This window comes from uncultured Tateyamaria sp., assembly GCF_947503045.1.
Lineage (GTDB): Bacteria > Pseudomonadota > Alphaproteobacteria > Rhodobacterales > Rhodobacteraceae > Tateyamaria.
Window position 1 is genome coordinate 834,624 of record NZ_CANNCF010000001.1, and the last position, 56,364, is coordinate 890,987.

At 63.8% G+C, this 56,364-nt stretch carries 54 protein-coding genes and 2 riboswitches (2 of these 56 running past the window's edge); of the genes, 22 read left to right on the plus strand and 32 right to left on the minus strand.

What is annotated here, in order from left to right:
• Positions 1-872: the 5' portion of an ABC transporter transmembrane domain-containing protein gene (locus tag Q1A89_RS04275; RefSeq protein WP_299724253.1), read on the minus strand. The gene continues 2,146 nt to the left of window position 1, outside the view; the window shows 872 of its 3,018 coding nt (coding positions 1-872); the start codon lies at positions 870-872; its stop codon lies beyond the left edge, outside the window.
• Between the two features lie 153 nt (positions 873-1,025).
• Between Q1A89_RS04275 and Q1A89_RS04280 the strand changes: the two genes are divergently transcribed.
• The 5 genes from Q1A89_RS04280 to Q1A89_RS04300 all read left to right on the plus strand — a co-directional run bounded on the left by Q1A89_RS04280 (position 1,026) and on the right by Q1A89_RS04300 (position 6,740).
• A complete protein-coding gene (locus tag Q1A89_RS04280) occupies positions 1,026-1,406 on the plus strand; it encodes a DUF3307 domain-containing protein (RefSeq protein WP_299724255.1) in 381 nt (126 codons plus the stop codon).
• 172 nt (positions 1,407-1,578) lie between these two features.
• Positions 1,579-2,691, plus strand: a complete 1,113-nt coding sequence (locus Q1A89_RS04285; protein ID WP_299726079.1) for an S-(hydroxymethyl)glutathione dehydrogenase/class III alcohol dehydrogenase — start codon at positions 1,579-1,581, stop codon at positions 2,689-2,691.
• 160 nt (positions 2,692-2,851) lie between these two features.
• Positions 2,852-3,310 carry a (2Fe-2S)-binding protein gene (locus Q1A89_RS04290; protein ID WP_299724257.1) on the plus strand — a complete coding sequence of 153 codons (459 nt, stop codon included), beginning with the start codon at positions 2,852-2,854 and terminating at the stop codon, positions 3,308-3,310.
• Positions 3,311-3,314: 4 nt separating this feature from the next.
• Entirely contained in the window at positions 3,315-5,555 is a 2,241-nt protein-coding gene (locus Q1A89_RS04295) for a molybdopterin cofactor-binding domain-containing protein (RefSeq protein WP_299724259.1), read from the plus strand.
• 336 nt (positions 5,556-5,891) lie between these two features.
• Positions 5,892-6,740, plus strand: a complete 849-nt coding sequence (locus Q1A89_RS04300) for a hypothetical protein (RefSeq protein ID WP_299724261.1) — start codon at positions 5,892-5,894, stop codon at positions 6,738-6,740.
• Positions 6,741-6,829: 89 nt separating this feature from the next.
• Here the strand turns inward: Q1A89_RS04300 and ureG are convergent, their stop codons facing one another.
• The 17 genes from ureG to cbiE form a co-directional block, all read right to left on the minus strand.
• Entirely contained in the window at positions 6,830-7,456 is a 627-nt protein-coding gene (gene ureG / locus Q1A89_RS04305; protein WP_299724263.1) for an urease accessory protein UreG, read from the minus strand.
• A gap of 76 nt (positions 7,457-7,532) precedes the next feature.
• Positions 7,533-8,165, minus strand: coding sequence for an urease accessory UreF family protein (locus Q1A89_RS04310; RefSeq protein WP_299724265.1), 633 nt, complete (start codon positions 8,163-8,165; stop codon positions 7,533-7,535).
• Positions 8,162-8,617, minus strand: coding sequence for an urease accessory protein UreE (locus Q1A89_RS04315; protein ID WP_299724267.1), 456 nt, complete (start codon positions 8,615-8,617; stop codon positions 8,162-8,164). Before Q1A89_RS04315 ends, Q1A89_RS04310 begins: the two co-directional genes overlap by 4 nt.
• 143 nt (positions 8,618-8,760) lie before the next feature.
• Positions 8,761-10,521, minus strand: a complete 1,761-nt coding sequence (ureC, locus tag Q1A89_RS04320) for an urease subunit alpha (RefSeq protein WP_299724269.1) — start codon at positions 10,519-10,521, stop codon at positions 8,761-8,763.
• Positions 10,522-10,529: 8 nt separating this feature from the next.
• Positions 10,530-10,811, minus strand: a complete 282-nt coding sequence (locus Q1A89_RS04325) for a hypothetical protein (protein WP_299724271.1) — start codon at positions 10,809-10,811, stop codon at positions 10,530-10,532.
• Between the two features lie 32 nt (positions 10,812-10,843).
• Positions 10,844-11,239 carry a carboxymuconolactone decarboxylase family protein gene (locus Q1A89_RS04330; RefSeq protein WP_299724273.1) on the minus strand — a complete coding sequence of 132 codons (396 nt, stop codon included), beginning with the start codon at positions 11,237-11,239 and terminating at the stop codon, positions 10,844-10,846.
• A complete protein-coding gene (locus Q1A89_RS04335; RefSeq protein ID WP_299724275.1) occupies positions 11,240-12,064 on the minus strand; it encodes a cyclase family protein in 825 nt (274 codons plus the stop codon). It lies immediately after the preceding gene.
• A 30-nt stretch (positions 12,065-12,094) separates the two neighbouring features.
• Entirely contained in the window at positions 12,095-12,400 is a 306-nt protein-coding gene (locus Q1A89_RS04340; protein ID WP_299724277.1) for an urease subunit beta, read from the minus strand.
• Between the two features lie 42 nt (positions 12,401-12,442).
• The gene (locus tag Q1A89_RS04345; RefSeq protein ID WP_299724279.1) at positions 12,443-12,745 is read right to left on the minus strand and encodes an urease subunit gamma; all 303 of its coding nucleotides are present in this window, start codon (positions 12,743-12,745) and stop codon (positions 12,443-12,445) included.
• A 3-nt stretch (positions 12,746-12,748) separates the two neighbouring features.
• Complete coding sequence (locus Q1A89_RS04350; protein WP_299724281.1) at positions 12,749-13,567, minus strand: urease accessory protein UreD; 819 nt, start codon at positions 13,565-13,567, stop codon at positions 12,749-12,751.
• 117 nt (positions 13,568-13,684) lie between these two features.
• The gene (cobF, locus tag Q1A89_RS04355; protein WP_299726082.1) at positions 13,685-14,419 is read right to left on the minus strand and encodes a precorrin-6A synthase (deacetylating); all 735 of its coding nucleotides are present in this window, start codon (positions 14,417-14,419) and stop codon (positions 13,685-13,687) included.
• A gap of 62 nt (positions 14,420-14,481) precedes the next feature.
• A complete protein-coding gene (locus tag Q1A89_RS04360) occupies positions 14,482-15,159 on the minus strand; it encodes an energy-coupling factor ABC transporter permease (protein ID WP_299724283.1) in 678 nt (225 codons plus the stop codon).
• A 50-nt stretch (positions 15,160-15,209) separates the two neighbouring features.
• Positions 15,210-15,402, minus strand: a riboswitch (cobalamin riboswitch).
• Between the two features lie 131 nt (positions 15,403-15,533).
• Entirely contained in the window at positions 15,534-16,253 is a 720-nt protein-coding gene (gene cobA / locus Q1A89_RS04365; RefSeq protein WP_299724285.1) for a uroporphyrinogen-III C-methyltransferase, read from the minus strand.
• Positions 16,250-17,563 carry a cobyrinate a,c-diamide synthase gene (locus Q1A89_RS04370; protein WP_299726085.1) on the minus strand — a complete coding sequence of 438 codons (1,314 nt, stop codon included), beginning with the start codon at positions 17,561-17,563 and terminating at the stop codon, positions 16,250-16,252. Before Q1A89_RS04370 ends, cobA begins: the two co-directional genes overlap by 4 nt.
• The gene (gene cobM, locus Q1A89_RS04375) at positions 17,556-18,350 is read right to left on the minus strand and encodes a precorrin-4 C(11)-methyltransferase (protein ID WP_299724287.1); all 795 of its coding nucleotides are present in this window, start codon (positions 18,348-18,350) and stop codon (positions 17,556-17,558) included. Before cobM ends, Q1A89_RS04370 begins: the two co-directional genes overlap by 8 nt.
• Positions 18,347-18,715, minus strand: a complete 369-nt coding sequence (locus tag Q1A89_RS04380; protein ID WP_299724289.1) for a cobalamin biosynthesis protein — start codon at positions 18,713-18,715, stop codon at positions 18,347-18,349. The genes cobM and Q1A89_RS04380 overlap by 4 nt, the downstream gene beginning before the upstream one ends.
• Positions 18,712-19,899: a precorrin-6y C5,15-methyltransferase (decarboxylating) subunit CbiE gene (gene cbiE, locus Q1A89_RS04385; RefSeq protein ID WP_299724291.1), complete on the minus strand. Its 1,188-nt coding sequence runs from the start codon at positions 19,897-19,899 to the stop codon at positions 18,712-18,714. The genes Q1A89_RS04380 and cbiE overlap by 4 nt, the downstream gene beginning before the upstream one ends.
• On the opposite strand from cbiE, the gene Q1A89_RS04390 reads away from it, so the two are divergent.
• Positions 19,898-20,650 (plus strand): cobalt-precorrin-6A reductase, encoded by a 753-nt coding sequence (locus Q1A89_RS04390; protein WP_299724293.1) that lies wholly within the window; start codon positions 19,898-19,900, stop codon positions 20,648-20,650. The two genes, cbiE and Q1A89_RS04390, sit on opposite strands and share 2 nt — an antisense overlap.
• Here Q1A89_RS04390 and cobJ read toward each other — a convergent pair.
• The 7 genes from cobJ to Q1A89_RS04425 are packed head-to-tail and all read right to left on the minus strand — an operon-like array spanning position 20,626 to position 28,568.
• Entirely contained in the window at positions 20,626-21,375 is a 750-nt protein-coding gene (gene cobJ / locus Q1A89_RS04395) for a precorrin-3B C(17)-methyltransferase (RefSeq protein WP_299724295.1), read from the minus strand. The genes Q1A89_RS04390 and cobJ overlap by 25 nt on opposite strands.
• On the minus strand, positions 21,372-22,100 hold the full coding sequence (locus tag Q1A89_RS04400) for a precorrin-2 C(20)-methyltransferase (protein ID WP_299724297.1): 729 nt from the start codon (positions 22,098-22,100) through the stop codon (positions 21,372-21,374). The genes cobJ and Q1A89_RS04400 overlap by 4 nt, the downstream gene beginning before the upstream one ends.
• Entirely contained in the window at positions 22,097-22,726 is a 630-nt protein-coding gene (locus Q1A89_RS04405) for a precorrin-8X methylmutase (RefSeq protein ID WP_299724299.1), read from the minus strand. The genes Q1A89_RS04400 and Q1A89_RS04405 overlap by 4 nt, the downstream gene beginning before the upstream one ends.
• A gap of 4 nt (positions 22,727-22,730) precedes the next feature.
• Complete coding sequence (cobG, locus tag Q1A89_RS04410) at positions 22,731-23,849, minus strand: precorrin-3B synthase (RefSeq protein WP_299724301.1); 1,119 nt, start codon at positions 23,847-23,849, stop codon at positions 22,731-22,733.
• Positions 23,846-27,124 (minus strand): cobaltochelatase subunit CobN, encoded by a 3,279-nt coding sequence (cobN, locus tag Q1A89_RS04415; RefSeq protein ID WP_299724303.1) that lies wholly within the window; start codon positions 27,122-27,124, stop codon positions 23,846-23,848. Before cobN ends, cobG begins: the two co-directional genes overlap by 4 nt.
• A 12-nt stretch (positions 27,125-27,136) precedes the next feature.
• A complete protein-coding gene (gene cobW / locus Q1A89_RS04420; RefSeq protein WP_299724305.1) occupies positions 27,137-28,192 on the minus strand; it encodes a cobalamin biosynthesis protein CobW in 1,056 nt (351 codons plus the stop codon).
• A 1-nt stretch (position 28,193) separates the two neighbouring features.
• Positions 28,194-28,568, minus strand: coding sequence for a DUF1636 domain-containing protein (locus tag Q1A89_RS04425; RefSeq protein ID WP_299724307.1), 375 nt, complete (start codon positions 28,566-28,568; stop codon positions 28,194-28,196).
• Between the two features lie 84 nt (positions 28,569-28,652).
• Positions 28,653-28,865, minus strand: a riboswitch (cobalamin riboswitch).
• Between the two features lie 281 nt (positions 28,866-29,146).
• Here Q1A89_RS04425 and cobO point away from each other — a divergent pair.
• Both cobO and Q1A89_RS04435 read left to right on the plus strand, forming a co-directional pair.
• A complete protein-coding gene (gene cobO / locus Q1A89_RS04430) occupies positions 29,147-29,755 on the plus strand; it encodes a cob(I)yrinic acid a,c-diamide adenosyltransferase (protein WP_299724309.1) in 609 nt (202 codons plus the stop codon).
• Between the two features lie 10 nt (positions 29,756-29,765).
• Positions 29,766-30,236 (plus strand): metal-dependent hydrolase, encoded by a 471-nt coding sequence (locus Q1A89_RS04435; protein ID WP_299724311.1) that lies wholly within the window; start codon positions 29,766-29,768, stop codon positions 30,234-30,236.
• A gap of 34 nt (positions 30,237-30,270) precedes the next feature.
• Here the strand turns inward: Q1A89_RS04435 and Q1A89_RS04440 are convergent, their stop codons facing one another.
• Positions 30,271-30,420: a hypothetical protein gene (locus Q1A89_RS04440; RefSeq protein WP_299724313.1), complete on the minus strand. Its 150-nt coding sequence runs from the start codon at positions 30,418-30,420 to the stop codon at positions 30,271-30,273.
• 98 nt (positions 30,421-30,518) lie between these two features.
• Here Q1A89_RS04440 and Q1A89_RS04445 point away from each other — a divergent pair, with 98 nt between their 5' ends.
• Positions 30,519-31,967, plus strand: a complete 1,449-nt coding sequence (locus Q1A89_RS04445) for a cobyric acid synthase (protein WP_299724316.1) — start codon at positions 30,519-30,521, stop codon at positions 31,965-31,967.
• A 27-nt stretch (positions 31,968-31,994) separates the two neighbouring features.
• Here the strand turns inward: Q1A89_RS04445 and Q1A89_RS04450 are convergent, their stop codons facing one another.
• From Q1A89_RS04450 to Q1A89_RS04465, 4 genes are all read right to left on the minus strand, one after another.
• Complete coding sequence (locus tag Q1A89_RS04450; protein ID WP_299724318.1) at positions 31,995-32,732, minus strand: proteasome-type protease; 738 nt, start codon at positions 32,730-32,732, stop codon at positions 31,995-31,997.
• A 62-nt stretch (positions 32,733-32,794) separates the two neighbouring features.
• Positions 32,795-33,595 (minus strand): transglutaminase family protein, encoded by an 801-nt coding sequence (locus Q1A89_RS04455; protein ID WP_299724320.1) that lies wholly within the window; start codon positions 33,593-33,595, stop codon positions 32,795-32,797.
• A 4-nt stretch (positions 33,596-33,599) separates the two neighbouring features.
• The gene (locus Q1A89_RS04460) at positions 33,600-34,541 is read right to left on the minus strand and encodes an alpha-E domain-containing protein (protein WP_299724322.1); all 942 of its coding nucleotides are present in this window, start codon (positions 34,539-34,541) and stop codon (positions 33,600-33,602) included.
• Between the two features lie 4 nt (positions 34,542-34,545).
• Entirely contained in the window at positions 34,546-35,973 is a 1,428-nt protein-coding gene (locus tag Q1A89_RS04465) for a circularly permuted type 2 ATP-grasp protein (RefSeq protein WP_299724324.1), read from the minus strand.
• Between the two features lie 247 nt (positions 35,974-36,220).
• Here Q1A89_RS04465 and Q1A89_RS04470 point away from each other — a divergent pair, with 247 nt between their 5' ends.
• The 4 genes from Q1A89_RS04470 to Q1A89_RS04485 all read left to right on the plus strand — a co-directional run bounded on the left by Q1A89_RS04470 (position 36,221) and on the right by Q1A89_RS04485 (position 40,631).
• The gene (locus tag Q1A89_RS04470; RefSeq protein ID WP_299726088.1) at positions 36,221-37,051 is read left to right on the plus strand and encodes a 3-keto-5-aminohexanoate cleavage protein; all 831 of its coding nucleotides are present in this window, start codon (positions 36,221-36,223) and stop codon (positions 37,049-37,051) included.
• 62 nt (positions 37,052-37,113) lie between these two features.
• Entirely contained in the window at positions 37,114-38,349 is a 1,236-nt protein-coding gene (locus Q1A89_RS04475; RefSeq protein ID WP_299724326.1) for an acyl-CoA dehydrogenase family protein, read from the plus strand.
• A gap of 141 nt (positions 38,350-38,490) precedes the next feature.
• Complete coding sequence (locus Q1A89_RS04480) at positions 38,491-40,131, plus strand: hypothetical protein (protein ID WP_299724328.1); 1,641 nt, start codon at positions 38,491-38,493, stop codon at positions 40,129-40,131.
• A complete protein-coding gene (locus Q1A89_RS04485; protein WP_299724330.1) occupies positions 40,128-40,631 on the plus strand; it encodes a hypothetical protein in 504 nt (167 codons plus the stop codon). Before Q1A89_RS04480 ends, Q1A89_RS04485 begins: the two co-directional genes overlap by 4 nt.
• Here the strand turns inward: Q1A89_RS04485 and truA are convergent.
• Positions 40,628-41,398: a tRNA pseudouridine(38-40) synthase TruA gene (gene truA, locus Q1A89_RS04490; RefSeq protein ID WP_299724332.1), complete on the minus strand. Its 771-nt coding sequence runs from the start codon at positions 41,396-41,398 to the stop codon at positions 40,628-40,630. The genes Q1A89_RS04485 and truA overlap by 4 nt on opposite strands.
• A 196-nt stretch (positions 41,399-41,594) precedes the next feature.
• Between truA and Q1A89_RS04495 the strand changes: the two genes are divergently transcribed.
• The 7 genes from Q1A89_RS04495 (at position 41,595) to Q1A89_RS04525 (ending at position 52,473) form a co-directional block, all read left to right on the plus strand.
• Positions 41,595-43,007, plus strand: a complete 1,413-nt coding sequence (locus tag Q1A89_RS04495; protein ID WP_299724334.1) for a YcjX family protein — start codon at positions 41,595-41,597, stop codon at positions 43,005-43,007.
• Complete coding sequence (locus tag Q1A89_RS04500; RefSeq protein ID WP_299724336.1) at positions 43,004-43,453, plus strand: GNAT family N-acetyltransferase; 450 nt, start codon at positions 43,004-43,006, stop codon at positions 43,451-43,453. Before Q1A89_RS04495 ends, Q1A89_RS04500 begins: the two co-directional genes overlap by 4 nt.
• Positions 43,453-44,466, plus strand: a complete 1,014-nt coding sequence (locus tag Q1A89_RS04505) for a TIGR01620 family protein (RefSeq protein WP_299724338.1) — start codon at positions 43,453-43,455, stop codon at positions 44,464-44,466. The genes Q1A89_RS04500 and Q1A89_RS04505 overlap by 1 nt, the downstream gene beginning before the upstream one ends.
• A 5-nt stretch (positions 44,467-44,471) precedes the next feature.
• Positions 44,472-46,088, plus strand: a complete 1,617-nt coding sequence (locus tag Q1A89_RS04510) for a cyclic nucleotide-binding domain-containing thioredoxin-disulfide reductase (RefSeq protein WP_299724340.1) — start codon at positions 44,472-44,474, stop codon at positions 46,086-46,088.
• 152 nt (positions 46,089-46,240) lie between these two features.
• A complete protein-coding gene (locus Q1A89_RS04515) occupies positions 46,241-48,928 on the plus strand; it encodes a DUF2339 domain-containing protein (protein ID WP_299724342.1) in 2,688 nt (895 codons plus the stop codon).
• A gap of 283 nt (positions 48,929-49,211) precedes the next feature.
• Positions 49,212-52,175 carry an isoleucine--tRNA ligase gene (gene ileS / locus Q1A89_RS04520; protein ID WP_299724344.1) on the plus strand — a complete coding sequence of 988 codons (2,964 nt, stop codon included), beginning with the start codon at positions 49,212-49,214 and terminating at the stop codon, positions 52,173-52,175.
• 115 nt (positions 52,176-52,290) lie between these two features.
• Positions 52,291-52,473, plus strand: coding sequence for a DUF3253 domain-containing protein (locus Q1A89_RS04525; protein WP_299724345.1), 183 nt, complete (start codon positions 52,291-52,293; stop codon positions 52,471-52,473).
• A 98-nt stretch (positions 52,474-52,571) separates the two neighbouring features.
• On the opposite strand, the gene Q1A89_RS04530 is transcribed toward Q1A89_RS04525, so the two are convergent.
• Positions 52,572-54,764 carry a primosomal protein N' gene (locus Q1A89_RS04530; RefSeq protein ID WP_299724347.1) on the minus strand — a complete coding sequence of 731 codons (2,193 nt, stop codon included), beginning with the start codon at positions 54,762-54,764 and terminating at the stop codon, positions 52,572-52,574.
• A gap of 90 nt (positions 54,765-54,854) precedes the next feature.
• On the opposite strand from Q1A89_RS04530, the gene fsa reads away from it, so the two are divergent.
• Together fsa and Q1A89_RS04540 are read left to right on the plus strand one after the other, a co-directional pair.
• Positions 54,855-55,508 (plus strand): fructose-6-phosphate aldolase, encoded by a 654-nt coding sequence (gene fsa, locus Q1A89_RS04535; RefSeq protein ID WP_299724349.1) that lies wholly within the window; start codon positions 54,855-54,857, stop codon positions 55,506-55,508.
• A 281-nt stretch (positions 55,509-55,789) separates the two neighbouring features.
• Positions 55,790-56,364 carry the 5' portion of a DUF484 family protein gene (locus Q1A89_RS04540; protein ID WP_299724351.1) on the plus strand. The gene runs 133 nt beyond the window's last position, so the window shows 575 of its 708 coding nt (coding positions 1-575); the start codon lies at positions 55,790-55,792; its stop codon lies beyond the right edge, outside the window.

Below are 56,364 nucleotides of genomic sequence, written 5' to 3' on the forward strand. Positions count from 1 at the left end.
GCGCCGATGGTCACCTGCCCCTGAATGACCAGGTAGCCACCGATGGAAAAGAAAAAGAATGGCGTGAGTTGCGTGATGAAGTTGTTGAGAAACTTCATGAAGAATTTCTTCTGGTAGATCTGGAAGCGGATGTCGAAGAGCCGCCCCAGCCGGTCGCCGATCATCGCCATCCGGTAGCGCCAGCCGCCATTGACCCGCAGGGTCGAGGCCCCCACCGCGCCTTCGCCAATCTCGGCCGCCAGCGCGCGCACCTGAATGACGCGTTTCTTGTTCAGCAGGTTGATCTGGCGTTGCAGTTTCGGGATCAGCCAGGCCTGCAGCGGGATCAGCGCACAGGCGGCCAGACCAAAGGCGACCGACTGAAGGAACAGAAAGCCGAGGATCGTCAGCATCTGGCCCGCCTGCAGCACAGGCTGGGCCACCGCATCGCCCATCAGACCACCCATCGGCTCGCTCTCGGCGGTGACCATGCTGACCAGCTCGCCTTGGCTCGTGCGTTCGAAATAGGGCTGGGGAAAGCGCAGGATGCGAGCGATCAACGTATAGCGAAATCGGCGCAGCAGACGTTCGGCCAACACGCCCTTCATGGTGTTGATCCGCATCTTCATCAGGCCGTGGGCCATCACCGCCAGCAAGAATCCGCCACAAAGCAGCATCAAGTAGTTGATTTGCGAGAACTCCATCCCGAAGGCGGTGATCGATGACGACCCCGACCCAATGGCGTCGTTGATGATCTGCTTGGGCAGCTCCAGCGTCAGGTAAAGCAGGGGAAACAGGCTCAGCGTCACCACCAGCAGGATCAACTGATCGCGTTTGGAATACTTCCAGATAAAGGCAAAAATGGAGGATTCGATGGCTCTGGCCCTACTCAATTTGGACGCCGTGCGCCTCAATGCAGGTTAAACGTGCTGAGGTTGGTAAATCAATGCTTTGTGGGGCGATGTTGACTTGCTGCGTGAGGTGGATTGCTCCGAACGGATTGCCATCCTAGGATGCGGATCAGAGTAACACGTGAAGGACCGTCCTTGAGTGATCCAGTGCTTTTCGGGTTTGGGCTGCTGTTTTTGCTGCAGGCCAAACACCTGTTTGCGGATTTCTATCTGCAGACACCTCGCATGTTGCGGGACCGTGGGCGCTATGTGCATGTGGGGCGCGCACAACATGCGGGCGTGCATGGTGTCGGATCGCTGATCGCAATGATGGTGATGGGGGTGCCGTTTGGGCTGACCCTCGTGGTGGCACTGATCGAATGGGCGGTGCATTTCCACATCGATTGGGCCAAGGGGCGCTGGTCGGATCACACCGGACACGGGCCCGATCAGGCCGGATACTGGCGCGCCTTCGGGGTCGATCAGGCCCTGCACCAATGGACTTATCTCATAATGGTCTGGGCCGTCCTGCCCTGAGCGGCCACAGCGCTTTTCTGCACCTGGTGCGCGACGTGCATGTCCCGCTTCTCTGATTTATAAAACCCTCCCCGAAGGGTCGGCCCGCCTTTTTTCCCGAGGCCCGCAGGATTGACACAGGCCCTTTTCGCGGGCCTTGTGGGCCGCAAATATGCAAGGAGATAGGACCATGATGAGAACCCGCGCCGCCGTCGCCGTCGAGGCCGGCAAACCCCTTGAGATCATGGAGGTCAATCTGGATGGCCCTCGCAAGGGCGAAGTGCTGGTCGAAATCAAGGCCACGGGCCTGTGCCATACGGATGAGTTCACCCGCTCGGGCGCCGATCCCGAAGGTATCTTTCCGGCCATTCTGGGCCATGAGGGCGCAGGCGTCGTGATCGAAGTGGGTGAGGGAGTCACGACACTTGAGGTCGGCGATCATGTGATCCCGCTTTACACGCCGGAATGCCGGGAATGCGAATATTGCCTCAACCCCAAAACCAACCTCTGCCAGAAGGTGCGCGCGACACAAGGGCAGGGGCTGCTGCCTGATGGCTCGACTCGATTTTCGATGCTCGATGGCACGCCGATCCACCACTATATGGGCTGCTCGACCTTCGCCAACCACACGGTGGTGCCGGAAATTGCGCTGGCCAAGGTGCGAAAGGACGCGCCGTTCGACAAGATCTGCTATATCGGCTGCGGCGTCACCACCGGCATCGGCGCGGTGATCAACACTGCCAAGGTCGAGATCGGCAGCCGCTGCATTGTTTTCGGTCTGGGCGGCATTGGCCTCAACGTCATTCAGGGGCTGAAACTGGCGGGCGCAGACCAGATTGTCGGCGTCGATCTGAACGCGGACAAAGTGCCCATGGGCGAGCATTTCGGCATGACCGATTTCGTGAACCCCGACGAGGTCGAAGGCGATCTCGTGGCTCATCTGGTCGAGCTGACCAAGGGCGGGGCCGACTACACCTTTGATGCCACGGGCAATGTGGGCGTGATGCGCACAGCGCTTGAGGCCGCCCACAAGGGCTGGGGTGAAAGCATCATCATCGGGGTGGCACCCGCGGGCGCCGAGATCTCGACCCGCCCCTTCCAGTTGGTCACGGGTCGCGTCTGGCGCGGCACGGCCTTTGGCGGGGCCAAGGGGCGCACGGATGTGCCCAAGATCGTGGACTGGTACATGGACGGCAAGATCGAGATCGACCCCATGATCACCCACAAGCTGACGCTGGATCAGATCAACCACGGCTTTGATCTGATGCATGAAGGCAAGTCGATCCGGGCGGTCGTCGAGTTCTGAACCTGAGGCGGGCGGAGGACACCTCCGCCTTACAGCCAGCCCATCGCGCCGGATTTCACTCAATTTGGCGCGATGTTCCTGCGTGGTGGCGCGCATTGCAGGTTTTTTGCGTTCGGCGCCCAAGGTAAAATGATGCAGTCGCAATGCGTGCGGAGGCTGCATGAAACTGACCGTCAATGGCAGAGATCACGAGGTGGATGTCGAAGAGGACATGCCGCTCTTGTGGGTGCTGCGCGATGAGCTGAACATCAAGGGTGTCAAATATGGCTGCGGGGTCGCCCAGTGTGGGGCCTGCACGGTGCATATCGATGGCGAGGCGGTCCGCTCCTGCCAGACGGCGGCCGGCGATGTCTGGGGCGATGTCACCACAATCGAAGGGCTGGGCACGCCCGAAGCGCTGCACGCGGTGCAGGCCGCGTGGATCACGCATCAGGTGGCGCAGTGCGGCTATTGCCAGTCCGGGCAGATTATGCAGGCCGCCGCCTTGCTGTCCGAAATCCCGAACCCGACCGATGCCGAAATTGATGACGCGATGAACGGCAACCTGTGCCGCTGCGGCACCTACACCCGTATCCGCGCCGCCATCAAAACCGCATCACAGTCCATGCAGGCGGGCTAAGCGTATGAGCCGTCTGGGAAAAATCGCGCGCCGCAGCTTTCTGGTCGGATCGGCCGCTGTCGTGGGAGGCGTCGCCTTTGGCTATGTCATGTACAAACGCCCCGTTGCCAATCCATTGCTGGATAATCTCGGCGAAGGTGCCGCGGGGCTGACCCCCTATGTGCGCATCGATGCTTCGGGCATCACCTTGATCACGCCGCGTGCGGACAGCGGGCAGGGGGCTTATTCCGTGCAGGCCGCCCTGATCGCAGAGGAACTGGATGTGGAACTTGACCAGATCCGCGTCGATCCCGGCATGCCAAGCCCTGCCTATTACAACACCGCCCTCAGCGATGAGGCCGCACCGTTCCGTGCGACGGATGACACGTTGCTGGCGGAGTCCGCGCGTGGTGTCATGGATGCGATGATCAAGTTTCTGGGCCTGCAGGTGACGGGTGGATCGACCACGGTGCCTGATGGTTTTGGCAAGCTGCGCATGGCGGGCGCCGTGGCGCGCGAGACGTTGAAAGCCGCCGCTGCCGAGGCCAAGGGCGTGCCTGTGAGCAGCCTCAAAACCGCGCGGGGCCAAGTGGAACTGCCGGGTGGAGAGACGATCAGCTATGTCGATCTGGCACCGATTGCGGCGACTTTGACGCCCGTGAATGACGTTTCCTTGCGCGATCCGTCCACGTGGCAGCTGGTCGGAAAGGCGATGGAACGCGTTGATATCGTGGCGAAATCCACTGGCACGCAGGACTATGGCATCGACTTTGAAGCCGAGGGGCTGCTGCATGCCAGCGTGCGCACCAACCCGCGTCGCGGTGGGGCGCTGCTGCGCTATGATGCCTCGGTTGCGCGGGGCATGCGCGGTGTGAAACAGATCGTTGAGGTCACCGGTGGCGTCGCGGTCATTGCGGACAACACGTGGCGGGCCATTCAGGCGGTCAACGCGATTGAGGTTGAGTGGGGCCCGGCCGCATACCCCGCAGAGATGGTGGGCCATTGGCAGGCCTTGGCCGACAGCTTCGATGACGCTTTTGTCGACAGTCGCAAGCGCGATGACGGCGATGTTGAGGCGGCCTTGGCCAATGCAGATGTGATCGAGGCCGAGTACCGGGCGCCTTACCTTGCCCATGCGCCGCTTGAGCCGATCTCGGCCACCGTGTTGGTTGGCGAGGACCGTGTAGACGTCTGGACGGGCACGCAAATCCCGCGCTTTGTCCAGAACAACGTGGCCGGTATCACGGGCCATGACCGCGATGACGTGCATGTCCATGTGCAGATGATGGGGGGCAGTTTTGGCCATCGGCTGGAGGACCGCGTCGTGCGCGAGGCCGCCGAGATTGCGCTGGCCGTCAAGGGCACGCCGGTCAAGCTGACCTATTCCCGCGAGGAGGATATGAGCCACGATGACACCCGCCAGATCGCCATGGCGCGCGGGCGTGGCGCGGTGCGGGACGGGCAGGTGCAGGCCTATGATCTGGGCATCGCGATGCCGTCGATCATTGCCAGTCAGATGGGCCGTCAGGGCCTGTCCCTGCCGGGGCCGGACACGCAGATCGTGGCGGGCGCCTGGGAGCAACCCTTTGAAATTCCTGACTATCGTGTCACAGGCTATCGCACGCCTGAGCTGGCGCCGATCACCTCGTGGCGCTCGGTCGGGGCCTCGACCAACGGTTTTTTCCACGATGTTTTCCTGGATGAACTGATCCACGCCGCGGGCGCAGATCCGATGGAAGAACGCCTGCGCCTGTGCTGGCATGACCCCTCGCGCAAGGTGCTGGAGGCCGTCGCCGAGATGTCGGGTTGGGGCCGCCCGCAGGCCCCCAACACGGGGCGCGGTGTCGCGTTCTGCCTGTCCTTTGGCGTGCCGACCGCCGAGGTGATCGAAGTCACCCAAACCGAGGCGGGCATCCGTCTGGACAAGGTCTGGGTGGCGGCGGATGTGGGCACGGTGGTGGACCCTGTGAACTTTGAAAACAACGTGCAGGGCGGGGTCATCTGGGCGCTGGGCCATGCGATCAATGCCGAAGTGACCTATGCCGACGGGATGGTCGAGCAGATGAACTACTATGACTTTGAGGGACTGCGGCTGGCGCAGGCCCCGGAGATCGAAGTGCGCGGGCTGGAGAACGGCGCCCATGTGCGCGGCATCGGGGAACCGATGGTGCCCCCGGCGGCTGCGGCCCTGTCCAACGCCATCTTTGCCGCGACCGGTAAGCGCATCCGCGAGATGCCGATGCGGAAATTTATCGACTTTGCCTGAGACGGAATGCGCCGCGCGGCCCGTTGCCGGGCGCGCGTGTTGCGCGTGCGCCGTTAACCTATGCGCAATTTGTATCCTGCGGCGAATTTACCATTGATTTGGAATGGTTTACGCCAAATCCGGGGACGCACAACCCGTACACAACCTGTGCACAAGGTGTGCACCGAAGTGGTGCATTTGGCCATGTGTTAACGCAGCGTGCGTTGCGCGCCCATCCCCTCACGCCCGCCAGCGGGGCATAAAAATCTTTCGCGTTGGTGTGAATAATCCCGGCCGTCCTCGTGTTTCCCCCTCATAGCCCGGCGCAGATAGCGTCCCTTGATACGGAGAAATTTGATGGCTCAGAAGATTGGCGGAATTACCTACCCCAGCACCGTTGCGGAACTTTTGCGTGAACGCGAGTTGACCAAAGTGATGATGCAAACCTTTACGTCGCCCGAGGTGCGTCACCGGTTCAAGTTCCTGATCAACCCACCTGCGGCGGATGCAGTGTTTTCCGAGTACATTGCCGAACGCTCGCGCACCCCGATTTCCCTGCCGCGCCACATCACGCAGAACGCCACCGATCTGGTGACGGAGGACAACTATGACCCCCGCCTGTGGAAGGGTATTCTGGACCTTGTCGAGGCCAACTGCCGCACCTTTCTGGAAACCGAGATCTTTCCCGAGTTCTTTGACGAAAGCAAATCCTCGACCTTCAAGAAGGTCCACACCCAGAAGCTGTTTCAGGCCGGTGAAAAGAAATACGGCGACGTCAACAGCATTATGGTGCGCCTGAATCTGACGGATGCTCCTTCGGTGCGCGGGATTCTGGCCGAGATGATGCGCGGCAACAAAAGCGGGGCGCGCGAACTTGCCAAATATACGATCAACAAGGCCCGTCTGAAAGCCAGCGCCGAAGAGGTGATTGACGCCATCAAGACGGGCAAGGGCCTGACCAATGCGGGCGCCTTTGAGGTCGACACCAAGAAACTGTCGATGTGCGGTTTTGACAAGCCCAAGGATCCCAAGTTGAAAAACCGGGTCGAGGACATGGTGAACGCCTGGATGAGCGGGGACAAGACGACGGCCAAGCAGATCTTTGCCCTGATCCAGAAAAACGAACCCAAGGACAGTTTTGTTCAGAAGGACACGATCGAAAGCCTCTTCAAGGCGTTCAAGAAGTTCAAGGTCGTGATCGGCTGATCCTAAGACTTGCCGCGCACAGCCACCACGCGGGGCGGCAAGGGCGGGTCGGATTGCCTGTGGCAACGCAATCCGACCCGTTTTGCTGTTCAGGCCGTGGTCAGGCCCAGCCCCGAGAGCGCGCGGATGTGGGTCACGATATCCTCGACCCCTTGCCCGTGGCGCAGGGCGGCAAAGACAAAGGGGCGGCCAGCGCGCATTTTTGTGGCGTCCCGCTCCATCACCTCAAGCGAGGCCCCGACATGGGGCGCGAGGTCGGTCTTGTTGATGATCAAGAGGTCCGAGCGCGTGATCGCAGGCCCGCCCTTGCGCGGGATTTCCTCGCCCGCCGCGGTGTCGATAACATAGAGCGTGATGTCCGCCAGCTCCGGCGAAAAGGTGGCGCTGAGGTTGTCGCCGCCGGATTCGATCAGGATTGCTTCGACCTCCGGATGGCGTGTGCGCATCTCGGCGACTGCTGCGAGATTGATCGAGGCATCTTCGCGGATCGCCGTGTGCGGGCAGCCCCCGGTTTCGACCCCGATGATCCGGTCCTGCGGCAGGATTTGCCGCCGCATGAGTTCCTCGGCGTCTTCCTGCGTGTAGATGTCATTGGTGATCACCCCGATGGAGTGCTGATCCTTGAGCGCGGTGGCAAGGGCTGCGGTCAGCGTGGTCTTGCCTGCCCCTACGGGGCCGCCGATACCGATGCGCAGGGGGCCATTGAGTTGGGTCATAGGTTGGTGCTCCATTTGCGTGCGCTGGGCCGGGCGGAGGACAGCTCCGCCTTACGGGGATGGGCGCGATGTCTGGTCATGTGCGGAAAATCCTTGGGCTGAGGGCTTCGTGGCGCATGGCCGCGATGTCGGCGGCAAAGCTGGTGGCGGTGAGGTCGTCGAGGCTGCTTGTTGTCGCCTCTGTTGCCGTGGCGGTGATGGCTGGGGCGAGGTTGGCAAGCACCTGTTGCCCTGTAGTTTGCCCCAGTGCCATCAGCCGTTGCGCGGCCGCGATGAGGTTGGAGGCAAAGGCGTGCAGGTAGAGCGGTAGCGTTTGGTCGAGCGGCACTGCCATCGCGCGCGCCGCTGTGCCGACGGCCACGGGGTAGGTGAGGGTGCTGATGTCGATGTTCCAGACCGCCCGCGCGGTATCGCAGAAGGCCGTGCCTTGCAGGTCCGCCTCTTTCAACCGCTCGGCACTGGCGGCAAACGCGCGTGCGGTGGCGTCGATCTGGGCCGGGTCATCGGCGGTGTAGGCCGCCGCCAGCAGGATCGCATCGGCGCACGCCGAGCCTTGGGTGATCAGGGTTTCGATCCAGTCCTGCAGGGTTGCCGCGTCGCTGACCTGCCCGTCCGCGATGGCCTGTTCCAGCCCGTGGGAATAGGCAAACGCCCCGACCGGAAAGGCGGGCGAGAGCCATTGCATGAGGGTGAGGGCGGGGTCGGTCATGTGTGGCTGTGCGAGTGGTCGTGCCCATGGGTGCGCCCATGCCCGTAGGCACCGCCCTCGGGGGTGAAAGGTTCGGTAACCTCGCGCGTTGTGGCGCCGATTTTGGCAAGCATGTCGGCCATCACGTGGTCGCGCTGGATCAGGATGCGGGTGTCTTCGATCTGGGCTGGCGTGTGCCGGTTGCCGATATGCCAGGCGATGCGGTGGAGGGCGTCGCCTGTCACTTCGAGCAGCGGTTCGGGGGCGGCGTCGATGCGGATTTCGCTTTGCTCGGTCGTGATGAGCGCGCCGCCGTGGTTAAGCGAGGTTGTCTGGGGCAGGTCCACCAGCAGCTGGGTGCCCGACGCTAGGGTGAGCACCTTGCGCCGCAGAAAGCGGTCCTCGTAGGTGAGTTGGATGTGATCGGCGGGGGTGCCGTGGGTGTGATTGTGGTAGGTTTGGGCGGTTTGCATGGTCTTACAGTACTGAGGGCGGCCCCCGGCCGCCGGGTGGGGGAGAAGCCCCCGCATCGCACCTTCGGTGCGTCCCCTTGGGGTCTCCGCCTTTGGCGGAAGGGGGCGGTCGGGGGCTGCCCGGCCTGGAGCCGGGCGTGACGTCAAAACAGAAAATACCGCTGCGCCATGGGCAGCACTTCGGCGGGGGCGCAGGTCAGGAGTTCACCGTCCGCGCGGACTTCGTAGGTTTCGGGGTGCACTTCGACATGGGGCGTGGCGTCGTTCAGTTTGAGGTCTTTCTTGCCGATCTTGCGGGTGTTTTGTACGGCCACCGTGTCCTTGTGCAGGCCCAGCGATGCGCCGATCCCTTCGGCTTGGGCGGCGGCGGATACGAAGGTGACGGCAGAGCGTTCGACGGAGCGTCCGTAGGCCCCGAACATGGGGCGGGAATAGACCGGCTGCGGTGTGGGGATCGAGGCGTTGGGGTCACCCATTTGGGCGCAAGCAATAGTGCCCCCGAGCAGGACCATTTCGGGTTTGACCCCAAAAAAGGCGGGGTTCCACAGCACCAGATCGGCGCGTTTGCCGACCTCGATCGAGCCGATTTCATGGGCGATCCCGTGTGCTATGGCCGGGTTGATCGTGTATTTTGCGATATAGCGGCGCACGCGGAAATTGTCGTTGTCGCCGGTTTCCTCCGGAAGCGCGCCGCGCTGTTTTTTCATCTTGTCGGCGGTTTGCCAGGTGCGGATCAGCACCTCGCCCACGCGGCCCATGGCCTGACTGTCGGATGCGATGATCGAGAACGCGCCCATGTCGTGCAGGATATCCTCGGCGGCGATGGTTTCGCGCCGGATGCGGCTTTCGGCGAATGCCACGTCTTCGGGGATGGATTTGTCGAGGTGGTGGCAGACCATGAGCATGTCGAGGTGTTCCTCGAGCGTGTTCACCGTGAAGGGCCGTGTGGGGTTGGTGGAGGAGGGCAGCACATGTTCCTCTCCGCAAATCTTGATGATATCGGGGGCGTGGCCGCCGCCTGCGCCTTCGGTATGAAAGGCGTGGATGGTGCGCCCCTTCATCGCCGCCACGGTGTTTTCGACAAAGCCCGACTCATTCAGCGTATCGGTGTGAATCATCACCTGCACGTCCATGGCGTCGGCCACGGACAGGCAGCAGTCGATGGCCGCCGGGGTCGTGCCCCAGTCCTCGTGCAGTTTGAGCGCGCAGGCGCCGCCTTTGATCTGTTCCTCAAGCGCGGCAGGGAGCGAAGCGTTGCCCTTGCCCGCAAAGGCGAGGTTCATCGGGAAGGCGTCTGCGGCCTGCAGCATCCGCGCGATATGCCATGGCCCCGGCGTGACCGTGGTGGCGAGCGTGCCATGCGCAGGGCCGGTGCCGCCACCGAGCATCGTGGTGAGGCCGGAATGCAGCGCGTCCTCGATCTGTTGGGGGCAGATGAAGTGGATGTGGCTGTCAAACCCGCCTGCGGTCAGGATGCGGCCCTCGCCCGCGATGGCCTCGGTGCCGGGGCCGATGATGATGTTGACGCCGGGTTGCGTGTCCGGGTTGCCCGCCTTGCCGATTGCTGCGATGCGTCCGTCCTTGAGGCCCACATCGGCCTTGATGATGCCGGTATGATCCACGATCAGCGCGTTGGTGATGACGGTGTCGACGGCGCCTGCCGCGCGGGTTGTCTGGGACTGCCCCATGCCGTCGCGGATGACCTTGCCGCCGCCGAACTTGACCTCTTCGCCATAGAGCATGGCGTTGTCACCGCTGCCCCCGGTTGCGGCGGCGCCTGCCGCTTCGGCGGTCAGGTCACGCTCGACCTCGATGAAGAGGTCGGTGTCGGCGAGGCGGACCTTGTCGCCCAGCGTGGGTCCGAACATGGCGGCGTAGTCGCGGCGGGAGATGGATGTGGGCATTGGGTCTCCTACTGTTGGCGCCACGCGCCAGATTTGTACTTCTCGGGTAGCTCTTCGGATGCAAGCAGCGGTTCGTCAAAGCCAAGCGCTTCGAGCTCATCAAACCAATCATCTCGCTTGCTTGGCGGGAGCTTGGTTCCGCAGAATGGGCAAAAGCTGATCAATACAACGGAAATTCCATCTGGATACATGAGTGCGAACTCATCAAAAACTGCGTTGTAGTCGAAAAAGAAATCGGGGCATTCTGGCCTAGAATGCTCGGTGCACGTCCCGGTTAAGTCGCTCTGCATGCGCGTGCAGCAAAAACTGTTGGGTAGATCAGTCAAACCTCAAACACCTCATCCACCGGCACCTGCATCGCGCTCACCAGCCCGTTGGTCTGCATCGCCATGCCGATCACGCTCAGCAACTCGCCATGCTGTTCGGAGCTCATCCCCTTGGCCTTCGCCGCCGCTGTATGAGAGTGGATGCAGTACTCGCACCCGTTCGCCACCGACACGGCGATATAGATCATTTCCTTGACCAGCGGGTCGAGGTCGCCCGGGCCCATGACGACCTTTAGCCGCCCCCAGGTGGCGGCCAGCAGGTCCGGATCATTCGCCAGCGCCCGCCAGAAATTGTTGATGAAATCGGTGCCGCGCACCGCGCGAATGTCGTTAAAAACGGCCAGCACCTCTGCGCTGGCCGCTTCGTCACTTATGAGCGGAACGGTCGCCACTCAGACCATCGCAAAGATACGGGCGGGGCCACCTGTGCCGCCCACATGGTTGGGCGCGCCCACGACCAGCGTGGCTCCGGCGGCAGGCACCTGATCCAGCCCGGCAAGGTTTTCGATCCCGTAGCGCCCGGCGGGCAGCCACGCGTAATGCGTCGCGAAATCGGGCGACGGGCCGTGATCGAGCGACAGCGTGTCGACGGCCATGGCCGCGGCAGTGGTTTCCTCAAGCAGCATCTGCGTGGCCTCGATATGAAAACCGGGGAAGTGTTTCACGTCGTTGGCATCATTGCCCACATAGGCCGCCGCATCGCCTGACTTGGCCGCCCAGCCCGAATGCATCGCGATGCAGGCTTTGTCGGGGATGTCGCCATGGGCCGCGATCCACGCCTTGAGGTCATCCGGTGTCACCTGCGCGTCAGGATCATTGGCGGCCTTTTCGTGGATGTGGATCACGCAAAGCGGGATCACCAGATCGGACACCGGGATTTCATCCACCGACGTGCCATCTGCGGAAAAGTGCAGTGGGGCGTCGATATGGGTGGCGGTGTGTTCGTTGATGGTGAGGTTCATCAGATTGAACCCGTGTTCGGCAAAGTTGAAGGATTGCTCCATCGAGATGCCGGGCACGCCAAAGAAGGTGGGGAAATCGGGGCTGAGCTTGTGGCTCATGTCCACGACCGCGCCGTGCCCGTCGGCCATGGCAGCAGGCGCACTGATCACGCCACCCACGGCTGCCGCCGCACTGACCGCCGCAGTTTTCCGGAAAAAGTCACGGCGCGACAGCATCCTGTCTTTCACCGCGTTCATCACACATGCATCACACATTGTCGGGTCCTCCCTTTGGGGTTGTCTCAATCACAGATCACCCATGACCTGCTGATTGAAACCATACACGCGCCGCGCGCCACCGATAGGGATCAGTTGCACATCGCGCGCCTGTCCGGGTTCAAACCGCACCGCCGTGCCCGCCGCAATGTCCAGCCGCATGCCGCGCGCGGCGTCCCGGTCAAAGTCGAGCGCCGCGTTGGCCTCGCCAAAGTGATAGTGGCTGCCCACCTGCACGGGCCGGTCGCCGGTATTGGCCACATGCAGGGTGATGGCCTTGGCCTCTGCATTGAGGGTGATCGACCCGGATGCAGGGATGATTTCACCTGGGATCATGGGCGCGGCTCCTGTCTTCATTGTTCCAGAAAATATGCATATTCAACGGATCGGATTGTGCACGGTCACAAGTTTTGTGCCGTCCGGGAACGTCGCCTCGACCTGCACGTCATGGATCATCTCGGCGACCCCTTCCATGCATTGATCGCGGCGCAGGACCTCGGCGCCGGCCTCCATCATGTGGGCCACCGAATGGCCGTCCCGGGCGCCTTCGACCACGGCGTCGGTGATCAGCGCAATCGCCTCGGGGTGGTTCAGCTTGACCCCCCGCGCCAGCCGCTTGCGCGCCACCTCGGCGGCCATGGAAATCAGCAATTTGTCTTTTTCACGGGGGGTGAGTTGCATGTCTCAAAGTCTCCAGCAGAGTGGCATGTCGCTGTGCGTCAGGTGGTCAAGAATGGGCAGAAGATGGCGACGCAGGTGATAGCCCGAGGGCGCAAGCAGGCGCAGCACCAGCACATCGCGCGCCAGCAGGCTGGTCCCGCCGGTTTCGGGCAACAGCGCGCGGATCGGATCAAGCCGGGCCTCGGCGTCCGGGGCCACATAGGTGAGGGAGACCATCGCACCCGCTCCATCGCCCGAGGCGGCATGGGCCATTTGCGCGGTGATGTCACCGCTCAGCGTCCAGCCGTCCTGCACCAGCGGCGCGCCGTCGCGCCGGATGCTGATGCGGTCGCTGATGCGGCCCTGCACCTGTGCCTCGCCCATGGCCAGGCGGCCGAGGCAAATGGGCTCAACGATCAGCGCGCGCCCCGTGCCGGTGATGTCGCAACTCAGCCGTCGTTCCAGCGCGCAGCCGTCAAAGACCAGCGTTTCCTGCGGCAACCACCACAGGCTCGCACCATTCGCGACGCGCAAGGTGGTGCTGACCCGTCCAACCTCACCCGGCTGGGCGCGGTAGGCCCGTTCACAGGCTTGCGTGGTCAGCGTCAGATGCGTGCCCGCCCCGGCCTCGGCCTCGTATTGAAACCGGTCCCCTCCCGTCACACCTCCGGACGTGTTCAGCAGGACAGCCGTCAACCCGGTATTGGCGCGGGGAAAGACGGCCTTGGCCGCCCCTTGCTGATAGAGCCCGTCCAGCACCGACCGCCCGTTGAGCGCCTTGGTCGACAGCCGCACCGACCCTATGGCCCGCGGCTGTGCGGGCAAAGGGGGTGAAAGAGGCATGTGCGCAGTCATCTGGGGTCTCATCGGCAACGGTTCAGCCGATATGAACACCCTGTGCGGCCAGGGGCCAGTCTCAGGTCCGATATGCGATCAGCACAAAGGCAAAGCGCCTAAATTTTAGGCGCGACGGCGCAAAAGATAGGTGTCCATGATCCAGCCATGGGCGGCGCGCGCCGCGGCCCGGCGGGCGATGATGCGGGCGCTGACATCTGCAAGCCGTCCGGCCTCGAGGATCTGTTCGGGCATGCCCAGATAGGCGCCCCACCATATATCAAACCCCGCGCCGTCCAGTGTCTGAAAGGTGCATTCGCCATCCAGCATCACCACCATCGTCTCGCATTCGACAGGCCAGCCGTGATCGCGCAGCCGCCGCCCGGTCGAGATTGTGACCGGTGCGTTCAGCGTGTTGAGGGGGATGGAATGAGCTGCGGTCAGGGCCTGTACCGATGTGATGCCCGCCACCACATGCAGCCGGGGGGCGGGGTTCAGCCGCGCGGCGATGCGCAAGGTGCTGTCATAAAGCGACGGGTCGCCCCAGACCAGCAAGGCAACGCCGCGCGCACCGGGGTGCGTGGCGATGGTGGCGCCCCAGATGCGCGCAATCTCGTCATGCCAGGCATCGACGCGGGCCAGATAGGGCAGGCTGTCATTGCGCACCGGCATATCAAAAAACGCGATTTTGGCATCATCCCGAACGCCTTCGATGATCTGTGTGCGCAGGTCGGCCAGGTCGGATTTGCCGGGCTTGTGGGGCACCAGAAATAGATCCGCCTCGGCAATGGCGCGCCGCGCCTCTCCCGTCAGGTGGTCGGGATTGCCGGTGCCGATGCCAATCAGGTGCAGGTCGATCATGGTCTTACTCACGAAAAAGGGCCGCGCGGGATGGCGCAGCCCTTGGTGTCATGTGATCGCGCTCAGGCGGCGTTGAACAGACGGTGTGTGAACAGGTTGCCGGTCTTCCAGTTGCGCGCGCCCTTGGCGGCGGCGAGAATGGCAAGGTCAGCCAGTGGCTCGATCAGCACAACCAGCGCATAGGCGGCACCGAAGGTCAGCACGGACTGGATGTTTTCAGCGCCAACGCCCTGACCGTAGATCGCCCAGAACGCGACCCATGCGATGATGCCGCCCTGATAGACGGCGGACATCTTGAGCACCTGCGCATAGTCGAGATCCACATAGGCCCGTGCTTGCGGAACGATCCGCTTGGCCAGCGCATGCAGTGCAAAGAGCGGGAAGAGCAGCGTGGTCATGTTCACAAAGAACATCGGCAGATCGGTCGGGGCAAAGAAGGTGCCCTGCAGCAAAAGGCCAAGGACAAGTCCGGCCGCCGCCGCTCCCGCGCCGAGCAGAAGGAACAGCGTGGTGCCGAGGATGAAGTGCACTTCGGAGATGCCGGCCGAGAAATGCGGCAGCACTTCGAAAAAGACGAATGTGCCGATGGTGGCAAGCGCTGCGCGGACCACAAAGGCCGGGACATTGGCGAATTTCAGGTCATTTGCGGCCAATTTCAGCGAGTAGCCTGCCGCAGCTGCGGCCGACCCGTAGGCAAAGGCCATTTTTGCGCCATCCACGACGCCTGGTTCGATATGCATTTCGTCTCTCTCCTTGCCACCCGCCCGGCGGCATTTTGACCGGTCGCCCGGCCTGTTACATTTGCGATGGCAGGTCTCCTGACTTGCGGGTCGCTGCGGGGCCGAACCTTCCCAGCCCTCTTTCGGGGGCCAGTGGCATTTGCCGGGCCGCTCGCCGGTCACAGTTGCGGGGGCAGTCCGGGATTTTCACCCGGGTTCCCTTTTCAGACCTCTTGCGAGGCCACCATCACGGACAGGTTTACATTGATTCCGAGGTCGAACAAGTCCGGATGCGGCATTTGGCGACGCGGAATGGCCAGTGTAGCTGTGCATATTTGCAGAACAATGAAGGCAGAAGCAGCACCTTTGACTTCATTGTTCCAAAAATATGCAAATCAGCCCTCCGCCAGCGCGCCGTAGAGGATCAGCGCGGGCGCGTCGCTGACAGCTTTGGCCAGTCGGGCGGCCAGGGTGGCCACGGTCAGCCGGTGCAGGGCCTGCGCGGGTGTGCTGACCCCTTCGGCCAGCAGGGCGGGGGTGTCGCCGGGCAGGCCTGCCTCGATCAGCATTTGCGCGAAATCGGGGAAGGTGCGCTGGCCCATGAACACCACCGTCGTTGCCTGTGCATCGGCAAGCGCGGCCATGTTGAGGTCTTGGGGCAGGGCGCCGCGCACGTCGTGGCCGGTCACAAACTGCACCCGCCGTGCGGTCAATCGCCGGGTCAGCGGGATACCCGCCGCCGCTGCCGCCGCGCAGGCCGAGGGTACGCCGGGGACAATTTCATAAGCGATTCCAGCGGCTTTGAGCGCATCGAGCTCTTCCTCAAGCCGCCCGAAGGTGCCGCCATCGCCGGATTTCAGCCGCACGATCCGCTGCCCGGTCCGGGCATAGTCCACCAGCAACTGGCTGACATGGTTCTGTTTGGGCGAAGGGCGGCCCGCCCGCTTGCCCACGCCCACAAGGTCTGCGCCGCTGCGCGCATGGGTCAGGATGGGTCCCGCGCTCAGGTCGTCAAACAGCACCGCGTCCGCCCGCTTCAAACGGTCCACCGCCTTGAGCGTCAGCAGTTCCGGATCGCCGGGGCCGGAGCCGACAAAGCTGACAAAACCGCTCATGCGCCTTCTCCGGTGATGAGATGAAAGAAAGTGCCGGTGACATTGGCGCGCCACGACCCGCTTTGGGCAGCGGCGTTGCCGTCGGCGTCATAGACGGCGGCCAGCGGCGCGTCAGGTTGGTCGAGGATGGATGAGTAGTGGAATTCGTGCCCCCGCAAGGCCGCCCCTGCCGCAAAGCCGGGCATGGCATGTTCCAGCACGGCGCGGCGATAGCCGAGGTTAAATTTGCGCTTTTCGTAGGAGGTGACGAGGCCGAGCAGACCGGCCATCTCGTGGCGCGCGCCGTCCTTGTCGATCAGGGCCGCTCCCAGCGCCATGTAGCCGCCGCACTCGCCGTGCACCGGTTTTGTGTCGGCGTGTTTGCGCAGGCCCGCCTTGAAGGTGCTGGCCGCCGCCAGAGTGCCAGCATGCAATTCGGGATAGCCGCCGGGCAGCCAGACGAGGTCCGCACGTGCGTCCGGGGCCTCATCAGCGAGGGGGGAGAAGGGCAGGATCTCGGCCCCGGCTGCCCGCCAGCCGGTCAGAAGGTGCGGATATGTAAAGGAAAACGCCGCATCCCGCGCCAGCGCAATGCGCTGGGCCGGAGGCCTTGGCAGGGGGCCGGTGGGCAGCGCAGCCCCGGCCCGTGCGGCCTGTTTCAATGCGTCCAGATCGACGTTTTCGCGCAGGAAATCTGCATAGCCTGCGATGGCGGCCTCGAGATCGGGATGTTCGACCGCCTGAATGAGGCCAAGGTGGCGTTCGGGCAGTTTGAGGTCACCACGACGGGGCAGGGAGCCGAGGACGGTGACCCCGGCCTGCTCCATCCCGACGCGCGTCAACCGCTCGTGGCGCGGACTTGCGATCCGGTTCAGGATCACACCGGCAAAGGGCAGATCGGGGTTGTACATTTTGAACCCAAGTGCTGTGGCCGCCGCTGATTGCGCCTGCCCGCCCACATCGATCACCAGCACGACGGGCCAGCCCATGGCTGCGGCGGTTTCCGCGCTTGAGCCGAACCCGGATTGCCCGCGTGTTGCGACCCCGTCAAAGAGGCCCATCGACCCTTCGGCCACGCAAATGTCGGCGCCCTCGCGCTGTGCTGCGATCCCGCCCAAAAGTGCGCCATCCATCGCCCATGTGTCGAAGTTGAACGAGGGTCGCCCGGCTGCCGCCAGATGAAAGGCCGGATCGATATAGTCGGGCCCGGATTTGTAGGGTTGGACGGTCATGCCGTCATCGCGCAGTGCGCGCAACAGGCCCAGCATCACCGTGGTCTTGCCGGTGCCCGAGGCCGGGGCCGAAATCATCAGGCCGGGGGGGTTAGTCATCATTGTGGCTCCAGCTGGCCCATGGGCTTTCGGCGCTTTGCGGGCGGTAGCGGCGGTCGTAATCGGGGGCGTAAAGGCAGCTTTCGTCGAACTCTTCGGCCCCAATGGCGCGGCCCACGAGGATGAGGGCGGTGCGCGAGATATTGTCGGTCATCGCCTCGGCCAATGTGGAGAGCGTGGCGTGGATCACCTGCTGGTCGGGCCAGCTGGCGCGGTAGACAACCGCCACGGGGCAGTCAGCGCCGTAGGCCGGGGTGAGGTCGGTGATCACCTGGGTGAGGTTGCCGATGGACAGGTGGATCGCCAGTGTTGCGCCGGTGGCCGCAAAGTTGGTCAGCGTCTCGCCCGGCGGCATCGACGAGGCACGCCCCGGCGTGCGCGTCAGCACCAAGGACTGGGCGACACCGGGCAGGGTCAGCTCTGCCCCGAGCGCGGCGGCGGCGGCGCTGAACGAAGGCACGCCGGGGGTGACGGAGAACGGGATGCCCGCCGCCTTGAGCCGTCGCAACTGTTCACCCATGGCCGACCAGACCGACAGGTCACCCGAATGCAGGCGCGCGATGTCCTGTCCCCTGGCGTGGGCGGCGCTGATTTCTTCCATGATCTGGTCGAGGTCCATGGCGGCGGTGTTCACCACCCGCGCATCGGGCGGGCAATGGCCCAGGATCGCCTCCGGCACCAGCGATCCGGCATAAAGGCAGACCGGGCTGGCCGCGATCAGATCGCGCCCGCGCAAGGTCAGCAGGTCAGGCGCGCCGGGGCCAGCGCCGATGAAATGGACAGTCATGTGTCGGCTCCTTTGGCGATGGCGCAGGTGGCCATGCGGTCCTTTGAGATATGGCGTGTGCACAGCAGCGTAGCACCGGGGCCTGCGGCGGCCAGCGCGGCGGCCTCAGCCACGGACCCGGTGCGGCGCAACAGGCGGCTGAGAGGGGATTGGGTGGCGGTCTGGGCTGCCTCCAGCTTGCTGGACGTGATGGCCATGATCATCACCCGCATCTCCTTGGACAGATCGAGCAGGGCGGGTTGCATTGCCTTGTCCCACGGGGCGGCCATCAGCGTCACCTCGTCCTTGTATCCGGTCGCCGCAAGCGCGGCGGCGAGGCTGTCTGCCGTGGCGCGGCTGGTGAATCCAAAGCCTGCGACGATCATCGGGTGAGGCTCCATTGCACCACCGGGTAGGAGGTGGACCAGCCGCGTTTGGACCCCAGCGGTTTGGCATTTGCGATGTCGATGCGCATGAGGTCACCGCCGAGTTGCGCCTGCCATTGCGCCAGCAGCGCCTCGCCTTCGAGTGTGACGGCGTTGACCACAAGGCGGGCCGGGTGGGCGCTGACCGCTTCGATCAGGGCGTGATCGAGGCCGCCGCCAACAAAGATCGCATCCGGGGTTTCGAGGCCCGCGAGCGCCGTGGGTGCGGCGCCGGTCACGATGGTGATCCGGTGTTCGACCCCGAGCGCTTCGGCGTTTTGGGCGATCCGTGCGGCGCGGTCTGCGCGCTGCTCGATGCAAGTGGCGTGGGTGGTCGGGTGGGCGAGCAGCCATTCCAGTGCGATAGAACCTGATCCGCCGCCGATGTCCCAGAGGTGCTCGTGGGGTTTCGGTGCGAGGGTGGAGAGGGTGATGGCCCGCACGGGGCGCTTGGTCATCTGGCCGTCGCTGGCGAAGGTCGTGTCGGCCTGCCCGGTCGCTGTGCTGAGCGCCCTGCCGTCCCCGGCAAAAGCGATGGCGGCGCAGACCGGATGGTCAAAACGGCCCTCAAGTGCGCTTGCTTGGGCAGAGGTGATCCGTTCCTGCGGGCCGGCAAGATGTTCAAAGATTGTGAGCGTGCTGTCGTCAAAGCCCTGATCGCAAAGGTATTTTGTGAGGTCTGTGACGGAGGTCCCGTCGCGCAGGGTGACAATCGCCCGCGTGCCTGCCGCGAGGTGACGGCGCAGGCGGGCCATGGGGGCGGCATGCAGGCCGAGGCAGGTGACCCCCTCAAGCGCCCAGCCCAGATGGTTGGCCGCCAGCGCGAAACAGGAGGGGCCGGGCTGGGCGGTCCACTCGTTGCTGTCGAGTTCCCGCGCAATCGAAGCCCCGGCCCCGAACCAGAACGGATCGCCGGAGGCCAACACCACCACGCGCTGCCCGCGCAAGGATTTGAGCTGATCAAGCCCGTCGCGATAAGGCACGGGCCAGGGGATGGTGCGCGCTGGCGTTTCGCGCAGCAGGTCGAGATGGCGGGGCGGGGCCATGATGATGTCGGCGCGCGCCAGTGCCGCTTGACTTCGCGCAGATAGCCCTGCAACCCCGTCCTCACCCAGACCGATGATCGTCAACCAAGGGTCAGACATGACGCCAAACCTCCTGATCCTTGCAGGAACCACCGAAGCGACCGCCCTTGGCGCGGCTGTGGCCGAGGCCGGGCTGCGCGGCGTGGTGAGCTTTGCCGGTCGGGTGGAGCGGCCCAAACGCCAGCCCCTGCCGCAACGCATCGGTGGCTTTGGCGGCGTCGACGGTTTGCGTGAGTACTTGCGCCACAATGCCGTGACCCATGTGGTCGATGCCACGCACCCCTTTGCCGCGCAGATGAGCCGCAACGCGGCTTTGGCCTGTGCTGCTGAAAACGTGCCCCTGATCGCGCTGACCCGCGCGCCATGGGTTGCGCAGGTGGGCGATCAGTGGACCCATGTTCCGGATATTGCTGGCGCGGTTGCGGCCCTTGATCGGCCTGCGCTGCGCGTCATGCTGGCCGTCGGGCGCATGCATCTGGCCGAGTTTGCTCCCAATCCGCAGCATTTCTATTTGCTCCGTCTGGTTGATCCGCCCCAAACACCGCCGCCCTTTCCCGACCATCACGTGCTGGTCTCGCGCGGGCCGTTTACCTCCGCTGATGACCGCGCGCTGATGCAGGACCACGCAATCGATTTGGTCGTGTCCAAGAATGCAGGCGGCACCGGGGCCTATGCCAAGATCGAGGCCGCGCGTGATCTGGGCCTGCCGGTGATCATGATTGACCGCCCTGCGATTGCGGCGCGGGCGGAGGCCTTTAGCGTGGCCGAGGTGATGGCTTGGTTGTCTCATGACGCGGACCGGGGTGTGTAGACAATCGGGGCATTTCCGGTGTCGATGATGCGGGTCTGGCTGGACCCGACAATCACCATGGTGCGCATGTCGGCCATGTCCGCGTGGGTGTCCTGCAGGGGCACCACCCTGATCTGTTCGTCCGGGCGAGCGACGTTGCGGGCAAAGATCACCGGGCGGTTGTCGCCGCAGGCCTGTTTCAACACCTCCAATGTGCGCACGAACCCTTCGGGCCGGGATTTGGATCGTGGATTGTAGAACGCCATCGCGAAATCGGCCTGCACGGCGAGCCGCAGGCGTTGTTCGATCAGCGCCCAGGGTTTGAGGTTGTTGCTGAGGTTGATGGCGCAGAAATCGTGGCCCAGAGGTGCCCCGGCGCGGGCGGCGGCGGCCAGCATCGCGGTGATGCCGGGCAATACGCGGATGTCCAGGCTGCGCCACTCTTTTGGGCCAGCTTCTATCGCCTCGAACACGGCTGAGGCCATGGCAAAGACGCCCGGATCGCCGGAGGAGACGACCACCACGTGTTGGCCTGCACTGGCCATCTCGAGCGCATGACGCGAGCGGTCGAGTTCGACCCGGTTGTCAGACGGGTGCAGTGTCAGGCCGGGCCGTTCGGGGATGCGGGCGACGTAAGGGATATAGCCGACGATGTCCGTGGCGCGGGCGAGGGCGGCGGTGACTTCTGGCGTGACAAGCGCGTCATCCCCGGGGCCGAGGCCGGCAATCACCAGCGAGCCGGTCATGGCCTGCGCCCCTGTCCGTGGACCACGATGATCGAGAAATAGGGGGTCACTTTGTCCTCGGCTTGCGCCAGTTTTTGCACCGTCTGGTTCGGCATGGTGGCGTATTCGACCAGCCATGCGGCCTCGTATCGCCCGGCCGCGCGGAGGGCGCGGCGGACCTTGTCGATGTTGCGCCCGATTTTCATCACCACCAGCGCATCGGCGTCTTTCATGCGGGCGGTCAGCGTGTCCTCGTCCAGAGTGCCCATCAGCACGGTCAGGATGTCATCGCCCCAGGTGATCGGCGCGCCCGTGGCTGTCCATGCGCCGGACATGCCGGTGATCGCGGGCACGACCTCGACCGGCACATCGTCCTTGAGCCGGGTGTAGAGATGCATGAACGAGCCGTAAAAGAACGGATCACCCTCACAGAGCACCACCACGTCCTCGCCCGCATCCGAGAGCATACGCAGACGTTTGGTGCAGTCAGTGTAAAAGGCGCTGAGAGCGGCGTTGTAGGCCGGATCGCTCAGCGGGATTTCGGTGGTGACGGGGTATTCCATCGCATGTTCGGTGGCACCTTCGGGCAGCAGTTCATTGGCGAGGGTGCGCGCCTGTCCCGGACGGCCCGCCTTGCGGAAAAAGGCGATGTGGCGGGCACCCCGCACCAGTCTGTCGGCGCGCACGCTCAAAAGGTCGGGATCGCCGGGGCCGAGGCCGACGCCGTATACGGTGCCGGCGCTCACTCTTTCCGGCTCGCGATGGCGTTGACGGCGGCGACGGTGATGGCACTGCCCCCAAGGCGACCTTGCACGATGCAGCAGGGCACGGGCTGGTCGGCCCAAAGGGCGTCCTTGCTCTCGACCGCGCCGACAAAGCCGACGGGGCAGCCGATGATGGCCGCGGGGCGCGGGCAGTTGGGGTCTTCGAGCATGTTGAGCAGGTGAAACAGGGCGGTGGGGGCGTTGCCGATGGCCACCACTGCACCCTCAAGATGTGGCCGCCAGAGTTCGAGTGCGGCGGCAGAGCGCGTGTTGCCCATCTTGACCGCAAGCGGGCGCACTGCCTCGTCATGCAGGGTGCATATGACCGCATTGTCGCGGGGCAGGCGGGGCCGCGTGATCCCTTCGCTGACCATGCGCGCATCGCACAGGATGGGCGCGCCGTTTTCCAGTGCCGCACGGGCGGCGGGGACAAAACCGGGCGAGAAGTGGCAGTGCTGTTCCAGCCCCACCATGCCTGCAGCATGGATCATGCGCACGGCCACCTGTTCTTCGTCCGCGTCAAAGCGGGCAAGGTCAGCCTCGGCCCGGATGGTGGCAAAGCTTTGCAGGTAAATGGCCGCGCCATCGGTCTGGTATTCATAGGGCATGGGGTCAGGCCTTGATCGTCATGAGGTCGGTTGCGGACAGCCCGCGCTGGCGGGGCTGATCCCATGGATGGCCCTGTTCCACAAGGTCGAACGTGCCGTCGCACCCGACGACGGTTGTGGCCGCAGGGCGTGGGTGTGCGCAGCCTTTGGAGCAGCCCGAGATGTGGAGCGTGCCGGGGTAACGTGCCGCCAGAATGCGGGCGATCAACCGGGTTTCGACCGTCGCTGCGGCGCAGGCGGGCGCGCCGGGGCAGGCATGCACGCGCAAGAGCGGATCGGCCGCATCGGTGACAAAACCCTGCGCATCGCAGGTCTGGGCCCCTTCCAGCAGGAACATGCGCCAAGGGGTGACGCGCACGGCGGTGGCCTTACTGTCTTGGACAAGCGCGGTCATAGCCTTGGCATCGATGGAGCCGAACGGCGTGCCGTAGACAGTGCCGCCGATGGCAGGCCCCGGAAAGAGGCGATCCCCGGTTGGGGCGGCGGGACTGTCCTGCCACGCGGCGGGCGGGGGGGTGTTTTTGAGGTGCCGGGCCATGCGCCCGGCGGCGGGACCGTTCGTGGCGACGAACCACTTTGCAAGTTCGATGAGGGCGTACAGGGCGTCACTTTCCCCGATCTCCTTGCCTGCGCGCGCACCGTCGGCGCGCAATATCAATGCGCCCGTGTTGTTGCGTTCAAACCGGAAATCGGCAGAGGTGTCGGTCAGGACGGGGCGCGGCCCGGTGTCGATGGCGATGCCCATCTTGGACGGAAGGTCGGGCAGGTCGCTCAACCCATCACAGATCAGATCATGCAGCCGCGTTGTCAGATCGTCGTCAGCCCACAGCGGCGTGACGGTAATGTTGCGCTTGGCTTCGGCCTCGGGTGTGTCATCGAGCAGGTCGAGGGTCAGCAGGGCGTCGAGCACCTCTTGATGCCCATCCTCGTCAACCCCGCGCAGTTGCAGGTTGGCGCGGCTGGTCAGATCGATGATGCCGTTGCCGTGGGTTTGCGAGATGTCGCACAGGCCCAGCATCTGCGCGTGCGTCAGTCGTCCCAGCCGGGGTCGCACCCGCACGATCAGCCCGTCGCCGGACATCATGGGGCGATAGGCGCCCGGGCACCAGCCTTTGACGCTCATTGTGCGGCCTCGAGGGCGGCGCGGATCGAGTTGCGCCGGGTCTGCCAGAGGCCTGCCGCATCAAGGGCGGCGAACTGGTCGAGCATCGCCTGATAGGCCCCGGGATTGGCGTCTTGCAGGAAGGCGCTGACCGCCGGATCGCCCAACGTCGCCTCGTGATAGAGGTCGAACAGATGCGGCTGAACCACACCTGCCAGATGGGCAAAGGCCGCCATGTGATCGAGCGTGGCCGCGATCTCGGCCCCGCCACGAAAGCCGTGGCGCATCATGCCCGCCAGCCATCCCGGCTGGGTGGCGCGGGCCTGCACGACGCGGGCGATTTCCTCAGGCAGGGCGCGGGCGCGGGGGCGGTTGGGGTCGGTGCTGTCGAGGTGATAGAGGGCTGCAGTGCCGCCGGTGATGGCCTGGGCGGCGGCAAATCCGGCCTCGTGCGCGGCATAGTCCGAGGCCAGAAGGATGTCGGTTTCCGGCAGGTCCTGCAGGTGCACGAAACTGTCGGCCTGCGCCACACGGGTGCGTATGCCGTCCGCGTCCTTGACCGCGTTCACTCCGTCGAGCGCGTAGGCGCTGGCGGTGAGCCAGGCCTGGCCCGCGGTAGCGCGGCTTTCGTCGGTGAAGGTTTCCAGATCCGCGCCCATGCCAAGGCCAAAGCTGCCCGGTGCAGGGCCGTAGACGCGCGCGGCGGCCTCATGTCCGGCGTAGGGGTTCCAGTCGGAGGCCTCGTCGCGCAGCGACAGCGCGCGGATGGCTTGGGCAAACAGCGCCGATAGGGTGGGAAACACGTCGCGGAACAGGCCCGAGACACGCAAGGTCACATCAAGGCGCGGACGGTCGAGGTCGGTGATGGGCAACACTTCGATCCCCGACACCCGCTCGGACCCCTGATCCCAGACGGGTTTGACGCCCAGCAGGTGCAGCGCCATGGCAAATTCCTCGCCCGCCGTGCGCATCGTGGCCGAGCCCCAGAGATCGACGATCAAGCCGCGCGGCCAGTCGCCGTGGTCTTGCAGGTGGCGGCGCACGAGCTCTTCGGCGAGCTTCACCCCTTGGGCATAGGCCGCCCGGGTCGGCACAGAACGGGGATCGGTGGTGAAGAGGTTGCGCCCGGTCGGCAGCACGTCGGTGCGCCCGCGATAGGGTGAGCCGGAGGGGCCCGGTGCGATGCGTTTGCCGTTCAGGGCGGCGATCAACCCGCTGCGTTCGCCTGCAAGACTGGCGCATTCGTAAGGCGCACCTGCCGGTGCGCCCCGGCCCCAGATGTGCAGCCCGTTGCCATATTGGCTTTCCTTGATGTCACAGACAAAGCGGTCAATGCGGGTGATCGCTTCGGCGGTCGAGGTGGCGCGGGCCAGGCCCAGATCGTCCTCGACCCCCAGCGCCTGTGCTTCGGTGCGGATGTCGTCCTGCAGCCGGTCGCGGCGTTTGGGATCAAGCCCGTCGGCGTTGGAGAACTCATCCAGCAGGGTTTCGAGCCGCACCAAGCGGTCGGGCGTTGCGCTGTCCTTCATCGGTGGGGGCAGGTGGCCAAGGGTCATCGCCCCGATGCGCCGTTTGGCCTGTGCCGCCTCTCCGGGGTCATTGACGATAAAGGGGTAGATCACGGGCTTGGCGCCGGTCAGCGCCTCGGGCCAGCAGGCCTCGGACAGGGCGACGGATTTACCGGGCAGCCATTCCAGCGTGCCATGCGCACCGATATGGATCAGCGCTTGGGTCTGCGTGCGCAGCCAGAGATAGAAGGCGACATATGCGTGGCGGGGCGTGCGAGACAGGTCGTGGTATTCGTCGTCCCGCGCCTCGGGTGTACCCCGTTCGGGTTGCAGGGCGACGAGGGCATTGCCTCGCCGGACGGCCGGAAATTGGAAACATTCGTCCTGCGCTGCGTCACCTGGATCGCCCCAAACAGCGCTCAGGTCATCCTGAAGCGATTGGGGCAGGGTGGCGAGGGCGGCGCGGTATTGCTCAAGTGGCCAGTCTATCGTTTCGGTGGCGAGCACCTGTTCAAGCGGGCGCTGGGTGTCTGCGACTGCGTGCCCGGCGTTGGCCAGATCGCTCAGGATCGCCTCGGCTGAGGCCAGCGCATCCAGACCGACCGCATGGGCCATGTTCCAGTCCTTGCCGGGATAGGTGCTGAGCACCAGCGCGAGGTGACGCTCGGCAGCCGGAGTGGTGGCAAGGTCGCACCACGCCTTGACCTTGTCCGCGACCGCCTGCGTGCGCGCCACATCCGCCTTGTGCGCATAGCGCGAGAATTGCAGGTTTTCGTCGCGCGGCTGGGGTTCCTTGAAGGACGACACACCGGCAAACAGCCGTCCGTCGACTTCGGGCAGGACCACATGCATGGCGAGGTCAGCGGGAGACAGGCCCCGATCCGCCTCGGCCCACATATCGCGCGTTGCGGTGGAGAGGGCGACCTGAAAGACGGGCACATTGCCTGCGTCCAAAGGCGAGGTCCCGGCGCTGCCCTTGCCGGAAAAGGCGGTGGCGTTGACGATTGCAGCGGGTTTCAGATGCGCGATCTGGCGCGCCATCCATGCGCTGGCATCGGGGGCCTTGAGGGACGGGGCAAAGAGGCCGAGCACTGCAAATCCGCGTGCGCGCAGGGCGTCAAAAAGCGCCTCGATGGGGGAGAGGTCAGCGGCCGCCAGATAGGCACGGTAGAAGGTGACGAGGACCAGCGGCTTGTCCTCGGTCGCGGTCAGGACAGGGCAGGTCACCCCGTGTTCCGGTGTCCATGCGCCAACCATGGGCAGGGATTTGGCCCCCGCCACGGGCCCTGCATAAAGCCCCGAGGCCAGTGCCATCTGGGCTAGTGCGGCCTGCGCGGCAACCGCCCCGCCCGTGTCGCACAGATGGGCCAGGCGGCGTAAGGTCGAGACAGGCAGCGTCGACATCTCGTCCAGCCGCGTGTCCACCCGCCCGTCTGCAGGCAACACAGCCAGCGCAATGCCTTTGGCTTGTGCCAGCGTAAAGACCTGCTGCAATCCGTAGGACCAGTAGGGCACGCCGCCGATGAGGCGGATCAGGATGCCTTTGGCCCCTGCAAGCGTCGCCTCAACATAGGTATCAACCGACAGCGGGTGTTTCAGACCGACCAGATTGGCAAGCCGCAGAGTCGGCATCATGTCCGCCCCGCCGCCACGATGCCAGCCCGCGCCAAACGCGCCAAGGTCACTGTCCGAGAACGACAGCACCACCAGATCCGCAGGCGTCTGCCCCAGATCGGTTGGTGTCTCGGTCTCTTCAAGCCCGTGGCTTTCGCGAAAGACGACGTGCATGGGGCGTCCCTGTTATTCGGCGGCTTCGGAAACCTGAACCAAAGCGGCGCGGATGGCTTCGCTGTTCACGTCGTCATGTTCGGCAATCACGACCAAACGACCCTGACGCGCCTCATTCGGCCCCCACGGGCGATCGAATTGGTGACGTACGCGCGCGCCCACGGCCTGCACCAGCAAACGCATCGGTTTGCCTGTGACGGCAGCGTAGCCTTTGACCCGCAGGATGTTTTGCGATTTGGCCATCGCCTCGATCCGCGCGACCAGTTCGGCGGGGTCGGCGACTTCGGGGATGTCGATGATGACGCTTTCAAAGTCGTCATGCTCGTGATCGTCATGCCCGTCGTGATGGGAGGGACGCGCGTCCATGTCGTCCTCGGCGGCGGCCTCAAGCCCAAGGATCACGCGGGGGTCCACCACCCCTTCGGCCACTTCGACCACCGGCAGGGGACGGGGAGTTTCGGCGGCGATCACGGCCTTGGCGCGTGCGATGCCCTCGGGGCCTGCGAGGTCTGGTTTGGTCAGCAGGATGATGTCGGCGCAACTGATCTGATCCTCGAACACCTCGGAAAGCGGCGTTTCGTGATCAAGGCTGTCATCGGCTGCGCGCTGGGCATCGACGCGCGCCACATCCGGGGCAAAGCGGCCAGCGGCGACCGCTTCGGCATCGGCAAGCGCGACTACGCCGTCCACGGTGATGCGCGAGCGGATATCCGGCCAGTCGAACGCCTTGAGCAGTGGTTTGGGCAGGGCGAGGCCAGAGGTTTCGATCAGGATATGTTCGGGCTGCGGGTCGAGCGCCATCAGCGCCTCGATTGTCGGGATAAAGTCATCGGCCACCGTGCAGCAGATGCAGCCATTGGCCAGTTCCATGATGTTTTCAGCCGGGCAGTCGGGGATCGCGCAGCTTTTCAGGATCTCGCCGTCGACCCCCACATCGCCGAATTCGTTCACGATCACCGCCAGCCGCTTGCCTTGCGGGTTCTGCATCAGGTGACGCACAAGGGTTGTCTTGCCCGAGCCGAGAAAGCCGGTGATGACGGTGACGGGGATCTTGTTGAGGTTGGCCATATCAGAACTCCTGCGGGGGGATGCGCGCGATGCAGTTTTTGCGGAAATGTTCGGGGCGTTCGCGCCACGGCACAAGGCCATCGGCGGTTGCAGCATATTTTGCGATGCCGTCCACAACTGTGTCAGCGTCGCGGTCTTCCATCAGGTTGCCGTAGACATAGGTCCAGCGTTGGGCTCCGCCGCGCACGGCGACCGAGCATCCCGACGAGCAGTTCGACAGGCATTCGACCGCCTTCAGCGTCACACCCTCGGGCATGGTGCGTTGCGCAAGTTCGGCGTGCAGGGCCTCGCCGGGGCGGGTGCCGCCTTCGGGCACTTCGGTCTCGCGTCGGCATTTGACGCAGACCAGCAGTTCTACGGGGGGCAGTGCGCTCATGTCTCATCCCAGGGCTTGGGCAGGGGGGATGGCGGGCGGCGGCTGGGCCGTGTTGTCCCGACACCCGGAAACACCCCGTCCGGTTTCGTCAACTCATCTGCTGGCAGGTCTCCCGGCTTGCGGATGTCGAGGTTTCCCTCGGTGGCGGCCCAACCTTCCCGACCCGTGCAGGCCAGTGGCTTTGGGCGACCTCTCCGGTCACGGTCGCGGGGGCGGCTGCGTTTGGATGCGTTGCGGCACCGTCTGCATTCCCTTTTCACCCGACATGCGCCGGGCACCAGCGCATCCGTAGTGCGCGCGGCTGTGCGTCGAGTCAAGCGGGGTTGTGCACAGTGTCGGCACGGAATCAAGGCCGCAGGCCGCCGTGCCAGCGCCGACCCGCCCCCCGGGGCGGCGCTATGTCAATGTCAGCGCATCGCATGAGTGGCTTGCTGGCATGATAACCATAAATCGCTCCGCGCAACTGATGCTGTGCCACCCCGCGGCTCGGCGCTGGCCCGGCTTTGCTCTGTGCCCTCTGGTCCTTGCATGCGAGCCATGCCAAACACTGACGCAAACCAAACGCCTGGAGGCCTGCCATGGATGACATCACCGAACGCCACAATGCCAAGATGAAAAAGATCAAGGCCGCGCGCGACAAGATGATGGAGACCAAGACGGAGGAAAAGGGCCTGATCATGGTCCATACGGGCCCCGGCAAGGGCAAATCCTCCTCCGGGTTCGGCATGATCATGCGCTGCATCAGCCACGGTATCCCGTGTGCGGTGGTGCAGTTCATCAAGGGCAACTGGGACACGGGGGAAAAGACGTTCCTGCGGGATCGATTTCCGGATGAGTGCCGGTTTTTCGTGTCCGGCGAAGGCTTTACCTGGGAAACACAGGACCGGGATCGCGACATTATGGCCGCGAAAAAGGGCTGGGAAATCGCCAAGGAGCAGATCCTGGACGACGAGGTCGACTTTGTCCTGCTGGACGAGATCAACATCGCGCTTCGCTACGATTACCTGGACATCGACGAGGTGGTCGATTTCCTGCTGCACCAGAAACCGCGCATGACACACGTGGTTTTGACCGGGCGCAATGCGAAACCCGAGTTGATCGAGGCGGCCGACCTTGTGACCGAGATGGCGTTGATCAAACACCCGTTCAAGGACGGGGTGAAGGCGCAGAAGGGCGTGGAGTTCTGAGGCCCCACAGATGATCATCGGGCATCTTCCCGCAGGTTACCTGATGGCCACGGCGCTGGATCGCAGCTTTGATCGCGATCGTGTCGTGTTCTGGAGCATTCTGGTGGGCAGTGTGGCCCCCGACCTCGACATGCTGCGCTTCTTTCTGGTGGACCGGGGGGCGGTGCATCATCACAACTATCTCACCCATGACCCGACTTTGTGGTTCGGCGTTTTGTTCTTGGGCTTTGTGCTGACGTCACGGGCGTTGATTGGCCTCGGGATCGGTGCGGTGCTGCATATGGTGTTGGACACGGTGGTGGGGGCGGTGTCGTGGGGATATGGCAAGTTGTCCGTGTCTGGGCCTCTGGTCACTGTGCCTGCAACACAAGATCACTGGGTGCTGTCTTTTATCCTGCACTGGACGTTTCTGATCGAGCTGGTGATCTGCGGTGTCGCCGTTGCTGTCTTCATGAAACGACGAAAGGCAGCGCCCGACTAGGCGCGCTTGGGGTCGCATGCGTGCGGCGCGTGTTTTAGCTCAGAAACGCTGCCAAGCTATCAAGGTCGATGGCCCATGCCGCAGCGGGCACGGCGATGGCGAGGCCAATCAGGCACAAGGTCTTGCGCTGGCGCGCTTTGGCAGCCCGTTTGCGCCGCTCGGGCGTGTTCGTGAAATCCAACATGATCTTTCCGTTTCTATTGCTTGGTGTCATGTAAGTGCTCGTCCTTGCGAGGTTGGGCATCGAATCTGGCGAATCTAGGATGCCGGGATGGAGGTATCATGGCGAAAGCCCTCATGGTTCAAGGCACCGGCTCCAATGTCGGCAAGTCCATGCTGGTGGCGGGCCTGTGCCGGGCGGCGCTTCGCCGAGGGCTGTCTGTGGCGCCCTTCAAACCCCAGAACATGTCCAACAATGCGGCCGTGACCGAAAACGGGGGCGAGATCGGGCGCGCGCAGGCCTTGCAGGCAATGGCCTGTGGATTACAGCCGCATACCGACATGAACCCCGTCCTGCTCAAGCCCGAAACGGATGTGGGCAGTCAGGTGGTGGTGCAGGGCAAGCGCGTGGCCACGGTCAAGGCGCGCGACTATGCGGCGCTGAAGCCGCAATTGATGGGCGCGGTGTTGGACAGTTTCAATCGGTTGAAATCACGCCACGATCTGGTGCTGGTCGAAGGGGCGGGCAGTCCCGCCGAAGTGAACCTGCGCGCCGGTGACATCGCCAATATGGGCTTTGCCCGCGCCGCCGATTGCCCGGTGATCCTGGCCGGGGACATCGACCGGGGTGGCGTGATTGCCCAGGTCGTCGGCACCAAGGCGGTGATTGATCCAGATGATGCAGCGTTAATCGCGGGGTTCCTGATCAATCGCTTTCGCGGCGATCCAAGCCTGTTTGACGATGGCTATACCATGATCGAACAGCACACCGGCTGGCGCGGTTTTGGCGTTGTGCCCTGGTATGGCGATGCGTGGAAGCTGCCTGCCGAGGATGCGCTCGATATTGCGACGCCTGCGCGGGACAAGGGCCTGCACATCGTCTGCCTCAAGCTCTCACGTATCGCCAATTTCGACGATCTGGACCCGCTGGCGCAGGAACTGGGCGTGCGGGTGACGATGCTGCACGCGGGCCAGGCGCTGCCCGGCGATACGGATGTGGTGATCATTCCCGGGTCGAAATCGACTATGGGGGATTTGGCCTGTCTCAAGGCGCAAGGATGGGACGAGGATGTGCGCGCGCACCATCGCAGGGGTGGGCATGTGCTGGGCATTTGCGGCGGGTTTCAGATGCTGGGACACAGCGTTGATGATCCCGAAGGGATCGAGGGGCCGCCGGGCAGGGCGGGCGGGATCGGTCTGCTGGACGTGGAGACGGTGATGACCGGGGACAAGCGGCTGACGACCGTGGGCGCTGTGCATGTGCCGTCCGGGCAGCCCTTTGACGGGTATGAAATCCATATCGGGCGCAGTGAGGGGGGCGATCGTGCCCGCCCCTTTGCCCGCGTGGGCGGGCAGGACGAAGGCGCGATCAGCGCCGATGGGCGCGTGGCGGGCAGCTATCTGCACGGCATGTTTCGCGATGACGGGTTCCGCCGGGCGTGGCTTGCCGGGTTCGGGGTCGCTGCGAGCGGCACGGCCTATGCGCAGGGCGTCGAGGCGACCCTTGATGCGCTTGCCGACCATCTTGAGGCGCATCTGAATGTGGACGGGCTGCTGGCCTGTGCGCGCTAGGCATTGCGCAGGTGTCCTGCGCCCCGTTCAGGAATCGAAACGAAAAGGCGGCAGTTGCTGAAAAGCGAGCTTGAGCGCCTCGCCCCAACCGTTTGATACGGCCTGATAATAGGGATCGTCCATTTCGACCCGCGCGGCATGGCCGATCTGGTGGCTGTCCGCATCATAGGTCACGTAATCCAGCGGCAATCCCACCGACAGGTTCGATTTGATCGTGGAATCAAAACTGACCATCAGCAGTTTCACCGCATCCTCGAACGACATCTCGGGATCATGGGCGCGCACAAGGATCGGTTTGCCGTACTTGGCCTCGCCGATCTGGAAAAAAGGCGTGTCATCAGAGGCTTCGATAAAGTTGCCCTCGGGATAGATCAGGAACAGGCGCGGCGGGGCGCCCGCGATCTGGCCGCCCACGATCAGGGTCGCGCCAAAGGCGCCATCGGCCTCTTGACCACTGGTCGCATTGACCGAGATCACCTCGCGCAATGTGCGGCCCACTTCGCGCGCGATCTGGAACATGGACGGAGCTTGCAGGATCGAGGGGTTGCGGTCTTCGGGGGCTTTGGCGCGCTCATCCAGCAGGCTGATCACCGATTGAGTGGTGGCCAGATTGCCTGCTGTCATTATGACGATCGTGCGCTCGCCCGGCACCTCCCAGGTGTGCATCTTCTTGACGGTGGAAATATTGTCGACGCCCGCATTGGTGCGGGTGTCCGACATGAAGATCAGACCGGCATTCAGCCGCATCCCCACGCAATATGTCATTCTGGTTCCGTGCCTTTTTCATGCAAGCGAGTCGTCGCGCGCAATATCACACAGTTATTGCGCTATTGTTGCTGCACCTGCAAGGCAACCGCCATCGCTTCGCCCGCCTGACCAAAACGCATGCCCGAAATCGGGGCCGCGCCGCGATAATCAAGCCCGGTGGCGACACGGATATAGCGCGCATCCGGGCTGATGGAGTTTGAGACATCAAAGCCGACCCAGCCCAGTTCAGGCACATGCGCCTCGGCCCAGGCGTGGGTGGCGTCCTGTTCGATCCGGTCGTTCATCATCAGATACCCCGACACGTAACGTGCGGGATAACCCATCGCGCGCGCCGCGGTGATGAACAGATGCGCATGGTCCTGACAGACGCCGTGCCCGGCGCTCAGCACATCCTCGGCCGTCAGGTCTGCTGCGGCCTGATCGGTCGAGTAGGGCACCGCAGACAGGACATGGGCCGACAGTGCGTGCAGCACCTCAAGGTCCGTGCCATCGCGCGGAGCGCTGTCCACCAGCGCCTGCACCTGTGGCCCGACCGTTGTCAGCGAGGTGCTGCGCTGGAACAGCCACAGGGGCACGTAGCCGCCCTGCGGGCCAACAACGCCCGCCTGATCCTCGACATCGACCGTGCCGCGGCAGATGATCTCGATCTCTGTCTCGCCGGGGGTAAAGCTGACCAGATCGACCGAATTGGCATGCTCATCCTCGAACGCCACCTCGACGCGGCCGCCGCGCACTTCGATGTCCCAGTCCACGATGGTCTGGCCGGGGCGCGATTTCGGGCGCAGGCGCACCTGTTGCAGCGCATATGGCACCGGTGCGTTGTAGGTGTAGTGGGTCTTATGTTCGACTCTCAGGCGCATATGCTCACTCGCTGAACCTATAGTCGATCTCGATCTGGCGGCCCAATGCCGCGCTGTCGCGCAGGAAATCCGAGATGAACTCGTGCAGGCCATAATCGAAAATGGCCGTCATGTCATTGGTCCTGAACCGTCCGCACAACGTGTCGGCCAGCGCATGGCAGGGGTGGCGGGTGTTGTATTCCTCAGCCAGAAACCCGAGGTTTTCGCCAATCTTGCGATAGCAAAAGGCAAGGCTGCGGGGCAGGCGGCCATCCAGAATCAGGAAGCGCGCGATGGCCATCGGGTCCGTCTCGCCCTCGTGCAGGGTCTGGTAGGCGCGTGTGGTCGAGGTGGCGCGCAGGATCGTGTCCCATTGCACGTTGTCCGAGGCCGAGCCGACCAGCCGGACGGAGGGCAGCAGGATGTAGTACTTCTGATCGAGGATACGGGCCGTGTTGTCCGCCCGCTCAAAGAAGGTGCCGATGCGGCTGAAATTGTACATGTCGTTGCGCACCATCGTCCCGTGCAGGGCGCCACGCACAAAGGCACTGCGCTGGCGGATGATCTGCAGCACGCGGGGCAGATCACGATCCGCGACGGGCTGTGCCAACAGCCTTTTGAGCACCATGTAGCATTCGTTGACCGCCTCCCACACTTCGCGGGTCAGGGCGGTGCGCACCACGCGCGCGTTCACCCGCGCCGCTTCGATCTGGGCCATGATGCTGGCCGGATTGTTCGGATCGCGCAGCAGAAAATCGATGATGGCCGGTCCGTTGACTTCGCCGTGCAGCCCGGCATAGGCATCGCTCAACCCGGTTGAAGACAGGATCGCCGTCCATTCGCTTTCCGCCGCACTGGATCGGGTCAACGAGATGCGCAGGCCTGCGTCGATCATCCGGGCCGTGTTTTCGGCCCTTTCAAGATAGCGGAACATCCAGAACAGACCGCCTGCTGTTTTGCCTAACATGCGCCTAGTCCTCCAGCACCCAGGTGTCCTTGGTGCCTCCGCCCTGCGACGAGTTCACGATCAGCGACCCTTCGGTCAACGCAACCCGGGTCAGTCCGCCGGGAGTGATGTCGATCTTGTTCGGGGACATCAGCGCAAAGGGGCGCAGATCGACATGGCGCGGGGCCAGTCCCGCCTCGGTCAGGATCGGCACGGTGGACAGCGCCAATGTGGGCTGAGCGATGTAGTTGTCGGGCTTGGCCGTCAGCTTGGCACGGAACGCCTCGATCTCCTTTTTCGAGGCGGCAGGGCCGACAAGCATGCCGTAGCCGCCCGATCCGTGGACTTCCTTGACCACGAGCTCCGACAGGTTGTCGAGCACGAATTTCAGCGCGTCCGGGTCCGAGCAGCGATGGGTCGGCACGTTCTTGAGGATCGCCTTTTCGCCCGTGTAGAATTCAACGATATCAGGCATGTAGCTGTAGATCGCCTTGTCGTCCGCGATCCCTGTGCCCGGGGCATTGGCGATGGTGATCCCGCCTGCGCGGTAGACATCCATGATCCCCGGCACGCCCAGCATGCTGTCGGGGTTGAAGTTCATCGGGTCCAGATATTCGTCATCGACCCGGCGATACAGCACGTCGATCGCCTTGTAGCCTTGGGTCGTGCGCATCGTCACACGCCCGTCCACGACGCGCAGATCGTGGCCCTCGACCAGTTCAGCGCTCATTTGATCGGCAAGGAAGGCGTGTTCGTAATAGGCCGAGTTGTGAATGCCCGGCGTCAGCACCGCCAATGTGGGCCGCCCCGTGCAGGCGGCAGGCCCGCAGGCCGACAAGGAACGGCGCAGCGAACGCGGGTATTGACCGACCGAGCGGACTTTGACCTTGGAAAACAGCTCCGGAAACATATGCAGCATCGTTTCGCGGTTTTCGAGCATATAGCTAACGCCGGATGGTGTGCGTGCGTTGTCCTCAAGGACGAAAAACTCGTCATCGCCGGTGCGCACAAGGTCGGTGCCGACGATGTGGGTGTAGACATCGCCGGGGGGCGAGACGCCAATCATCTGGGGCAGGAAGGCTTCGTTGCGGGCGATCATCTCGGCGGGCATACGGCCTGCGCGCACGATTTCCTGGCGGTGATAGATGTCGTGCAGAAATGCGTTGAGCGCGCGGACCCGCTGTTCGATCCCGCGCGACAGGATGGACCATTCGCGTGCGGCAATGATGCGCGGCACCAGATCGAAAGGGATCAGCCGTTCGGTCGCGTCCGGGTCACCGTAGACGTTGAAGGTCACGCCGATCAGGCGAAACAGGGCCTCGGCCTCTTCGGATTTTTCGATCAGGCGGGTGTTGTTTTCGCCCGCGAACCATTTGCAATAATCCTCATAGGGCGGACGTGGTGCGCTGCCATCCCCGTGCATTTCGTCGAAATAGATTGGTGTCTTCCCCATGTCTCCAAGCCTGCACATTCTGTGGTGTCCTGCAACCGGGTTGCCCCGGACCTGACCTGAGGCCTGCGCTTTGTGCTTAGAAAGCAGGCAGTTGGCGTATATGACCGGTGGTCGAGAGCTGTGGCGCGGACCCGCGTGGGTCAAACAACCATGCTGGCACGCCTTGTGTTCCCGGCCCGTCCTTGCACTGGACCTGCGCTGTGGAATGCAGGAAGGTTCCATCAAGCAACAACAGCGCGAGGCGCCCATGTCCGATCCCTGCATCATCTGCGTTGCCATCACCGGCTCCGTCCCGCGCAAGGCTGACAACCCGGCTGTCCCGGTCACCATTTCCGAACAGATCGAAAGCACCCATGCGGCCTTTGAGGCCGGGGCGAGCATCTGCCACGCCCATGTGCGCAATGACGATGAAACGCCCAGTTCGGACCGCGACAAGTTTGCCGCCCTCAAGGACGGTGTGGAAAAGCATTGCCCGGGCATGATCATCCAGCTGTCGACTGGTGGCCGGTCCGGCGCGGGGCACGAACGTGGCGGTATGCTGCCACTGCGCCCCGATATGGCCTCGCTCGCCGTGGGGTCGAACAACTTTCCAACCCGCGTCTACGAGAACCCGCCGGACCTCGTGGACTGGCTTGCGTCTGAGATGGTGAAGTACGACGTCAAACCCGAGATCGAGGCCTTTGATCTCAGCCATATCCTTGTGGCCGCGCAGATGCACAAGGCAGGCAAGATCCCGGCCACGCCTTATGTACAATTCGTGATGGGGGTGAAAAATGCGATGCCCGTGGATCGCCATGTTTTTGATTTTTATGTGGAAACCGTAGGTCGCCTGTTTCCCGGTGCGCCGTGGTGTGCGGCCGGGATCGGTGCCAACCAGATCGTGCTGAACGAATGGGCCGTCGCCGCGGGTGGCCATGCGCGCACCGGGCTTGAAGACAACGTGCGCTGGGACAAGGCCTCGCTTGCGCCCTCCAACGCCGCCCTTGTGGAGCGTCTGGCAGGCATCTGCGCACAGCACGACCGCCCGGTGGCCACCCCGGCGCAGGCCCGCGCCATCCTTGGCCTGCGCGCCGCCTGACGCGCTGGACACTGCTCCGGCGTTCCGCCACCCTGCGCCAAACCACCAAAGGATCATCGCCCATGGACATGTCATTCACCCTGCGCCCTGAAAACCGCGATCTGCTGGGCCGCGTGTCCACCATGATCCGCGACGAGATCATGCCGCTGGAAGAAGAATACGCCGCCGAAGTCGGCAAGGGCGATCGCTGGCAATATACCGACCGCCAGACCGAAATCCTCGAAAGCCTCAAAGGCAAGGCAAAGGCGGCGGGGTTGTGGAACTTCTGGCTGACCGACAGCGACAAGGGCTATGGGCTCAGCACCGTCGAATACGCCTATTTCGCCGAAGAGATGGGCAAGACGCCGCTCGGGGCGGAAGTATTTAACTGCTCGGCCCCTGACACCGGAAACATGGAGGTGTTCGAGCGCTACGGCACCGAGTCGATGAAACGCGATTGGCTGGCACCGCTGCTTGAGGGGCAGATCCGCTCGGCGTACCTGATGACCGAGCCCGAAGTGGCGTCCTCTGATGCGACCAACATCTCCATGTCCTGTGTGCGGGACGGGGATGAATACGTGCTGAACGGCGAGAAATACTGGGCCAGCGGCGCGGGCGATCCGCGCTGCAAGGTCTACATCGTCATGGTGCGCACCGGCGGCGCGGACGCGCCAAAGCACAAGCGCCATTCCATGATCGTTGTGCCGGCGGGCAGTGCAGGCATAGAGGTGCTGCGCCCGATGCTGGTCTATGGCCACGATGATGCGCCGCACGGGCATATGCATATCCGGTTCACGGACGTGCGCGTGCCTGCCGAAAACCTGCTGCTGGGCGAGGGGCGCGGCTTTGAGATTTCCCAAGGTCGTCTTGGCCCCGGTCGTATCCACCACTGCATGCGTGCCATCGGGCAGGCCGAAGCGGCACTAGAGCTGATGTGCAAGAGGTCGCTGTCGAAAGAGGCCTTTGGCAAGCCGCTGGCCCAACTGGGCGCGAATTACGACATCATCGCCGAAGCGCGGATGGAGATCGAAATGGCGCGCCTGCTCTGCCTCAAGGCCGCGTGGATGATGGATCAGGGCGATGCGCGCGCCGCCGCCCCGTGGATCAGCCAGATCAAGGTGGTGGCCCCGCGTGTGTCGCTCAAAGTGATCGACGAGGCGGTGCAGATGCATGGCGGGCAGGGGATTTCGCAAGATACGCCGCTCGCCAACGCCTGGACTCATCAGCGCACGCTGCGTCTTGCCGATGGCCCGGATGCGGTGCACCGCCGTCAGGTGGCGCGCGCCGAGCTCAAGAAATACACCCAGCAACCCATGTGAACGCGCGCAAGCCGAGGCGGTTTGCGGTTCGTTTCCGTGGCAGAAACCTGTGGCTCTCGGCGAAAAGCGTGTCGCTTTCCAGCCGTTTTTCGTATCGAAAAACGCTTGCATCGGGGCAGGGACAGACCGCTAACTGTCCCCATGAAGGACAGTGCGCCCCAAACCGTGCCCCTGCGCCCGCCCGGCGAGGTGATGCGCCTTGCCCGGATGGGGGTGATGATGCCCACCCGCCTCAGCTTTTTGCGGGTTCTGGTGGCGCGTCTGTGCGCTGAACAGGCCGTGATCAAGCGCACCCATTGGGGCATGTCGCCCGACGGGCACGGGCGTGCGGTCTATGCGGTGGATGTGGGCGGGCACACCTATTCCCTTGTGGCCATCGCAAATGATCTGCCTGCCGATCAGCGCAGCGATCGCGTCATTGCCACCGCCTGGGACGCCGCCTTTGTCCTCTATGACGGGACACCGGACACAGCCGAGATCGACCGAATCGCCACCAACGCCCCGCTGCAGGAGGCCGGGCGTTTTGGTCCGCGCGATCTGGTGCTCAGCCGCGCCAACAAGTCGGTGCGCATGTGGGATGCGACCGTTGCGGCGTTGCAAAACCGGGACCAGCCAGACCGGGCCATGATCCGCGGCATCGGTTATCTGATGCGCACCACGGCGGTCTATGGCAACGGCAAGTTCGGCATCGCCGACCGGCACCTGATTGCGGATCGACTGGGTCTTGGCGGCCCTTTCGCGGTGGAAATGCTGGCCGTCTACATGATCCGCCACTTCACGCTCGATCTGGTGCAGCATGTGGGAGGTGCCAAACTGGACCCGCAACTGGCACGGCACTTTGGTGTGGGCAATGCGACCGGTCTGGGCATGGCGCCCTTTCTGGTCACTCATCCCGTTCTGCTCAACAACTGGATGCTGGCGCGCGAAACTGCCTTGGCCCGTGTACGCGCCCGCACCCAACTGAGCGAGGCAGAGCGTACGCGGATTGCGGAACTGGCACAGCGGGCCGGGCAGCATCTGGCCCAATGGCATGTGCCCGCCCCGGATCATGACGCCGCCTTGCGCCAACTGGAACAGGACTGGGCGCGTTTTGCGCAGACACTCACCGCACTGGACGGGGCACAACCGATGGAGGCCCTGTGGCTTGCCGCACGCGACGAAAGCGCGGCACTGCAGGAATTGCTGGTCGCCTTGCTGCTGGAAGTGTTCCCCGACGACGTCGATGGGCTGGCGGAGTGCATGGGCGACCCGTTTGGCGCGCTGACCGCCCCGTTTTCTGGCACGGATACGTTGCGCGCGGCCATTGATGCAGACTGGGACTGGGCGCTGGCCCAGAACTACACCGCCCCCGAATGCTGCCGCCGGTTTTGGTATGTGAGCGAGGCCAAACTGGAACCCCGGCTCGGCGATCGCTTTGCCGAACCGGGGGCAGAGCTGGAAACCCCGCTCGACATCGCGCGGCGAGTTGCAGCCCTGCACGCGGACCTGCCCGCGCAGGATCAATCGGTCTCGACCTTCCTTGCCGACCACCCTCAACATGCCCATGCCTGCGCGCGGGTTGCGACGCTCACGCGTTACCCATACGCAGAAATCCGCGACAACCTGATTGCTGCGACGTGTCGCCCCATTGATATGTTGCGCTGCAAGCTCAGCTTTTTCGGAGCGACGAAATTCGATCCCAAGTCGGACCTGTGGACCCGGATCACCCTGGCACAGGGCGCGCCTCTTGGGCACGAATTGTCGCCTGATGCGGACGATTGGTGGTTGCCGGTGCTGGAATGACAGACAAATCGTGGACAGAAATTCAGGCGCTTGCGGTCAAGGCCGCAACTGGGGCCGAGGTGCCGCCTGCGCAGGCTCTGGCCTTTGGCAGCATGCTGGCGCGCCATCTGGCCGATGGCGGGTCCGAAGCGCCCTTGTCACAGGCACTCGACACGCCCGCGACGATTCTCGCACTGGCACATCAGGTTGAGCGGATGATCGAAACCGCCTCGGTGTCGGGCCGGGTGGTCGGTATGCGCGAACAGGACCCCGGGCGGCGTGCAATGCTGATCAGTTGGTTGGCAAGCCTGCCCTGCCAAGCGGAAATCACCGCCAACGCAGATGAGGTGTGCGCCACCTTGTCCTTGTCCGCCCCCGGCCTGCGCGCGCGCCCGGCGCGGATTTCCATCGGCAGCGCCCTGTTTGAGCAGATGCAGACGCTCGCGGCCCGCACTTACGTGCCCGACAGCGATGCGTCCCGTGCCGGAGGGGCAGGGGCCGGTTTGATGGATCTGGACTAGCCTGCGAACGGATCGTCGGGATAGCCGACACCGGCAAGATAAAGGCCCAAGGACGGGCAAACCGGTCCGCATGCGTCACGGGCGCGCGCCTCAAGAGCGTCGCGCACCTGATCAGGCTGCCACGACCCCGCCCCGACCCGTTCCAGCGTACCGACAAAACTGCGCACCTGGTTGTGCAGGAACGACCGCGCGCGCACGTCAAGTTGCACCTCAGGCCCGTGTGTGCCCTCAACCCGGCGCACATCCAGCCGATCCAGCGTTTTGACCGGGCTGTCGGCCTGACAGATGGTCGAGCGAAACGTCGTAAAGTCGTGGTTGCCGATCAGATGGGTGGCACCAGCCTGCATCGCGTCGACATCCAACTCTTGCTTGATATGCCAGACCAGCCCCTTGAGGTGGGTGGCAGGCGCACGGCGCATGAGGATGCGATACAGATAGCGCCGCTCGTGGGCGGAAAAGCGGGCGTGCCAGTCATCTGCCACCTCGGCACAGTCCACGATGGCCACAGGCACCCGACGCAAATGATAGTTCAGGGCCTCTGACAGGCGAAAGGGGGTCCAGTCCCGCTCCATATCGCAATGGGCGACCTGCGCCAGTGCATGCACGCCCGCATCCGTGCGACCCGCAGCGGCGATCTTGTGCTCGCGCGGCTCAAGCTCGGCCAGCGCCGCTTCGATCGCGCCTTGTACCGAAGACTGCTCGGTCTGGCGCTGCCAGCCCACGAACGGCCCCCCGTGATATTCGATTTTCAGTGCATAGCGTGGCATGGCCGCTGCTCTAGCTACAAACACGCGCGCATTCAACGGCTGCCGGGCCGGGACGCTTGGGTGGGGGCAGGTCCTCCTTCTCTGTTTTGAAAAAAATCGCCGCCGGAGGCTCCCGCACCTTCAGCCGTCGCGCAGGCTCTGGCAGTGACCGCCTGCCCGCCTTATGTTGAGGCGCAAGGCCAAGGGAGAGTGCCACGTGGTTCTGACGACAATTGCCGACGGGGTGCTGGATGTGGCCCAGGGCATCTATGACACCGGGGCCGACCTGTTTGGCGAACAGACCATCCGGCTGGGTGTGACGGGGCTTGCGCGCTCGGGCAAGACGGTGTTCATCACCTCGCTTGTGGCCAACCTGCTGGACCGGGGGCGCATGCCGCACCTGCTGGCGGCAAGTGAGGGGCGCATCCATGCCGCCTATCTGCAGCCGCAACCGGATGACACTGTGCCGCGCTTTGATTTCGAGGCACATTTGGGCGCGTTGACCGGGCAGCCGCCGCGCTGGCCCGACAGCACGCGGGCGGTGAGCGAGCTGCGCGTGTCGCTCAGGGTCAAACCAAACGGGTTGCTTGCAGGCCTGCAGGGGCCGCGCACGATCCACCTGGATATCATCGACTATCCGGGCGAATGGCTGCTGGATCTGGCGCTGATGGATCAAAGCTATGATGACTGGTCCGCCGCGACGCTTGCGCGACTTGAAACCCGCGATGTGGGGGCCGCTTATCACACCGCCGCCACATCCGCTGACGGCACGGCCCGGCTGGACGAGGTGCAGGCCAAAGCGTTGGCCGCGGGCTTTACCGACTACCTCCATGCCGCGCGCGCAGCGGGTTTTTATGACTGCACACCGGGTCGCTTCCTGCTGCCGGGTGATCTCGAAGGCTCGCCCGTGCTCACCTTCGCCCCGCTGCCCCCGGGCGAGGCGCCGCGCCGTTCGTTGCGCCGCGAAATGGCGCGCCGTTACGAGGCCTACAAGGCGCAGGTCGTGCGCCCTTTCTTTCGCGACCACTTTTCACGCATCGACCGGCAGGTTGTGCTGGTGGATGCGTTGGGCGCGATCCATTCCGGGCCTGCCGCACTTGAGGATATGCGCGCGGCGATGGCGGACATCCTCGGTGCGTTCAAGCCGGGGCGCAACGCGTTCCTCAGCCAACTGTTCCGGGGCAAACGGGTCGAACGCATCCTCTTTGCCGCGACCAAGGCCGACCACCTGCACCATTCCCAACACGCCCGCCTCACGGCAATCATGGAGGCGCTGACCCGCGACGCCCGCGACCGCGCCCGCTTTGCCGGGGCGCAAACACAGGCACTGGCGCTGGCCGCGCTTCGTGCGACCACCGAGGAAACGATGACCCATGATGGTGCACCGCTGGACGTGGTGCGCGGCACATTGCTTGAGACTGGCAAGCAGGCGGCGTTTTATCCCGGTGCGCTGCCGGACGATCCGTCCCACATTCTGTCACCGGCCTCGGCGGGGGCGGAAAAATGGCTGGATCAGGACTACCAGATCATGCGTTTTGCCCCCGCGCCGCTGACCTTGCGCCCCGGCGATGGGCCACCCCACATGCGCATGGACCGCGCCGCAGAATTCCTGATCGGAGACAGGTTGTGAACGCCCCTCATCTGCGCGCCGCGCGCAGCACCGATGCGGGCAAAGTCGGTGGCATCCTGTCGGAATTCATCGACACCACGGACTGGATGCCTCGCATTCATACCCGCGCAGAAGATATTGGATTCGCTGGACATATGATTGATCAGGGCTGGGTGCGGGTGGCGGAAACCGAAACTGGGATTGCGGGTTTCTCTGCATGCGAGAATGAGGAGGTGCATGCGCTCTACGTGGCGAGGCACGCCCGGCGTGGAGGGATTGGGTCAGCTTTACTTGACGCATTAAAAACGCAATGCAAGCGGCTGGACTTATGGACATTTCAGGCTAACGCGGATGCACAGGTTTTCTACCTGCATCACGGTTTCGAGGTGGTCGAGGAAACAGACGGCGCGCGCAATGACGAAGGGCTGCCCGACATGCGCTTTGAGTGGAAAAGGGAGACGTTGTGATGGCGCAAAAAGGCCCCGTTCTGATCGAACTTGATGACGTCGAAGCGCCTGCCGTCAGCGACGCACCCCCAGTTCCGGACACCGACCTGCCCGTACCGACCGGTGCCGCGATGCAGATGGCCGCACGCACCATGGCGCGCAAACCCTCGCGGCTCGGGCGTCTCTTCTGGGCGGTGACCGGCGCCTTGCTGACCGCAGTGCTCAGTGCAGCCGCATGGGATTTCGTCAACGGCTGGATCGAACGCGCGCCACTGGTGGGCTGTGCCTTTGCCGGGCTGACCGCGGCCTTTGTGCTGGTCCTCCTGGCCATTGCCCTGCGCGAGTTGGCGGCCCTCAACCGGCTGACCCGCATCGACGGGTTGCGCCATGCCGCCGCCCAAGCGCTGGAGGCGCAGGACTTGGCCGCCGCTCGCACAGTCACCGACCGGCTGGTCGCCCTCTACAAGGCGCGCCCGGATACCGAATGGGGCCGCACCCGGCTGAACGAATTGCGCGGCGATCAGATGGATGCGCCCGGCCTTCTGGCGCTGGCCGAGGACACGCTGCTCTCCCCGCTTGACCGCGCCGCTGAACGCGAGGTGGCCGCTGCCGCCCGGCAGGTGGCCACGGTCACAGCGCTTGTGCCCATCGCACTGGCGGATGTGGTCGCAGCACTCACGGCCAACCTGCGCATGATCCGCCGCATTGCCGAGGTCTATGGCGGGCGCGGCGGGCTTTTGGGCAGTTGGCGGCTGACCCGGGCGGTGATGACGCATCTTGTGGCGACCGGAGCCGTCGCAGTGGGCGATGACATGCTCGAACCGCTGCTGGGTGGGTCGATCCTTGGCAAACTCTCGCGCCGGTTTGGCGAGGGGCTGGTCAACGGGGCTCTGACCGCGCGGGTCGGCGTGGCCGCCATCGAAGTCTGCCGCCCACTCGCCTTTCAGGCCGGCAAACGGCCAAAGGCACGACAATTGGTGAAACAGGCGCTCGGCGGGCTACTTCCCTCAGCAACAGCCAAACCACAGGACTGACGCCCATGGAAACCTTTGCCGCCGACCTTGCCACGATGGTGCGCACCCCGCTCACCGATGACCACGTGGCGGCCATGCGCCGGGTCGGCACGCTGGTTGATGTGAAGGCGGGGGAGTGGTTCCAGAAGGCGGGCGATCGGATCGACACGTTCCACTACCTGCTGTCGGGCGAGACCGAGGCCATCAATCCGGCAACCGGCAAACGCTATGGCAATGCCACGCTTGGGCCGGGCCAGTTCTTTGGCGAGCTGGCATTTCTGAACGGCGGGCGTGCGCTGATGGGCGCGCGGGCGGTGGTCGACACCCAAATGCTCTGTGTGCGCCGCGACGAGATGCTCAGGCTGATGTCGGATATACCGGAGATGTCGGACATCATCATCACCGTTTTTGCCGCGCGCCGCCGCCGGATGCTGGAAAACTCCGAAGGGGGACTGACCCTGATCGGCGGCGAGGTCGATCGCGACATCCGCCGCATCGCCAGCTTTGCCGCGCGCAATCGCATTCCCTACGTCGAAGTTGAAATCGACAGCCAGGAGGGCTCTGAGCTCGCCAACCAGTGCCGGATCGACCGGGCCCATCCGGCGGTTGTCTTTGCCAAGCATCAGGTGATCGATCCGCCCACTCCGCGCGGCGTGGCGCAGACCCTCGGTCTGGATCTGGCCCTGCGCAAGGAGGACGTGTTTGACGTGGCCATCGTGGGCGGTGGGCCTGCGGGCGTTGCGGCAGGGGTCTACGCAGGCGCCGAGGGGCTGTGCGCCGTGGTGCTCGAAGACCTTGCCATCGGCGGTCAGGCGGGCACCTCGTCGCGGATCGAGAACTACATGGGCTTTCCCACCGGCATCTCTGGCGGCGACCTCGTGGGGCGCGGCGAGGTACAGGCGATGAAGTTCGGCACCCGATTTGCCATGCCTGTGCGCGCGCGGCACCTTGAGCAATGTGAAAAGCGGCTGTTCCACATCCGGCTCGACAATGATGACTGGGTGTCGGCGCGGGCGCTGATCGTCGCGACGGGGGTGCAGTACCGGCGTATGGATCTGGACAAGCTTGAGGCGTTTGAGGGCAACGGGGTCTATTACGCGGCCACGGATGTCGAGGCGCGCTATTGCAAGGACAGTGAGGTTGCCATCATCGGGGGTGGTAATTCCGCCGGGCAGGCAGCGATGTTCCTGGCCCGTTCGGCCAGCCACGTACATGTGCTGGTGCGGGGCGAGAGCCTGTCGTCGTCCATGTCGGACTACCTGTTGCAGCGGCTGGAAAGCCATCCGCGCATCACCATCCATCTGTGCACCAGCGTGACCGCGTTGCACGGGGATGAGACCCTTGAGGCGGTGACCGTGCGCAACCGGGCCGAGGGCGCGGATTGGCGGATCAGAACGCGGGCGCTCTTTGTCATGGTAGGTGCCGCGCCGAATACGGGCTGGTTGTCGGGCCTCGTCGATCTGGACGCGCGCGGCTTTGTCCGCACAGGCCCAGAGGTGGGGGGCGGTTCGCAATTCGAAACCTCGCGCCCGGGCGTGTTTGCGGTCGGGGACGTGCGTGCCGGATCGGTTAAGCGGGTTGCCAGTGCGGTGGGTGAGGGATCTGTAGTGATGTCCGCCGTCTGGGGCCATATCAACGACTGACGCCTGACATCCGCGCGGTTGCGTTCTCCGAATTCGGAAAACGGGCCGTAAACTGTGTCAGTTTCCGCACAGGCCCAACGGTCTGGAATTCCTTGCCTTTTGATGGCCCCGTCGCTCGCCTATCTTGGACGCGAAGTCGCAAAGGATAGACCATGGATGGAGTGTTGGTGCTGCTGGGCCTCGTGGTCCTCGCGATCCCTGTCGCTGTGATCTATCTGCTGGTGGCGCAATCCGGGCTGCGCAGGCGGATTGTGACGCTTGAAAAAGACATCGCGCGCATGATGGCCACGCAGTCCGATGCGCCACCGCGGGCCGAGACAAAAGCGGCTGAAACGAAGCCGCGCGAGGCGACACCTGCAACCCCGGCGCCGGCAGCCACACCCAAAGCGCTCGATGAACCCGCTGCGGCGCGCGTTATCGCTGCCCGAAAGGCGGCCCAAGACAAGGTGGTCAAATCCGGCCCGAGCCGCGCGCAGATCGTCATGAATTGGGTTGCAACCAACTGGTTTTATCTGGTTTCGGCCCTGTCACTGGCCCTCGCCGGGCTGTTCCTTGTCCAATATGGCGTCGAAAACGGGTTGTTCCCGCCCGCTGCCCGCGTTCTGGCCGCTCTGGCCTTTGGCGCAGCCCTTGTGGGCGGGGGGGAAGTGATTCGCCGCCGCTATGGCGATGGGCCAGACAGTGCGACCGCCTATATCCCTTCTGTCTTTTCCGGAGCGGGCCTTGTGTCTTTGTTCGGGGCCATTGCCGCCGCCCGCTTGCTCTACGATTTGATCGGGGTCGAGGTTGCCTTTGCGGGCATGGCTGCGGTTGGCCTGCTGGGGGTCGCCCTTGGCTGGCTCCACGGGCCATTGTTGACCACTGTCGGCGTCGTGGGCGCCTTTACAGCACCGCTGCTGGTGGGCAGCACGGTGCCGGCGACAAATTGGTTGTACCTCTACTTTGGCATTGTGACGGCTGTTGGTCTGGGCGTGGATACGCTGCGCCGCTGGGCCTGGGTCTCTGCGCTGAGCGTTGGCCTTGGGTTCGGCATGGGCTGGCTCACCGTGCTGGGTGGTGGGCCGGAACTGGCGGTTGGCTTTCAACTCTATTTTCTGGGGATCGTGGCCTTGGCCGTGCTGGTGCCCGCCCGCAGCGTCTGGCCTGATCATGACGGGCTGCTGGCCTCGCAATGGGCGATCCAGCCCACGGGTCCGCGTCCCGGCTTTCCCACAGCCCTTGCCGCCGCTGCGGTGGCGATTGCCACAGTGGGCATCGTCTGGACCGGAACCGTGGGAGGTGCACCGTTCTGGCCCGGCATCGTCGCGCTTGTTGTGTTAGCGGTGGCCCTTGCGCTGTGGTCGCTCTCCGCGCCTGCGCTTGAAGACCTTGCCCTGTTGCCGTCGGTTGGCCTCTTGGTGCTTGTCGGCTGGCAAGGCGAGAACCGCGGTCCGGTCTGGCGCGCCTTTACCGACACCTATACCGAAACGGTCGAGGCGGATTTCCCCTTTGCCGTCACGCTGCTTTGGGCCATTGGCCTTGGGCTGAGCGCTGTGGCCGCTGGACGTGCCTTGCGCCCCGGTTATGGCCTTCCCTGGGCGCTGGGTGCAGCCCTGATGGCACCGGCCATGGGGATGGTGATCGAGGTGACGTGGCACCCTGCTGTGGTGATCGGCGCCTATCCCTGGGCGCTGCATGCCATGGTGCTGGCGGCGGTCCTGGTGGCTTTCGCGCTGCGTTTTGCCCGCGTGGACGGGGCGGACCGGACACGGGCATCGCTGTTTGTGCTGTCCGCCCTGGCTTCCATCAGTTTTGCATGTGTGATGATCCTGTCCTCTGCGGCGCTGACCGTGGCACTGGCCGTCACTGTGCTGGTCGCAGCGCTGCTGGATCGGCGCTTTGATCTGCCATTGATGCAAGTGATGATCACAGTGGGCGTGGTGGCTATTGGTGCGCGTCTGATCGCCGATCCGGGCCTGCCTTGGGCGCTTGATGCGCCGGCTTGGGAGCTTTTGCTGGCCTATGGCGGTGCGCTTGCTGCTTTCGTGGCCGCACTATGGGCCTTGCGGGGCAAGGCGCGGGTGACGGCGCAGCTGATGCTCGACACGGCAGCATGGTCAACGGGTGGTACGCTTGTGTCGCTGCTGTTGTTCCGCTTGCTGGAGCGTCTGACGGGTGTTGATCACAACGCAACCCATTGGGCGATGGGCCTTTATGCTACGATTTGGCTGGGTCTGATGGGCGCGCAACTGCTCCGCCTGGAGGGGCTGGGCGGCGTGCTGAGCATTGTGCGGGCCGGGCTGGCTTTGGTCTTTGGCCTTATCGGTTTTGGCGCGCTGGCCCTTGGCCTGACGATTCTGTCGCCGCTTTTGTCTGACTGGGGGGGAGACGTGGCGGGCCCGCCCCTTCTCAACACCCTTCTTGCAGCGTACCTGCTGCCTGCGCTGGTGCTGGGGCTGATTGCGTGGCGCAGTCGCTTTAGGTTGTTGCGTCTCGCGCTTTCTGCCGTGTCATTGGCGCTGGCGGCGTTCTGGGCCTTTGTCGCCCTGCGCCACCTGTGGCAGGGCGCGTCCGGCATGGAGTTGCGCTACGGCTTTCTGCAGCCTGAACTTTACAGCTATACCGTGGCGCTGCTGGTTGTGGGTGCGGCGCTGTTTTACCAGTCGCTGGCCCGTGGTTCGACGGTGTTGCGGCGCGCCGGACTGGTCGTGATCGGGCTGGCAGTGGCCAAGGTGTTCCTGATCGACATCTCGGGCCTCGAAGGATTGACCCGCGTTCTGTCGCTGGTGGTGCTTGGGCTGTCGCTGGCCGCACTTGCCTGGCTGAACCGTTGGGCGCAGGGACGCAGTCTGGCGGATTGAGCGCGCTTTCGCGCGCACGTGATGTTTTGCGCCCGCCTCCGGCGGTCGCGATGTGCGAGGCTCTGCCTCGCGCTCCGGGATTTTTTGAAACAGAGAAGGGCAGGACTTGTGAGCGCGTGCGCCCCTGCCTATAAGCCGCTTCATGACGGATCTGATCCCAGTTCAGCGAATTATATCCCCGGCGCTCTGACATCTTTCCCCGAGCCGCCGGACAAAGGTGCTTGAGCCTGTCGCACCGACCATGCCATTCCCAGACCGAAATGATCTACGAAGGACGCCTCTCATGTGCGCCGATACGCCCGAATACAAACAGACCCTGAACCTGCCCCGCACGGATTTCCCCATGCGTGCAGGCCTGCCCAAGCGCGAGCCCGAGTGGCTGGAGCGCTGGGCGCGGATTGGTGTCTATGATCGGCTGCGGGAGAAAGAGGGCAGGGAGACATTTACCCTGCATGACGGCCCCCCATATGCCAACGGCCATTTGCACATCGGCCACGCGCTGAACAAGACGATCAAGGACATGATCGTTCGGTCGCATCAGATGATGGGGTTTGATGCCCGCTATATCCCCGGCTGGGACTGCCACGGTCTGCCCATCGAGTGGAAGATCGAGGAACAGTACCGCAAGAAGGGTCGCGACAAGGATCAGGTGCCGATCAACGAGTTCCGTGCCGAGTGCCGCGACTTCGCCGCTGGATGGGTCGACATCCAGCGCGACGAATTCAAGCGGCTGGGCATCACCGGCAACTGGGCCGATCCCTACCTCACCATGGATTTCCACGCCGAACGGGTGATCGCTGAGGAGTTCATGAAATTCCTGATGAATGGCACGCTCTATCAGGGGTCAAAGCCCGTGATGTGGTCACCGGTCGAACAGACCGCGCTGGCCGAGGCCGAGGTCGAGTACCACGACAAGGAGAGTTTCACGATCTGGGTGAAGTTTAGGGTGGAAGATGGACCTTCACGTCTTTTGGCCTCAGGTCCGGGACATACGACTCTGAGAGAACAAGAGAGTTCCTTGCCGTCTTTGGAAAATGCCTATGTCGTGATCTGGACCACGACGCCGTGGACGATGCCGTCCAACAAGGCGGTCGTGTACGGCGAAAACATTTCTTACGGCCTCTACGAAGTCACAGGCCGCCCTGAAGAATGCTGGGCGACGATCGGCGAACGCTACATCCTTGCTGACGCTCTGGCAGCGGATGTGCTGGGCCGTGCACGGTTGGACGAGACGATGTATCGCCGTCTCTGCGATGTGACCAATGACGATCTGGCCAGGATCACGCTAACACACCCCTTGAATGGGGTCGAAGGTGCGAACGGCGAATGGGACGACATCCGCGATTTCCGCGCGGCCGACTTCGTCACGGACACCGAAGGCACCGGCTTTGTCCATTGTGCGCCCAGCCACGGCCTTGAGGAATACGAACTTTACCGTGATCTCGGCATGCTCGAGCAGGTCATTACCTACAACGTGAATCCGGACGGGCGTTTCCGCGACGACCTTCCGTTCTTTGGCGGCAAGGCGATCCTGAAACCCAACGGGAAAGAGGGCAACGCCAACGCCGCCGTCATCGACAAGCTGGTCGAGGTCGGCGGGTTGCTGGCGCGTGGCAAGATCAAGCACTCCTATCCCCATTCATGGCGCTCCAAAGCTCCGGTGATCTATCGCAACACGCCGCAGTGGTTTGCCGCAATCGACAAGCCGGTCGGCGATGGGCTTGATACGCATGGCAAAACTATCCGCGAGCGGGCCCTGACGGAGATCGACAACGTCAACTGGACTCCGAAATCGGGCCGCAACCGCCTGCATTCGATGATGGAAGCGCGCCCCGACTGGGTGCTAAGTCGTCAACGCGCCTGGGGCGTGCCCCTGACCTGTTTCACAAAGAAAGGCGCGCTGCCCACGGATGATGATTTCCTGCTGCGCAACCCGCAGGTCAATCGGCGCATCACTTCGACCTTCGAGGCCGAGGGGGCGGATGCCTGGTATGACGAAGACGCCAAGCAGCGCTTTCTCGAAGGTATCGTGAATCCGGACGACTACGATCAGGTGATGGACATTCTGGATGTGTGGTTTGACTCCGGCTCCACCCACGCCTTCACCCTGCGCGATCGCGATGACGGGACCGAGGACGGGATTGCGGATGTCTATATGGAGGGCACCGATCAGCACCGGGGCTGGTTCCATTCATCGCTGTTGCAATCGGTTGGCACGACAGGCCGCGCGCCCTATCGCAATGTGGTCACGCATGGGTTCACGCTGGATGAAAAGGGCATGAAGATGTCCAAATCCATCGGCAATACCATCGTCCCGCAGCAGATCGTGGACCAGTACGGCGCGGATATTTTGCGCCTCTGGGTGGCGCAAACCGACTATACCGCCGATCAGCGCATCGGCCCGGAAATCCTGAAAGGGGTCGCTGACAGCTACCGCCGCCTGCGCAACACGATGCGCTACATGTTGGGCTCGCTTGCCGACTTTTCCGAGGCCGACCGGGTTGAACCCGCTGACATGCCCGAATTGGAGCAGTTGATCCTGCACCGTCTGGCTGAGCTCGATCAGGTGGTGCGCGATGGCTATGCAGCCTTTGACTTCCAGCGCGTTTTCACGGCTGTGTTCACCTTTGCTACGGTCGATCTGTCGGCCTTCTATTTCGACATCCGCAAGGACGCGCTTTATTGCGATGGGGACACGCTGCAACGGCGCGCGGCGCGCACCGCACTTGATCTGTTGTTCCACCGGCTGACGGCTTGGCTTGCGCCCATTCTGGTGTTCACCATGGAAGAGGTCTGGCTGGAGCGGTATCCCGGCGAAGACAGTTCGATCCACCTTACTGACATCCCCGAAACGCCCGCAGCGTGGCGCAATGATGCATTGGCTGAAAAGTGGTCTGGTGTCCGCAGCGCGCGCCGCGTCGTGACCGCGGCGCTTGAAATCCAACGCACCGAAAAGGTGATCGGCGCCTCGCTTGAGGCTGGTCCCGTTGTGCATGTGGAAGATGAGGCCCTTGCCGATGCGCTGCGCAATTTGCCCTTTGACGACATCTGCATCACCTCCGCCATCACCATCACCACCGACCCAAGCCCCGCCGAAGCCTTCCGCCTGCCCGAAATCCCCGGCATCGGCGTGGTGTTCGAAAAGGCGGCTGGCGAGAAATGCGGACGCTGCTGGAAGGTGCTGCCCGATGTCGGCGCCCACGCCCATCCGGGTGTCTGCGGGCGCTGCGATGCGGCGCTGAGCTAGGCGGAGGACACCTCCGCCTTACATCTGCTCCATGGTGGATTATGCCGCAATCGAACAGGCCCTTCTCAGGGCCGTACACAAACGCGGAGCGGGCAAGACATTCTGCCCCTCCTAAGTGCCGTGGGCGCTGGCGCAGGATTGGCGCCCCCGGATGCCTCAGGTGCGCGCAATCGCAGAGAAACTGGTCCAGTCCGGAGATATTGTCGCCACGCAAAAAGGCACACCTGTTTCACCAACAATCGCGCGCAGTCCAATCCGTTTGGGTCTGCCATCCACCAAAGCGCCCCATCTTCTCTGATTTCAAAAAATCCCGGGGGAGTCCGCAGGACGGGGGCAGAGCCCCCCAACACTATCAATAAAACGGCGTCGCGCAGCGGCATTGGGATCACCCAACGTCTAGTAAAAACTCTGCGGATCAATATCGACGGCTAGGCGCAGATCGCCCTTGAGGCGCAATTGCGCGATCCACTGGGCAATCGCGCCTTGCAGCGCCACGCCTTTTCCCGCCTTGACCAGCATTCGCACTCTGTGCCGCCCGCGAATGCGCGCAATGGGGGCAGGGGCAGGGCCAAAGACCTGCGCGCCAATGCGGGTCAGCGGTGCCGGATTGCGCGCCAGTGCGTTGGCTGCATCAAAGACTTGCGCCACGTCCGGCCCACTCAGGATGATGCCGGCCATGCGCCCGTAAGGTGGCACGCCCGCCGCTTCGCGCTCGGCAGCTTCGGCGCGCCAGAACCCTTCCTCGTCCCCTGCCAGAATGGCGCGTATCACCGGATGCTCGGGCTGGAATGTCTGCAACATCGCCGTGCCCGGCTTCTCCGCCCGCCCGGCGCGCCCCGCGACCTGCCGCATCAGCTGAAAGGTCCGCTCAGCCGCGCGCAAATCCGACCCCTGAAGCCCCAGATCGGCGTCGATCACACCGACCAAAGTCAGGTTGGGAAAGTTGTGCCCCTTGGCCACAAGCTGCGTGCCGATCACCACATCCGCCCCGCCGGCAGCGATGCTTTCGATCTCGGCCTTGAGGGCACGGGCTGAACCATACATATCCGAACTCAGCACAGCGACCCGTGCGTCGGGAAACAGCCGCACCGCCTCTTCGCCCAGCCGCTCGACACCGGGGCCGACCGGGGCCATGCGGTCTTCGGCCTCGCAAGACGGGCAGGTGGTGGGCATGGGCTTGGTCTCGCCGCATTGATGGCACATCAGTCGTTTCAGAAACCGATGTTCGACCATCCGCGCATCGCATTGATCGCACCCCACCTGATGCCCGCACGCGCGACACAAGGTGATGGGGGCATAGCCGCGTCGGTTCAAAAACAGCATCGCCTGCTCGCCTGCCGCGAGACGCTTGTCCACTTCGCCCTTCAGCGTATCGGACACCCAGCGGTCCGAGGGCAGAGGTTCGGCGCGCATATCAATGGTCTTCATCGTCGGCATCACGGCGGGGCCAAAGCGGGCCTCAAGATCAAGGCGTGTGTATTTGCCGCTTTCCGCATTGGCCCAGCTTTCCAGCGAAGGCGTGGCCGAAGACAGCACCACCTGCGCACCCAAAAGCGAGGCGCGCAGCACCGCCATATCCCGCGCATTATACAGCACCCCGTCTTCCTGCTTGTAAGAGGTGTCATGTTCCTCATCCACCACGATCAGCCCGAGATTCTGGTATGGCAGAAACAGGGCCGAACGCGCCCCGATCACCAGCTGTGCCTGCCCCTGACCGACCATGCGCCAGATGCGGCGGCGTTCGGTCATGGTGGCGCCGGAATGCCATTCAGCCGGGCGCGCGCCAAAGCGGACCTCGACCCGTTTCAGGAATTCCGCCGTCAGGGCGATTTCGGGCAGCAGCACCAGCGCCTGACGACCCGCGCGCAGGCAGGCGGCCACGGCTTCGAGATAGACTTCGGTCTTGCCCGACCCGGTCACACCGCGCAGCAGGGTTGTGCCATAACTGCCAGCCGCGACGGCCTCAGCCACATGGCGCGCTGCGTGGGCCTGATCTTCGGTCAACTCTTTGCCCGGCAAGGCCGGATCCAGCGGGGGAAAGGGCAGATCGCGGGGGCTGTCCTCTTCGGCGACGGCGCCTTGCTTGACAAGGCCCTTGATGACCGAAGAGGTCACGCCAGACAGCTCCGCCAACTCCTTGAGGGTAAAGGACAGATCGCCATATTCGGCGAGGAATTCCAGCACCCGGCGGCGGGCATCGGTCATCCGGTCCGGCGCGTCCGGGCCGCGCCGGTAAACCTTGTGCATCGAGGGTGGATCACCCAGACCCGGCGCGCGCGTGGCAAGGCGCAGCATCGCGGGCATCGGGGTCAGGGTGTAGCGGGCTGCCTTTTTCAGAAAGTCGCGCATCTCGGTGCGCATCGGGGCGACGTCCAGCACGCGCAGCACGCTGCGTATCTTGGTATAGTCGTAATCGCCTTTGCCCGGCCCCCAGACCACGCCCAGCACCTTGCGCGGACCCAACGGCACCTCGACAAACGCGCCCAGATGACAGCCACCCTCGGGCGCCTTGTAATCCAGTGCCCGGTCCAGCGGCTGCGTGGTCAGCACAGCCACCAACGCGCCTTCATCGAAAAAGGACGGCGTCACGTTAGCGCCAACATATGAGGGGTTTCAGCATCACCCGCCATGAGGTAAAGGCATCACCAGCAAACGCCAAGCCATCAAGAGGGGCCATAGATGAAATTCTTTGTAGATACCGCCGAGATTGACGCCATTGCAGAGCTGAACGACCTCGGAATGGTGGACGGGGTGACAACCAACCCGTCGCTGATCCTGAAGTCGGGCCGCGACATTCTCGAAGTCACCAAGGAGATCTGCGATCTGGTCGACGGACCGGTCAGTGCCGAAGTGGTCGCACTGGAAGCGGACGCGATGATCGCCGAAGGGCGCAAGCTGGCCGAAATCGCCGAGAACATCACCGTCAAGCTGCCGCTGACATGGGATGGGCTCAAGGCATGCAAAGTGCTGTCGGGCGACGGGCACATGGTCAACGTCACTTTGTGTTTCTCGGCCAATCAGGCACTGCTGGCCGCCAAGGCCGGGGCCACGTTCATTTCGCCCTTTATCGGGCGGCTCGATGACATCCACATCGATGGGCTGGAACTGATTGAGGATATCCGCACGATCTATGACAATTACGGGTTCGAGACTGAAATTCTTGCCGCCTCGATCCGCTCGGTCAACCACGTTCAGGATTGTGCCAAGATCGGCGCCGACGTTATCACGGCTCCTCCAGAGGTCATCAAGAAACTGGCAAGCCACCCGCTGACCAATGCAGGTCTCGATCAGTTCATGAAAGACTGGGCGAAGACGGGCCAGAAAATCCTGTAACCAAAGGGAATTTCCGACCCGCCCCCGACACGCGACCTGCATTCCGTGCCAAGGAAGAGACCCTCTTGGCCCGGCTCCGTGAGTGGAAGCTGGCACTGCGTATGTCGTGGTGCAGATATCTCCCGGTCTGCGGGAAAAATCATGGGGAGAACGGCGCAACCGTTCCCCGTTGCTGACGTCAAAGCGCAACAACCCGCTCAAAGCGCAAAATTTTTCGCAAGTGAGGGCAGATTTCAGGCTTGCGCTGTGCTACACGTCGCCAAAATAAAAACGAGTACGGTATGAGCAGCCAACCCGATATTGATGACGCCTTGCGTGAGGCGATCATGTCCCATCCGGATGTCATTCTGGATGACAATGATCTGATGCACGCGCTGATTGCAGCCAATGAACGCGCGATGGGCGGCAACATCGTTGACCTGCGCGGTCTGGCGATGGAACGCCTTGAGGCACGCCTTGACCGGCTTGAGGATACACACCGTTCGGTGATCGCGGCGGCTTACGAAAACCTGGCCGGGACCAATCAGGTGCACCGCGCCATCCTGCGCATGCTCGACCCTTTGGAATTTGAAACGTTCCTGCGCGATCTGGGTGGCGAAGTCGCCGAAATCCTGCGGGTGGATGCAGTCAAACTGGTGCTGGAATCCGTGCAGAACGACAATGACCCGGCGATCAAGCGCATGGGCGACGTCCTCAGCGTGGCCGAACCCGGTTTTATCGACAGCTACCTCACCCAAGGACGTGGCGGGGCCGTGCGTCAGGTCACATTGCGTCAGGTGCAAGAGGCCGATGCGGCGATCTACGGGAACACGGGCGACTGGATCCGATCCGAGGCTTGCCTGAAACTCGACTTCGG

Excerpts from the sequence above, each read along its gene's own strand:
- Q1A89_RS04510 (WP_299724340.1), top strand. The coding sequence starts at position 44,472 with ATGGAAACCTTTGCCGCCGACCTTGCCACGATGGTGCGCACCCCGCTC.
- Q1A89_RS04370 (WP_299726085.1), bottom strand. The coding sequence starts at position 17,563 with ATGACTAACCCCCCCGGCCTGATGATTTCGGCCCCGGCCTCGGGCACC.
- Q1A89_RS04285 (WP_299726079.1), top strand. The coding sequence starts at position 1,579 with ATGAGAACCCGCGCCGCCGTCGCCGTCGAGGCCGGCAAACCCCTTGAG.
- fsa (WP_299724349.1), top strand. The coding sequence starts at position 54,855 with ATGAAATTCTTTGTAGATACCGCCGAGATTGACGCCATTGCAGAGCTG.
- cobA (WP_299724285.1), bottom strand. The coding sequence starts at position 16,253 with ATGAGCGGTTTTGTCAGCTTTGTCGGCTCCGGCCCCGGCGATCCGGAA.
- Q1A89_RS04360 (WP_299724283.1), bottom strand. The coding sequence starts at position 15,159 with ATGCATATCGAACCAGGCGTCGTGGATGGCGCAAAAATGGCCTTTGCC.
- Q1A89_RS04405 (WP_299724299.1), bottom strand. The coding sequence starts at position 22,726 with ATGCCCTATGAATACCAGACCGATGGCGCGGCCATTTACCTGCAAAGC.
- Q1A89_RS04485 (WP_299724330.1), top strand. The coding sequence starts at position 40,128 with ATGACAGACAAATCGTGGACAGAAATTCAGGCGCTTGCGGTCAAGGCC.
- Q1A89_RS04440 (WP_299724313.1), bottom strand. The coding sequence starts at position 30,420 with ATGTTGGATTTCACGAACACGCCCGAGCGGCGCAAACGGGCTGCCAAA.
- cobW (WP_299724305.1), bottom strand. The coding sequence starts at position 28,192 with ATGGCCAACCTCAACAAGATCCCCGTCACCGTCATCACCGGCTTTCTC.
- Q1A89_RS04345 (WP_299724279.1), bottom strand. The coding sequence starts at position 12,745 with ATGCAACTCACCCCCCGTGAAAAAGACAAATTGCTGATTTCCATGGCC.
- Q1A89_RS04445 (WP_299724316.1), top strand. The coding sequence starts at position 30,519 with ATGGCGAAAGCCCTCATGGTTCAAGGCACCGGCTCCAATGTCGGCAAG.
- Q1A89_RS04310 (WP_299724265.1), bottom strand. The coding sequence starts at position 8,165 with ATGACCGACCCCGCCCTCACCCTCATGCAATGGCTCTCGCCCGCCTTT.
- Q1A89_RS04315 (WP_299724267.1), bottom strand. The coding sequence starts at position 8,617 with ATGCAAACCGCCCAAACCTACCACAATCACACCCACGGCACCCCCGCC.
- Q1A89_RS04505 (WP_299724338.1), top strand. The coding sequence starts at position 43,453 with ATGGCGCAAAAAGGCCCCGTTCTGATCGAACTTGATGACGTCGAAGCG.
- cobM (WP_299724287.1), bottom strand. The coding sequence starts at position 18,350 with ATGACTGTCCATTTCATCGGCGCTGGCCCCGGCGCGCCTGACCTGCTG.
- Q1A89_RS04475 (WP_299724326.1), top strand. The coding sequence starts at position 37,114 with ATGGACATGTCATTCACCCTGCGCCCTGAAAACCGCGATCTGCTGGGC.
- cobJ (WP_299724295.1), bottom strand. The coding sequence starts at position 21,375 with ATGACCGGCTCGCTGGTGATTGCCGGCCTCGGCCCCGGGGATGACGCG.
- ureG (WP_299724263.1), bottom strand. The coding sequence starts at position 7,456 with ATGACCCAACTCAATGGCCCCCTGCGCATCGGTATCGGCGGCCCCGTA.
- Q1A89_RS04425 (WP_299724307.1), bottom strand. The coding sequence starts at position 28,568 with ATGAGCGCACTGCCCCCCGTAGAACTGCTGGTCTGCGTCAAATGCCGA.
- Q1A89_RS04295 (WP_299724259.1), top strand. The coding sequence starts at position 3,315 with ATGAGCCGTCTGGGAAAAATCGCGCGCCGCAGCTTTCTGGTCGGATCG.
- Q1A89_RS04380 (WP_299724289.1), bottom strand. The coding sequence starts at position 18,715 with ATGATCGTCGCAGGCTTTGGATTCACCAGCCGCGCCACGGCAGACAGC.
- Q1A89_RS04455 (WP_299724320.1), bottom strand. The coding sequence starts at position 33,595 with ATGCGCCTGAGAGTCGAACATAAGACCCACTACACCTACAACGCACCG.
- cobF (WP_299726082.1), bottom strand. The coding sequence starts at position 14,419 with ATGATCGACCTGCACCTGATTGGCATCGGCACCGGCAATCCCGACCAC.
- ureC (WP_299724269.1), bottom strand. The coding sequence starts at position 10,521 with ATGCCCACATCCATCTCCCGCCGCGACTACGCCGCCATGTTCGGACCC.
- Q1A89_RS04450 (WP_299724318.1), bottom strand. The coding sequence starts at position 32,732 with ATGACATATTGCGTGGGGATGCGGCTGAATGCCGGTCTGATCTTCATG.
- truA (WP_299724332.1), bottom strand. The coding sequence starts at position 41,398 with ATGCCACGCTATGCACTGAAAATCGAATATCACGGGGGGCCGTTCGTG.
- Q1A89_RS04480 (WP_299724328.1), top strand. The coding sequence starts at position 38,491 with ATGAAGGACAGTGCGCCCCAAACCGTGCCCCTGCGCCCGCCCGGCGAG.
- Q1A89_RS04325 (WP_299724271.1), bottom strand. The coding sequence starts at position 10,811 with ATGCAGAGCGACTTAACCGGGACGTGCACCGAGCATTCTAGGCCAGAA.
- cobN (WP_299724303.1), bottom strand. The coding sequence starts at position 27,124 with ATGCACGTCGTCTTTCGCGAAAGCCACGGGCTTGAAGAGACCGAGACA.
- Q1A89_RS04470 (WP_299726088.1), top strand. The coding sequence starts at position 36,221 with ATGTCCGATCCCTGCATCATCTGCGTTGCCATCACCGGCTCCGTCCCG.
- cobO (WP_299724309.1), top strand. The coding sequence starts at position 29,147 with ATGGATGACATCACCGAACGCCACAATGCCAAGATGAAAAAGATCAAG.
- cobG (WP_299724301.1), bottom strand. The coding sequence starts at position 23,849 with ATGAGCGTCAAAGGCTGGTGCCCGGGCGCCTATCGCCCCATGATGTCC.
- Q1A89_RS04435 (WP_299724311.1), top strand. The coding sequence starts at position 29,766 with ATGATCATCGGGCATCTTCCCGCAGGTTACCTGATGGCCACGGCGCTG.
- Q1A89_RS04515 (WP_299724342.1), top strand. The coding sequence starts at position 46,241 with ATGGATGGAGTGTTGGTGCTGCTGGGCCTCGTGGTCCTCGCGATCCCT.
- Q1A89_RS04350 (WP_299724281.1), bottom strand. The coding sequence starts at position 13,567 with ATGCCTCTTTCACCCCCTTTGCCCGCACAGCCGCGGGCCATAGGGTCG.
- Q1A89_RS04290 (WP_299724257.1), top strand. The coding sequence starts at position 2,852 with ATGAAACTGACCGTCAATGGCAGAGATCACGAGGTGGATGTCGAAGAG.
- cbiE (WP_299724291.1), bottom strand. The coding sequence starts at position 19,899 with ATGTCTGACCCTTGGTTGACGATCATCGGTCTGGGTGAGGACGGGGTT.
- Q1A89_RS04300 (WP_299724261.1), top strand. The coding sequence starts at position 5,892 with ATGGCTCAGAAGATTGGCGGAATTACCTACCCCAGCACCGTTGCGGAA.
- Q1A89_RS04335 (WP_299724275.1), bottom strand. The coding sequence starts at position 12,064 with ATGTGTGATGCATGTGTGATGAACGCGGTGAAAGACAGGATGCTGTCG.
- Q1A89_RS04460 (WP_299724322.1), bottom strand. The coding sequence starts at position 34,541 with ATGTTAGGCAAAACAGCAGGCGGTCTGTTCTGGATGTTCCGCTATCTT.
- Q1A89_RS04340 (WP_299724277.1), bottom strand. The coding sequence starts at position 12,400 with ATGATCCCAGGTGAAATCATCCCTGCATCCGGGTCGATCACCCTCAAT.
- Q1A89_RS04465 (WP_299724324.1), bottom strand. The coding sequence starts at position 35,973 with ATGGGGAAGACACCAATCTATTTCGACGAAATGCACGGGGATGGCAGC.
- Q1A89_RS04390 (WP_299724293.1), top strand. The coding sequence starts at position 19,898 with ATGACGCCAAACCTCCTGATCCTTGCAGGAACCACCGAAGCGACCGCC.
- ileS (WP_299724344.1), top strand. The coding sequence starts at position 49,212 with ATGTGCGCCGATACGCCCGAATACAAACAGACCCTGAACCTGCCCCGC.